At 70.3% G+C, this 55,826-nt stretch carries 54 protein-coding genes and 1 pseudogene (2 of these 55 cut by a window edge); 25 read left to right on the plus strand and 30 right to left on the minus strand.

What is annotated here, in order from left to right:
- On the plus strand, positions 1-278 hold the end of the coding sequence (locus ACIBO2_RS40170; RefSeq protein WP_225290790.1) for a TetR/AcrR family transcriptional regulator. The gene continues 322 nt to the left of window position 1, outside the view; 278 of the gene's 600 nt are visible here — the last part of the coding sequence; the start codon falls outside the window, past its left edge; its stop codon occupies positions 276-278.
- Positions 279-360: 82 nt separating this feature from the next.
- Here ACIBO2_RS40170 and ACIBO2_RS40175 read toward each other — a convergent pair whose 3' ends face one another.
- Positions 361-1,062 (minus strand): TetR/AcrR family transcriptional regulator, encoded by a 702-nt coding sequence (locus tag ACIBO2_RS40175; RefSeq protein WP_358535639.1) that lies wholly within the window; start codon positions 1,060-1,062, stop codon positions 361-363.
- A 113-nt stretch (positions 1,063-1,175) separates the two neighbouring features.
- Here ACIBO2_RS40175 and ACIBO2_RS40180 point away from each other — a divergent pair, with 113 nt between their 5' ends.
- From ACIBO2_RS40180 to ACIBO2_RS40190, 3 genes are read left to right on the plus strand one after another with little or no spacing between them, the layout of a single operon-like run.
- The gene (locus ACIBO2_RS40180; RefSeq protein ID WP_358535641.1) at positions 1,176-1,529 is read left to right on the plus strand and encodes a YrdB family protein; all 354 of its coding nucleotides are present in this window, start codon (positions 1,176-1,178) and stop codon (positions 1,527-1,529) included.
- A gap of 2 nt (positions 1,530-1,531) precedes the next feature.
- A complete protein-coding gene (locus ACIBO2_RS40185) occupies positions 1,532-2,443 on the plus strand; it encodes an NAD-dependent epimerase/dehydratase family protein (RefSeq protein ID WP_358535643.1) in 912 nt (303 codons plus the stop codon).
- Positions 2,440-3,327: a Gfo/Idh/MocA family oxidoreductase gene (locus ACIBO2_RS40190; RefSeq protein ID WP_358535645.1), complete on the plus strand. Its 888-nt coding sequence runs from the start codon at positions 2,440-2,442 to the stop codon at positions 3,325-3,327. Before ACIBO2_RS40185 ends, ACIBO2_RS40190 begins: the two co-directional genes overlap by 4 nt.
- A gap of 47 nt (positions 3,328-3,374) precedes the next feature.
- Here the strand turns inward: ACIBO2_RS40190 and ACIBO2_RS40195 are convergent, their stop codons facing one another.
- The 6 genes from ACIBO2_RS40195 to ACIBO2_RS40220 form a co-directional block, all read right to left on the minus strand.
- Entirely contained in the window at positions 3,375-4,199 is an 825-nt protein-coding gene (locus tag ACIBO2_RS40195) for a trypsin-like serine peptidase (protein WP_397303738.1), read from the minus strand.
- 52 nt (positions 4,200-4,251) lie between these two features.
- Positions 4,252-4,968: a hypothetical protein gene (locus ACIBO2_RS40200; protein WP_397303739.1), complete on the minus strand. Its 717-nt coding sequence runs from the start codon at positions 4,966-4,968 to the stop codon at positions 4,252-4,254.
- Positions 4,968-5,864, minus strand: a complete 897-nt coding sequence (locus tag ACIBO2_RS40205; protein ID WP_358535651.1) for a carbohydrate ABC transporter permease — start codon at positions 5,862-5,864, stop codon at positions 4,968-4,970. The genes ACIBO2_RS40200 and ACIBO2_RS40205 overlap by 1 nt, the downstream gene beginning before the upstream one ends.
- The gene (locus ACIBO2_RS40210; protein ID WP_397303742.1) at positions 5,861-6,790 is read right to left on the minus strand and encodes a carbohydrate ABC transporter permease; all 930 of its coding nucleotides are present in this window, start codon (positions 6,788-6,790) and stop codon (positions 5,861-5,863) included. The genes ACIBO2_RS40205 and ACIBO2_RS40210 overlap by 4 nt, the downstream gene beginning before the upstream one ends.
- Positions 6,791-6,855: 65 nt before the next feature.
- Positions 6,856-8,115, minus strand: coding sequence for an ABC transporter substrate-binding protein (locus ACIBO2_RS40215; protein WP_397303743.1), 1,260 nt, complete (start codon positions 8,113-8,115; stop codon positions 6,856-6,858).
- 85 nt (positions 8,116-8,200) lie between these two features.
- Positions 8,201-9,208 carry a hydroxyacid dehydrogenase gene (locus ACIBO2_RS40220; RefSeq protein WP_358535657.1) on the minus strand — a complete coding sequence of 336 codons (1,008 nt, stop codon included), beginning with the start codon at positions 9,206-9,208 and terminating at the stop codon, positions 8,201-8,203.
- A 208-nt stretch (positions 9,209-9,416) separates the two neighbouring features.
- On the opposite strand from ACIBO2_RS40220, the gene ACIBO2_RS40225 reads away from it, so the two are divergent.
- On the plus strand, positions 9,417-11,372 hold the full coding sequence (locus ACIBO2_RS40225) for a DUF2264 domain-containing protein (protein ID WP_397303745.1): 1,956 nt from the start codon (positions 9,417-9,419) through the stop codon (positions 11,370-11,372).
- A gap of 59 nt (positions 11,373-11,431) precedes the next feature.
- Here ACIBO2_RS40225 and ACIBO2_RS40230 read toward each other — a convergent pair whose 3' ends face one another.
- The 3 genes from ACIBO2_RS40230 to ACIBO2_RS40240 all read right to left on the minus strand — a co-directional run bounded on the left by ACIBO2_RS40230 (position 11,432) and on the right by ACIBO2_RS40240 (position 15,277).
- Positions 11,432-12,592, minus strand: coding sequence for a substrate-binding domain-containing protein (locus tag ACIBO2_RS40230; RefSeq protein ID WP_358535661.1), 1,161 nt, complete (start codon positions 12,590-12,592; stop codon positions 11,432-11,434).
- Positions 12,589-14,529, minus strand: coding sequence for a heparinase II/III family protein (locus ACIBO2_RS40235; protein ID WP_397303747.1), 1,941 nt, complete (start codon positions 14,527-14,529; stop codon positions 12,589-12,591). Before ACIBO2_RS40235 ends, ACIBO2_RS40230 begins: the two co-directional genes overlap by 4 nt.
- A 106-nt stretch (positions 14,530-14,635) precedes the next feature.
- Complete coding sequence (locus ACIBO2_RS40240) at positions 14,636-15,277, minus strand: TetR/AcrR family transcriptional regulator (RefSeq protein WP_358535665.1); 642 nt, start codon at positions 15,275-15,277, stop codon at positions 14,636-14,638.
- A gap of 62 nt (positions 15,278-15,339) precedes the next feature.
- Here ACIBO2_RS40240 and ACIBO2_RS40245 point away from each other — a divergent pair, with 62 nt between their 5' ends.
- A complete protein-coding gene (locus ACIBO2_RS40245; RefSeq protein WP_397303749.1) occupies positions 15,340-16,335 on the plus strand; it encodes an MBL fold metallo-hydrolase in 996 nt (331 codons plus the stop codon).
- 189 nt (positions 16,336-16,524) lie between these two features.
- Here ACIBO2_RS40245 and ACIBO2_RS40250 read toward each other — a convergent pair whose 3' ends face one another.
- A complete protein-coding gene (locus ACIBO2_RS40250) occupies positions 16,525-16,767 on the minus strand; it encodes a hypothetical protein (RefSeq protein ID WP_358535669.1) in 243 nt (80 codons plus the stop codon).
- A gap of 106 nt (positions 16,768-16,873) precedes the next feature.
- On the minus strand, positions 16,874-18,151 hold the full coding sequence (locus ACIBO2_RS40255) for a Glu/Leu/Phe/Val dehydrogenase (RefSeq protein ID WP_397303751.1): 1,278 nt from the start codon (positions 18,149-18,151) through the stop codon (positions 16,874-16,876).
- Positions 18,152-18,395: 244 nt separating this feature from the next.
- Between ACIBO2_RS40255 and ACIBO2_RS40260 the strand changes: the two genes are divergently transcribed.
- From ACIBO2_RS40260 to ACIBO2_RS40275, 4 genes are read left to right on the plus strand one after another with little or no spacing between them, the layout of a single operon-like run.
- On the plus strand, positions 18,396-19,943 hold the full coding sequence (locus tag ACIBO2_RS40260; protein WP_358535674.1) for an alkaline phosphatase D family protein: 1,548 nt from the start codon (positions 18,396-18,398) through the stop codon (positions 19,941-19,943).
- 21 nt (positions 19,944-19,964) lie between these two features.
- The gene (locus ACIBO2_RS40265) at positions 19,965-20,693 is read left to right on the plus strand and encodes a class I SAM-dependent methyltransferase (RefSeq protein ID WP_358535676.1); all 729 of its coding nucleotides are present in this window, start codon (positions 19,965-19,967) and stop codon (positions 20,691-20,693) included.
- A gap of 53 nt (positions 20,694-20,746) precedes the next feature.
- The gene (locus ACIBO2_RS40270) at positions 20,747-21,358 is read left to right on the plus strand and encodes an RNA polymerase sigma factor (RefSeq protein WP_357947452.1); all 612 of its coding nucleotides are present in this window, start codon (positions 20,747-20,749) and stop codon (positions 21,356-21,358) included.
- Entirely contained in the window at positions 21,351-22,643 is a 1,293-nt protein-coding gene (locus ACIBO2_RS40275) for a CU044_5270 family protein (protein WP_397303753.1), read from the plus strand. Before ACIBO2_RS40270 ends, ACIBO2_RS40275 begins: the two co-directional genes overlap by 8 nt.
- A 61-nt stretch (positions 22,644-22,704) precedes the next feature.
- Here ACIBO2_RS40275 and rocD read toward each other — a convergent pair whose 3' ends face one another.
- From rocD to ACIBO2_RS40290, 3 genes and pseudogenes are all read right to left on the minus strand, one after another.
- Positions 22,705-23,919 (minus strand): ornithine--oxo-acid transaminase, encoded by a 1,215-nt coding sequence (gene rocD / locus ACIBO2_RS40280; RefSeq protein WP_363990599.1) that lies wholly within the window; start codon positions 23,917-23,919, stop codon positions 22,705-22,707.
- A gap of 1 nt (position 23,920) precedes the next feature.
- Positions 23,921-24,724 (minus strand): annotated as a pseudogene (gene ddaH / locus ACIBO2_RS40285) (dimethylargininase); the annotation flags it as partial.
- A gap of 114 nt (positions 24,725-24,838) precedes the next feature.
- Positions 24,839-25,381, minus strand: a complete 543-nt coding sequence (locus ACIBO2_RS40290) for an Lrp/AsnC family transcriptional regulator (RefSeq protein WP_397303755.1) — start codon at positions 25,379-25,381, stop codon at positions 24,839-24,841.
- A 91-nt stretch (positions 25,382-25,472) separates the two neighbouring features.
- On the opposite strand from ACIBO2_RS40290, the gene ACIBO2_RS40295 reads away from it, so the two are divergent.
- Positions 25,473-27,809, plus strand: a complete 2,337-nt coding sequence (locus ACIBO2_RS40295; RefSeq protein ID WP_397303757.1) for a GH1 family beta-glucosidase — start codon at positions 25,473-25,475, stop codon at positions 27,807-27,809.
- A 58-nt stretch (positions 27,810-27,867) separates the two neighbouring features.
- Here the strand turns inward: ACIBO2_RS40295 and ACIBO2_RS40300 are convergent, their stop codons facing one another.
- The gene (locus ACIBO2_RS40300) at positions 27,868-28,812 is read right to left on the minus strand and encodes a 2-oxoglutarate and iron-dependent oxygenase domain-containing protein (RefSeq protein WP_358535684.1); all 945 of its coding nucleotides are present in this window, start codon (positions 28,810-28,812) and stop codon (positions 27,868-27,870) included.
- A 62-nt stretch (positions 28,813-28,874) separates the two neighbouring features.
- On the opposite strand from ACIBO2_RS40300, the gene ACIBO2_RS40305 reads away from it, so the two are divergent.
- Positions 28,875-30,071: a hypothetical protein gene (locus ACIBO2_RS40305; RefSeq protein ID WP_358535686.1), complete on the plus strand. Its 1,197-nt coding sequence runs from the start codon at positions 28,875-28,877 to the stop codon at positions 30,069-30,071.
- Positions 30,072-30,112: 41 nt separating this feature from the next.
- Here the strand turns inward: ACIBO2_RS40305 and ACIBO2_RS40310 are convergent, their stop codons facing one another.
- From ACIBO2_RS40310 to ACIBO2_RS40325, 4 genes are all read right to left on the minus strand, one after another.
- Positions 30,113-30,487 (minus strand): VOC family protein, encoded by a 375-nt coding sequence (locus tag ACIBO2_RS40310; RefSeq protein ID WP_358535688.1) that lies wholly within the window; start codon positions 30,485-30,487, stop codon positions 30,113-30,115.
- 60 nt (positions 30,488-30,547) lie between these two features.
- Complete coding sequence (locus ACIBO2_RS40315; protein ID WP_358535690.1) at positions 30,548-31,933, minus strand: glycoside hydrolase family 16 protein; 1,386 nt, start codon at positions 31,931-31,933, stop codon at positions 30,548-30,550.
- Positions 31,934-32,098: 165 nt separating this feature from the next.
- Positions 32,099-32,833 carry a hypothetical protein gene (locus ACIBO2_RS40320; protein WP_397303761.1) on the minus strand — a complete coding sequence of 245 codons (735 nt, stop codon included), beginning with the start codon at positions 32,831-32,833 and terminating at the stop codon, positions 32,099-32,101.
- Between the two features lie 194 nt (positions 32,834-33,027).
- Positions 33,028-33,687 carry a hypothetical protein gene (locus ACIBO2_RS40325; RefSeq protein ID WP_397303763.1) on the minus strand — a complete coding sequence of 220 codons (660 nt, stop codon included), beginning with the start codon at positions 33,685-33,687 and terminating at the stop codon, positions 33,028-33,030.
- 160 nt (positions 33,688-33,847) lie between these two features.
- Here ACIBO2_RS40325 and ACIBO2_RS40330 point away from each other — a divergent pair, with 160 nt between their 5' ends.
- Positions 33,848-33,979, plus strand: coding sequence for a hypothetical protein (locus ACIBO2_RS40330; protein ID WP_397303765.1), 132 nt, complete (start codon positions 33,848-33,850; stop codon positions 33,977-33,979).
- 809 nt (positions 33,980-34,788) lie between these two features.
- Entirely contained in the window at positions 34,789-35,493 is a 705-nt protein-coding gene (locus tag ACIBO2_RS40335; RefSeq protein WP_358535696.1) for a DUF4097 family beta strand repeat-containing protein, read from the plus strand.
- A gap of 83 nt (positions 35,494-35,576) precedes the next feature.
- Here ACIBO2_RS40335 and ACIBO2_RS40340 read toward each other — a convergent pair whose 3' ends face one another.
- The 3 genes from ACIBO2_RS40340 to ACIBO2_RS40350 are packed head-to-tail and all read right to left on the minus strand — an operon-like array spanning position 35,577 to position 37,053.
- Positions 35,577-36,053, minus strand: coding sequence for a hypothetical protein (locus ACIBO2_RS40340; RefSeq protein WP_358535698.1), 477 nt, complete (start codon positions 36,051-36,053; stop codon positions 35,577-35,579).
- Between the two features lie 8 nt (positions 36,054-36,061).
- Entirely contained in the window at positions 36,062-36,919 is an 858-nt protein-coding gene (locus tag ACIBO2_RS40345) for a hypothetical protein (protein ID WP_397303767.1), read from the minus strand.
- On the minus strand, positions 36,916-37,053 hold the full coding sequence (locus ACIBO2_RS40350) for a hypothetical protein (protein ID WP_358535702.1): 138 nt from the start codon (positions 37,051-37,053) through the stop codon (positions 36,916-36,918). Before ACIBO2_RS40350 ends, ACIBO2_RS40345 begins: the two co-directional genes overlap by 4 nt.
- A gap of 757 nt (positions 37,054-37,810) precedes the next feature.
- Between ACIBO2_RS40350 and ACIBO2_RS40355 the strand changes: the two genes are divergently transcribed.
- The 3 genes from ACIBO2_RS40355 (at position 37,811) to ACIBO2_RS40365 (ending at position 40,729) form a co-directional block, all read left to right on the plus strand.
- The gene (locus ACIBO2_RS40355; RefSeq protein ID WP_397303769.1) at positions 37,811-38,941 is read left to right on the plus strand and encodes a thiolase family protein; all 1,131 of its coding nucleotides are present in this window, start codon (positions 37,811-37,813) and stop codon (positions 38,939-38,941) included.
- Positions 38,942-38,991: 50 nt separating this feature from the next.
- The gene (locus ACIBO2_RS40360; protein WP_225297582.1) at positions 38,992-39,756 is read left to right on the plus strand and encodes an SDR family NAD(P)-dependent oxidoreductase; all 765 of its coding nucleotides are present in this window, start codon (positions 38,992-38,994) and stop codon (positions 39,754-39,756) included.
- An 85-nt stretch (positions 39,757-39,841) separates the two neighbouring features.
- Positions 39,842-40,729, plus strand: coding sequence for a LysR family transcriptional regulator (locus ACIBO2_RS40365; RefSeq protein ID WP_358535707.1), 888 nt, complete (start codon positions 39,842-39,844; stop codon positions 40,727-40,729).
- Here the strand turns inward: ACIBO2_RS40365 and ACIBO2_RS40370 are convergent.
- The gene (locus ACIBO2_RS40370; RefSeq protein WP_358535709.1) at positions 40,708-42,291 is read right to left on the minus strand and encodes a long-chain-fatty-acid--CoA ligase; all 1,584 of its coding nucleotides are present in this window, start codon (positions 42,289-42,291) and stop codon (positions 40,708-40,710) included. The two genes, ACIBO2_RS40365 and ACIBO2_RS40370, sit on opposite strands and share 22 nt — an antisense overlap.
- Before the next feature lie 110 nt (positions 42,292-42,401).
- On the minus strand, positions 42,402-43,271 hold the full coding sequence (locus ACIBO2_RS40375) for a LysR family transcriptional regulator (protein ID WP_397303772.1): 870 nt from the start codon (positions 43,269-43,271) through the stop codon (positions 42,402-42,404).
- Between the two features lie 146 nt (positions 43,272-43,417).
- Between ACIBO2_RS40375 and ACIBO2_RS40380 the strand changes: the two genes are divergently transcribed.
- The 8 genes from ACIBO2_RS40380 (at position 43,418) to ACIBO2_RS40415 (ending at position 51,056) form a co-directional block, all read left to right on the plus strand.
- On the plus strand, positions 43,418-44,191 hold the full coding sequence (locus ACIBO2_RS40380) for a crotonase/enoyl-CoA hydratase family protein (RefSeq protein ID WP_358535713.1): 774 nt from the start codon (positions 43,418-43,420) through the stop codon (positions 44,189-44,191).
- A gap of 8 nt (positions 44,192-44,199) precedes the next feature.
- Positions 44,200-45,342, plus strand: coding sequence for a CaiB/BaiF CoA transferase family protein (locus ACIBO2_RS40385; RefSeq protein ID WP_397303773.1), 1,143 nt, complete (start codon positions 44,200-44,202; stop codon positions 45,340-45,342).
- Positions 45,343-45,424: 82 nt separating this feature from the next.
- The gene (locus ACIBO2_RS40390; RefSeq protein ID WP_358535717.1) at positions 45,425-46,567 is read left to right on the plus strand and encodes an acyl-CoA dehydrogenase family protein; all 1,143 of its coding nucleotides are present in this window, start codon (positions 45,425-45,427) and stop codon (positions 46,565-46,567) included.
- Positions 46,564-47,718 (plus strand): acyl-CoA dehydrogenase family protein, encoded by a 1,155-nt coding sequence (locus ACIBO2_RS40395; protein WP_358535719.1) that lies wholly within the window; start codon positions 46,564-46,566, stop codon positions 47,716-47,718. Before ACIBO2_RS40390 ends, ACIBO2_RS40395 begins: the two co-directional genes overlap by 4 nt.
- Before the next feature lie 42 nt (positions 47,719-47,760).
- Positions 47,761-48,501 (plus strand): 3-oxoacyl-ACP reductase FabG, encoded by a 741-nt coding sequence (gene fabG, locus ACIBO2_RS40400; RefSeq protein WP_358535721.1) that lies wholly within the window; start codon positions 47,761-47,763, stop codon positions 48,499-48,501.
- On the plus strand, positions 48,498-49,370 hold the full coding sequence (locus tag ACIBO2_RS40405) for a MaoC family dehydratase N-terminal domain-containing protein (RefSeq protein ID WP_358535723.1): 873 nt from the start codon (positions 48,498-48,500) through the stop codon (positions 49,368-49,370). The genes fabG and ACIBO2_RS40405 overlap by 4 nt, the downstream gene beginning before the upstream one ends.
- On the plus strand, positions 49,363-50,574 hold the full coding sequence (locus tag ACIBO2_RS40410; RefSeq protein WP_358535725.1) for an acetyl-CoA C-acetyltransferase: 1,212 nt from the start codon (positions 49,363-49,365) through the stop codon (positions 50,572-50,574). The genes ACIBO2_RS40405 and ACIBO2_RS40410 overlap by 8 nt, the downstream gene beginning before the upstream one ends.
- A complete protein-coding gene (locus tag ACIBO2_RS40415) occupies positions 50,571-51,056 on the plus strand; it encodes a MaoC family dehydratase (protein WP_358535727.1) in 486 nt (161 codons plus the stop codon). The genes ACIBO2_RS40410 and ACIBO2_RS40415 overlap by 4 nt, the downstream gene beginning before the upstream one ends.
- Here the strand turns inward: ACIBO2_RS40415 and ACIBO2_RS40420 are convergent.
- The 5 genes from ACIBO2_RS40420 to ACIBO2_RS40440 all read right to left on the minus strand — a co-directional run.
- Positions 51,031-52,542, minus strand: a complete 1,512-nt coding sequence (locus tag ACIBO2_RS40420) for a long-chain-fatty-acid--CoA ligase (RefSeq protein WP_397303777.1) — start codon at positions 52,540-52,542, stop codon at positions 51,031-51,033. The two genes, ACIBO2_RS40415 and ACIBO2_RS40420, sit on opposite strands and share 26 nt — an antisense overlap.
- Before the next feature lie 14 nt (positions 52,543-52,556).
- Positions 52,557-53,321, minus strand: coding sequence for a crotonase/enoyl-CoA hydratase family protein (locus tag ACIBO2_RS40425; protein ID WP_397303816.1), 765 nt, complete (start codon positions 53,319-53,321; stop codon positions 52,557-52,559).
- A 46-nt stretch (positions 53,322-53,367) separates the two neighbouring features.
- Positions 53,368-54,516 (minus strand): acyl-CoA dehydrogenase family protein, encoded by a 1,149-nt coding sequence (locus tag ACIBO2_RS40430; protein ID WP_358535732.1) that lies wholly within the window; start codon positions 54,514-54,516, stop codon positions 53,368-53,370.
- Between the two features lie 78 nt (positions 54,517-54,594).
- A complete protein-coding gene (locus ACIBO2_RS40435) occupies positions 54,595-55,233 on the minus strand; it encodes a TetR/AcrR family transcriptional regulator (protein ID WP_358535734.1) in 639 nt (212 codons plus the stop codon).
- Positions 55,234-55,308: 75 nt separating this feature from the next.
- On the minus strand, positions 55,309-55,826 hold the 3' portion of the coding sequence (locus ACIBO2_RS40440; protein WP_358535736.1) for an ABC transporter substrate-binding protein. 724 nt of this gene lie beyond the right edge of the window; only the last 518 of its 1,242 coding nucleotides appear in the window; the start codon falls outside the window, past its right edge — the gene reads right to left on this strand; its stop codon occupies positions 55,309-55,311.

Raw genomic sequence — 55,826 nt, forward strand, 5'->3', positions numbered from 1 at the left:
CGATGCGCGGGCTGCTCAGTGAGGCGCTGGGCGATGAGTCGCGGGCCGCCACGTTCCGGGAGAACTCGCAGGGCACCGGCAGGCGGCTGATGCGGGAGATCGTCCGCCGGGCGGTCGAGCGCGGTGAGGTCGCCCCCGAGGACGTGACCCCGCGCCGGCTCGACGCCGGTCAGGCGCTGCTCCGGCAGCACTTCCTCTTCCAGGGCCTGCCCATCCCGGACGAGCTCCTCGTGCAGATCGCCGACGAGGTCATGGTCCCGCTCTTCACCCGAGCCTGAGCCCAGCAGGCAGGCGAGCAGGCGGGCAGGCGGGCAGGCAAAGCGTTCACCCGGACCTGGCTCCGGCAGGCAAGCCAATCGTTCACGCGGGCTTGAGGCCCAGCAGCGCGCCCAACGTACGCACCGACTGCTCGAAGCTCCCACGCCTGTCGTCGATCGTGTTCTCGAACTGGCCGAACACCTCGAAGTTGACCCAGCCGTACAGGCCGGTCCACGCGGTGATGCCACGGAAGATCAGGTCGTCGGGGACCCCGGGCATGATCTGGCGCAGGTTCGCCGCGTCCGCAGACAGCGCGGCGGGGGCGGGCCGGGCGAGGTCGGGCGGGGCCAGCGCGCCCGCGTCGTACGCCTGCGCGATGATCCGGCCGAACACCGCCACATCGCGCAGCCTGGCCGTGATCGTCTCCTCCGGCGCCTGGTAGCCGGGCACGGGGGAGCCGTACAACAGCGTGTACTCGTGCGGATGGGCCAGCGCCCAGTCGCGTACGGCATGGCAGACGGCCAGCCAGCGCCCCGCGAAGTCGCCGGGCGGGTTGCTCTCGTCGGCGCGCTCCACCGCCGCGCCGAGCGCGTTGTAGCCGTCGATGATCAGCGCTGTCAGCAGGTCATCGCGGCTGGGGAAATAGCGGTAGATGGCCGACGAGACCATGCCCATCTCGCGGGCCACCGCGCGCAGGGACAGGCCGCCCGCGCCCTCGGTGGCCAGCTGGCGACGGGCGATGTCGGTGATCTCTTTGGTCAGCTCGGCCCTGACACGTTCTCTCGCGGTACGGCTCGCAGTCATGTTCCGACCATAGCAGAGCACTGCGAAAAAACGAGAGCACTGCTCTTGACGGCTGGCGCTCTAATGAGAGAGCATTGCTCTTGTAAGCGAACGGCAGTCACGCGGAGGTTGAGATGCTGAGCATCGCCAAGGGAGCCAACCTGGCTCTGATGTTCTTCCTGGAGCTGGGTGTCCTGGTCTCCGTGGGGTACTGGGGCTTCACGGTGAGCCCCAACTGGGCGATCAAGCTCCTCGCCGGGCTCGGCGGGGTGGCGCTGTTCATCGCCGCCTGGGCCCTGTTCGGTGCGGGCGGCGGTGCCAACGCCACGTTCCCGCTGACCGGCCTGGCCAGGGTCGCCCTGGAGATCCTCTGGTTCGGCGGCGGCGCCCTGGCGCTCTACGCCGCGGGCCGGGTCGCACCGGCCGCCGTCTTCGCGGCGCTCTTCGTCCTCAACGCGGTCCTCCGCATCGTCTGGAAGCAGGTCTGATCATGGGTAAGCACGTCGTCGTGGGTTCCGGTCAGGTCGGCACGCATCTGGCCACCAAGCTCCTGGCCCAGGGGCACGAGGTCACCGTGGTGACCCGCTCGGGCAGCGGCCCCGCCGGGGTCCACAAGGTGGCGGCCGACGTCGCCGACATGGCACGGCTGACGGAGGTCGCCAAGGGCGCCGATGTCCTCTACAACTGCGTCAACCCGCAGTACCACCGCTGGCTGACCGACTGGCCGCCGATGGCCGAGTCGTTCCTCGGCACCGCGGAGGCCACGGGCGCGGTGCTGGTCATCCTGGGCAACCTCTACCCCTACGGCCCGGTCAAGGGCCCGATGACCGAGGACCTGCCGCTCGCCTCGGCCACCCCGAAGGCTCAGGTGCGGGCGAAGATCTGGAACGACGCGCTGGCCGCGCACAAGGCGGGCCGGATCCGGACGACCGAGGTGCGCGGCTCCGACTACTTCGGCCCCGGCGCGACCGACCAGTCGCATCTGGGCGGGCGGTTCCTCGTGCCGTTCAGGGCGGGCAGGACCATCCAGCTGGTGTTCCCCGCCGACATTCCGCACAGCTGGACGTACCTGCCCGACGTGGCCGACGCGCTGATCGTCGCGGGCACCGACGAGCGGGCCTGGGGGCGGCCGTGGCACGTGCCCACCAGCGACCCGCTCAGCTTCCGCCAGATCGGTGAGCGGATGGCGGCCATCGAGGGGCGGCCCGCGCCCAAGCTGGCCACGCTGCCGTGGCCGCTGGTCCAGGCGATGGGTCTGTTCTCGCCGATGGTCAGGGAGTTGAAGCACGTCCGCTACCAGTTCACCGCGCCGTACGTGCTCGACTCCTCGGCCTTCCAGCGGACGTTCGGTGTCGCGCCCACGCCTATCGACCAGGCGCTCGCGGCTACGCTCAAGGCGTGAAAACAGCCATGATCGGCCTGGGTGACATCGCGGAGAAGGCGTACCTGCCCGTACTCGCCGCCCAGCCGGGCCTCGACCTGCACCTCTGCACACGCAACAGCAAGACCCTGGACCGGCTCGGCGATACCTACCGGATCGCCGCCCGGTCCACTTCGGTGGACGACGTGATCAAGAGCGGGGTCGAGGTCGCGTTCGTGCACGCCGCCACCGGGGCCCACCGCGAGATCGTCGAGCCGCTGCTCGACGCCGGGGCGCACGTCTACGTGGACAAGCCGATCGCCGACAACCTGGCCGACTGCGAGGCTCTCGTACGGCTGGCGAAGGCGAAGAGGCGCTCGCTGATGGTCGGCTTCAACCGCCGGTACGCCCCCGGATACACCGGACTTCTCGCCCTCCCTCGGCACCTCGTGCTCATGGCGAAGAATCGCGAGAATCACCCCGACGCGCCTCGGCGGGCGATATTTGATGACTTCATTCATGTGGTCGACACGCTCCGCTTCCTCGCGCCCGGCGAGGTCACCGGGACCCGGATCAGGACCCGCGTCCAGGACGGGCTGATCGAGCACATCGTGCTGGAGTTGTCCGGCGACGGCTTCACCGCCATCGGCCTCATGAACCGCGTCAGCGGGGCCACGGAGGAGACCTGCGAAGTCATGGGCGACGGCGTCAAGCGCCGGGTGGTCAACCTGGGCGACGTGATCGACTACGCGGGCGGCGAGACGCTCACCAGGCGGCCCGACTGGGTCCCGGTCGCCCGGCAACGCGGCATCGAGCGCATCTGCCTGGAGTTCCTCACCGCGGTCCGCGACGGCCGCACGATCAGCGCGGACGACGCGCTGATCAGCCACGCCATCTGCGAGGACATCGTCGCGAACGCCTCATGACCGGCCCCCGGGCCGCCGTGACGAGCGCGGCCTGTGCCGGGCCGCCGTTATGAGCTCTGCCTGCGGCGCATCCAGGTGTCGGCGCCGGCCAGCAGCCGGCTGAACGGCCGGCCGCCGAGCCGGGCCAGCACGGTGAACCCGGCCGCGTCACTCATCGGGCTGGAGGACGACACGACACCCGCCACCTCCTGCCCGTACACGGCCGGACCGCCGCTGCCGCCGGACGGGGCGTGGCAGTTCTGGGTCACCAGGACGCCCGGCCCCTGGGTGGTGGCCTCCTTGGCGTCCCCCAAGCAGTGGTACATCCGGGTGCCGGGATACCGCCGCCCCGCCGGGTAGCCGAGCAGGTCGAGCCCGCGCAGCGACGTACCCCTGCGGGTGGCCATCGGGCGAAGTCCGGGCCCGGTCGCGTCCTCCAGCGTGCCGCCGCGCCGGATCACCCCGACCAGCCCGACGTCGTACGGCAGCAACTCGGCGGAGTACGGCCGGCCCCGCCACTGATCGGGCACCCAGGTCCGCACGGCCGGCCAGACACCGAACGGCGGTCGGCCCTGGTCGAACCCGGGCAGGAAGGCCACCTGCCGCAGCGGCCGGCCGTCGTGGTAGAGGCAGTGCGCGGCCGTCAGCACCAGGCTGCGGCTGCGCGACCTGATCACCGTGCCCCCGCACAGCACGGTCGTTCCGCTGATCGGATCACGCCCGAGCAGCACCCCGATGAGCCACTGTGCGCCGGTGTAGGGACGGGCGACCGGCGCGTACCCCAGGCGGTCACCGTCTGGTGTCAGCACCCTGCGCGGAGGTACCGATCGCTGGGGGACCTCCGCGAGGCCGGTCGGGTCGAGCAGGGTCAAAGACAGCACCATCCTGAGCACCCATACACTCTAAGCCGCCGATGATCACTGCCCTGACCTGCGCCATCAAGGTTTACCGAAGGTTCGCAGAAGGCGCCAGGAGCGGAGCGACGACGAACCTGATCGTGGCCCACGCGACGTACAACAGGGGTGAGCACAGCACCAGGACGCCGATCACCGGCTTGACCAGGATGACGGCCACGGCCAGGACGAGCACGGCGAGGCTGATGGCGGCCAGGTACCAGCGCCGCGCCACCAGGTAGAGGCTGGGACGCACGAGGTCCCGCAGCCGCGGGGGCTCGCGCCGCGGCTCGGCCAGCAGCACGAGCGAGGCCACGACCACGGCCACCACCAGCGCCGCCGCCGTGGCGAAGAACGGCGCGAACGCCGGCCCCCAGGCGGTGCGCGCGACCACGACGGCGTCCAGAGCCAGCACGCTCACGGCAACGGCGCCGGCCGCCCAGACGGCGAGCGCGCGGGCGCCGCCGCGGCGGTAACCGTCCCAGAACGTACGGAAGACGGCGATCGAGCCATCGCCCAGTGCGGCGAAGCAGCTGAACGCCCCGGTCAGCGCGGGCGCGCACAGCGACGACAGCGCGACGAAGAACGGCCACGACGCCAGCGGGTCCCGGACGACCGCGAGCGCCGCCAGGAGCGGCGCGCAGGCGACGGCGAGCAGGATGTTCGTCATGAGGCCGACGTAAACGGTGCCGAAGGCCTTCTCATAGGTCGCCTGTCCGGCCGGTCGGAGCAGGCTCCGCACCGCCGCGCCGGGCCCGTGCCCGCTCATCACTTCAGCCCGCTCGTCGCGATGCCGCGGATGAAGTAGCGCTGCCCCAGCAGGAAGATGACCAGGATCGGCAGCACCGACAGCACCGCCCCGGTCATCATCATCGCGTACTCGGCGTCGTACTGCCCGACGAAGGAGCGCAGGCCGAGCTGTACGGTCCACAGTTCGTTGCTCGTCAGGTAGATGAACGGCCCCATGTAGTCGTTCCACGTGTTGACGAAGGTGAGCAGGGCCAGGCTGGCGAGCGCCGGTTTGGACAGCGGCAGGATGATCCGCCAGTAGATGCCGTACTCACTCAGCCCGTCGATCCGGGCCGCTTCGCACAGCTCGTCCGGGATGGACATGTAGTACTGGCGCATGAGGAACACCCCGAACGCGCCGAACGCCTGCAGCAGGATGATCGCCCAATAGGTGTTCGTCAGATCTGCCTTCTGCATCATGATGTACTGCGGCACCATGTACGCCTGCCATGGCACGGCGATGGTGGCGATGTAGGCGACGAACAACACGTCCCGGCCCGGAAAGCGCACCTTGGCGAACCCGTAGGCCGCGAAGCTCCCGGTGAGCAGCTGCAGCAGCGTGATCGTCACGGACAGGAACGCCGAGTTGCCCAGGTAGGTCAGCAGCGGGATGCGTCCCCAGATCTCCACGAAGTTCGACCAGCGTAGTTCCTGGGGGATCCACTGGATGGGCACGGCGAAGACCTCGTTGTCGCGCTTCAGCGCGGACGACACCATCCAGGCGAACGGCACGAGCACCAGCACGGCGAGCACGGCGAGCGTGAGGTAGGCCAGCGCCCTGCGGAGCGGGCTCCCGCCGGCGCGGTCCCCGTCCTCGGCTGCCGCCGGCGGGCGCCGCTGGGTGGCGGCCGGGGGAGCATCGTGCAGTGCGGTCATCGGGCGCTCCTCCGCTCGTTGATACGGAACTGGACGACGGTGACGGTCAGTACGATGACGAACAGCACCAGGGCGATCGCCGACGAGTAGCCGAACTTGCCCTCGGTGATGCCCTCCCGGTAGATGAGCTGGGCCAGCACCAGCGTGCTGCGGCCCGGGCCGCCGTCGGTCATGACCACGATGAGGTCGAGGACCTTGAAGCTCTGGATCGTCAGCATGACGAGGACGAAGAACGTCGTGGGCCGCAGGCACGGCAGGGTGATGCCCCAGAACCGCTGCCAGGCGTTGGCGCCGTCCACCCGCGCGGCCTCGTAGTACTCCACAGGGATCGTCTGCAGGCCGGCCAGGTAGAGCACCATGTAGTAGCCCATGTCTCGCCACACGCTGGTGACGATCACGGCCGGCATCGCCCAGTCCGTGCTGGCCACCCACCTGGGCGGGTGCGCGACGCCGAGCGCTTCGAGGAGCTGGTTGATCGGTCCCGCCGTCGGGTTGAAGAGCATGTTCCACACAATGGCCACGGCGACCAGCGAGGTGATGTAGGGGAAGAACGCCACGGTGCGGAAGAACGCCACCCCGCGCAGCTTCCGGTTGAGCGCGATCGCCAGGCCGAGCGCGGCGGCCAGCGTCAGCGGAATATGGCCGAGCGCGTAATAGAGAGTGTTACGCAGGGCGACGTGGAAGTTCTCGTCGGACAACAGCCGCCGGAAGTTGTCCAGCCCCACCCATTCCGGGGTGCTGTAGGAGTCCCAGTCCAGGAACGCCAGGGCGAACGCCGCGACCATAGGGACGAGCGTGAACAGGGCGAAGCCGACGAAGTTCGGGAGGATGAAGCTCCACCCGATGAGGATGCCGCGCCAGGCCCGTCGCCGGTGAGGCGGGGCGGTGGGCGCGGGGGGCGCCGGTTGTGTTGCAACGTGAGCCATGGCCGTCCTTCTCGACTCCTCCGGATTGTGCGGGCCCGGACACCTCCGGGCCCGCGGTCCGGTCCCTAGTTGAGCACTTCGCTCTTGACCCGCTCGTTCATCGAGCGGATGCCGTCGGCGGCCGATTTGTCGCCGACCATGATGAGCTCGTGCTCCTCCTTGAGGATCGTGTCGATGTCGGAGGAGTGCTCGCTGACCGGCATCTCCAGCACCACCTTGTCCGGCGAGAACGCCTTCTTGGACACCTCGTCGGTGGGCATGCCCTTGATCGAGAAGTAGGTGTCGGTGATCTCCGAACTCTGCAGCGCCGGCACCACGCCCACCTTGGTGATGGCTTCTGCGCCAGCCTTGCCGGCGGCGAACTGCACGAACTTCTTGGCCGCGTCGGCATGCTCGGCCTTCTTGTTGACGGCGAAAGCCGTCGGCGAGCCGAAGGTCGTCACGCCTGAGCCGCCGGGGCGCTGCGGCATCGGGGCCAGCGCCCAGTCGACGTCGGTCTTGCCGCTGGCCTTGGCCTCCAGGATGCCGGAGATGTACCACGTGCCCATGGGCATCATGGCCGTCGCCCCGGTCTCGAACATGGTCCGGTAGTCCGACTTCTGCGCGGTGGCGGTGCCGAAGTCGAGGGCCGCGCCGGTCTTCTGCAGACCGAGCGCTACCGCGTACTGGTCGGCGAAGAAGGAGTAGTCGCCACTGAGCTGGTCGCCGCCCGTCTGGGCCGCCGAGACGGCCTGCACCACGGACCGCCAGGTGTGCTGGTAGGTGCCGTAGACCTTCTTGCCGCCCTCGGTCTTCGTGAGCCGCTGCGCGAGCTTGGCGTATTCGTCCCAGGTGAGGGCGGCCGGAGCCTTGACGCCTGCCTTGTCGAAGTACGTCTTGTTGTAGTACAGCAGCCAGAAGTCCTGCCGGTACGGCAGCGCGAAGTACTTGTCGCTGACCTTGAAGGCGTCCAGGCCCGCCAGCTTCGCGGTGTCGGCCGACTTGGCCAGGTCGGTGACGTCGAGGAGCTGCCCGCGGCTGGAGTAGCGCGAGTAGTCCGTGACGTTCTTCATCGTGATCACGTCGGTGTCGTCGCCACCGGCGAGCATCGTGGTGACCTTGTCGGCGTAGTCGTCGGCGAGGATGTCCACCGGCTGGATCTTGATGGTGGGATTCGCCTGCTCGAAGGCGTCGAAGAGCGCCTTGAACTCGGGGGTCTTGGCGAGGTTCCACACCGTGACGGTCAGCGTGACCTTCCCGCCGCTGCCGCCGCCCGCGGGCTGGGCGGAGCCGCCGCAAGCGGTGACGGCGAGCGCGAGCGCTGCCGCGACTCCCAAGGTCTTCATAAGGTGGCGTCGCACTCCGGCCCTTCCTGGCGTGTTCGAAGCGATCATTGGTCCGGTCTCCTTTCTTGCGAGCCGGTCTCAGGGCTCAGGCGCTCACCATGAACTCGTCGGAGGTCACGGCCGCACGGGGCGGCTGACCGGACAGGTAGCGTTCGAGCTCGTCGAGCGCGCTCTCACTCATCCGCCGGGTCTCCGATCCCAGAGATCCGGCGATGTGGGGGGTGATCATGACGTTGGGCAGGTCGTACAGCGGTGAAGTGCTCGGCAACGGTTCCGGGTCGGTGACGTCGAGGATCGCGTCGAGCCGGCCCTGGGCGCACTCCCGCTCCAGGGCGGTGGTGTCCAGGACGGAGCCGCGCGCGGTGTTGATGAGGGTCGTCCCGTCACGCAGGAGGGCGAGTTCGGCCGCTCCGATGAGGTGATGGGTGGACGGCAGTTCCGGGACGTGCAGGGTGAGCACGTCACAGCGCGGTAGCAGCTCGGGCAACGGGAGCAGCCGGGCGCCCGCCGCGCTGACCTCGGCCGGGTCGGCATAGGGATCGGCGACGAGGACGTCCACCTCCAGGCTGCGGAGCCGTTCGACCACCCGGCGGCCCACGCGCGAGAAGCCGATGACGCCGATCGTGCGTCCGCGGTTGGTCAGCTCGCCACGGCCGGTGGCGAAGGACCAGTCAGCGCGGTGCCTGCGCGCGTCCTGGGCGAGGAAGGGGACCTTCTTCCCGGCGAAGATGACCGCGGCCAGAGTGAACTCGGCCACCGGGATCGCGTTCTCGTCCGCGGCGTTGGTGACGAGGATCCCGCGTCGCCAGACCTCGTCGGTGACGAACGTACGCACCGTTCCCGCGCAGTGGAATATGGCCCGCAGCCGCGGCGCGTCGGCCAGCCTCTCGGTCGTCAGCGGTGGGCAGCCCCAGGAGGTCACCAGCACCTCGACGTCGCGCAGCCGGCGGCGCACGGAGGGCGCGTCGAGGTCGGCGGTCACGATCGGCTCTCCCAGCTCGACCAGATCGTGCAACCGGCGAAGCTGCGCCTCCTGAAACTGCACGCTGAACTTCGCTGGGTCCATGACCAGCAGAGCAGGGGGTCTTCTCACCAGGATCCTTTCGGCGGCAAGCGCTTACCAGTGCCGCCGAGCATGTCCGATCATTTCAATCACGTCAATACCTTGTTAATCGGATCGATCACGTTATGTGACCGATATTGATCGTTATCGGATGAAGTCGAGTGATGCGCCTTGACGCGGGACGAACCCTTGGCGTTAACTCCGGGACACACTCACGCGATCACGACCAGGGGGATCCATGCTCATGCTGCGGGAGTTCGACGACCTGCGGCTCTCGCCCCACACCGGATGGACCCGGAACCACTGGGCGGCACTCGCCGACCATCTCCTCCTGTCCGCCAGGCGGTACGCGTCGGCCTCGCACGCGCGCGTCTCCTTCCCCGGCCCGCCGGGCGGTTACGGGCCCGACGTCGACGCGCTGGAGGGGTTCGCGCGCACGTTCCTGGCCGCCGGATTCCGGGTGGCAGGGGAGGGCGGGCGCGATCCGCTGGGCCTGATGGAGTGGTACGCGCAGGGCCTCGCCACCGGGACGGATCCCCGCTCACCCGAGCGCTGGGTGCGCCTCGACGAGCATGACCAGGCGAAGGTCGAGGCCGCGTCCATCGCGCTGGTGCTCCACCTGACGAAACCGTGGCTGTGGGACCGGCTCGACCCGATCGTGCGCGAGCAGGTCGTCGACTACCTCGCGCCCGCGGTCGGCGCGGACTACCCGCCGATCAACTGGATCTGGTTCCAGATCGTGGTCGAGCAGTTCCTCGCCTCCGTCGGCGGCCCCTTCGAGCGCAAGGACATCGAGGAGGGGCTCGCCTTCACCGACGGCTTCGCCAGGGAGAACGGCTGGTACGCCGACGGTGCCGAACGCGCCTACGACCACTACGCCGGATGGGCGCTGCAGTTCTACCCGCTGATGTGGAGCGAGATGGCAGCCGGGGATCCGGCGGCGGACTCGCGGCGACCGCTCTACCTGGAGTGGCTCGAACGTTACCTGGGCGACGCCGTCCACCTCGTCGGCGCCGACGGATCCCCTCTCGTCCAGGGACGCAGCCTGATCTACCGGTTCGCCGCCGCCACCCAGTTCTGGGCCGGCGCCCGCGCCGGGACGGCGACACCCGCCCCAGGATTGCTGCGCCGTGCCGCCTCCGGCATCGCCCGCCACTTCACCGAACGCGGAGCGCCGGACGAGAACGGAGTCCTCACCCCGGGCTGGCACAGAGCCTGGCCGCCGCTCGCCCAGTCCTACTCCGGGCCAGGCTCGCCGTACTGGGCGGCCAAGGGCTTCTTCGGCCTGTCCCTGCCCGCTGACCACCCGGTGTGGACGGCCGTCGAGGAGCCGCTGCCGGTCGAGTCCGGCGACTACCAGCGCGTCGTCCGCGCTCCCGGCTGGCTGGTCAGCGGCACCCGTGCCGACGGCGTCGTGCGGGTGGTCAACCACGGCACCGACCACTCCCATCCCGGGACGCACCTGACCGACTCGCCCCTGTACGCGCGGCTGGGCTACTCGACCGCCACCTCGCCCGTGCTCGCCGGTGAGCACGCCGCCGACCCCCTCGACCAGTCGGTCGTGCTCCTCGACGAGGGCGGGCGGCCCAGCCATCGCACGGGATTCGACACGCTCCTGCTCGACCGCCTCCCCTCCGGTACGGTGATCGGGGCCTCGCGCTGGCAGGCCCACTGGGTCACCCCTGAGAGCGGGCGCCCGGACCACGGCTACGGGCAGGCCGGGACGGTACGCCTCGGGCCGTGGATCGACCTGATCTCCGCGGTGCGCGGTCCTTGGGAGATGCGCCTGGTCCGGCTGCCGGCCACGGCCGTGGAGCGTGGCCGGCTGCGCGTCGGTGGATGGCCGCTGCCGGCTTCCGAATCCGTCCAGGACGATGGGGCCGCCGTGTCGAACGGCACCATGCGCTCCCGCGTCATCGCGGGTCCGGGGCTGGACCTGCGCGGCGCGGTCGCCGCCGAGAACTCCTCGCCGCTGGCCCCTTGGACGCTGGTCCCCTGGTGCGCCACCGCCACCCCGGCGCTGCCGGACACGTGGTACGACGTGGCGGTGTTCCTCGGCGGGCAGGAGCCGGACCGGGCGCCGGTCCTGTCCTGGGACGGCCCGGCGCTCGCCCGCGTGGCCTGGCCGGACGGGACGGAGGACCTCCTGGACACTGCCGGCGCGCTCAGCGGGCCGGGCACGCCGCTCCTATGACGCCGTTCGGCGGACGCGGGCCGCTATGACGCCGTTCGGCGGTGTGTGACATCGGTGGGTCACTGTGACATCGAGGAGGAGCGCACGATCAGGGTGGGCTCGACGACGACGCGGTGGGTGGGCCGCTCCGGATCCGGGTCGGCCAGCCGCGCCGCGAGCAGCCCGAAGGCCGCCCGCCCGATGGCCATCTTGGGCGGCCGGACAGCGGTCAGCGGCGGGTCGCACAGCTCGGCCACCTCGTCGTCGTAGGCCACGATGGCGAGATCGCCGGGCACCCGGATGCCGCGCTCCTGGCAGCGCTCGACCAGGTTGATCGCCTCCGGGTCGGAGTGGACGAGCAGCGCCGTCGTCCCGGATTCGACGCACTGGTCGATCACGCTCTCGAGCGCCTTGGGCCACTCGGGATCCAACTGATCGACCGTGCTGACGTCCGGCAGACCCTCCAGCGGCAGGCCGAACTCCTCGCACGCCTGCCGCCAGCCGTGCCGCACGTGCGGGCTCGTCGGGCTCTGTGCGGTGGTGATCAGTCCGATCCGCCGGTGACCGAGCTCGACCAGGTGCCGTACGGCCATGCCGGCCCCCAGCGCGTGATCGCTGACCACCGACTCCATCGCCTCGTGGTAGGGGCCGGAGGCGGCGGTGCGCTCGATGAGCACCACGGGCATGTCGGCCTCCTGCAGCCATCGCACCAGCGCCTGCCCGTCGTCGCCGGTCGTGGTGGGCGCGACCAGCAGGCCGTCCATGCCCGCCGATTCGATCAGCCGGGACAGGTGGCGGCGCTCGTCGGTGGCCCGGTAGGTGGCGCCACGCAGGACGACGCGCGCGCCGGATGCCGCGGCGGCCTCGCGGACGCCGCGGATCACGTCGGGCCAGTAGTAGTTCAGCGACGGCACCACCATGCCGATCGTGACCTGCGCCCGCTCGGCGTCGGCCGCGTCGGGTCCCGGCCGTGATCCCGGCTGCGGGCCCGGCGAATCCTCCGTTTCCCCGCTGGCGAGCGTGTCGGCCACCGGCCCGCCGTGAAGCACGGCTCCGCCGCGAACCCGGCGGATCAGCCCCTGGGACGAGAGCAGCGCGATGTCGCGCCGGATGGTGATGACCGAGACGTCCAGCTCGGCCGCCAGGTCGCCGACGCGCACGACGCCGCGCCGGCGCAGCAGCTCCACCACCTGGGCGCGACGCTCGTCCGGCAGCGGACCCGGCGAATCGGACACGCTCATTCCCACACTCCCATGCGAACCTCGAAAGCACCCCGCGCCGTACCGGGCAGACGCAGCTCCAGCCTGGTCAGGCGGTCGCCCCACACCGTGGAGAGCATGGGGTCCGCCAGCGTGCGGACGGTGAACGCGGCCGTCGCGACCCCGGGGTCCCACGCGAGGAGCACGGCCCGCGCGCCGCCCGGCGGCCGGATGACGGCCTGCCCGGCGGACGGCTGCTCCACCTGCCCGTTCAGCAGGAAGTGCAGCACATTCGGGTCGCCGTCACCGGTGAAGCTCCAGGAGTCCCCGATCGTCACGCGTGAATCGCGCCGGTCGAGCGCCGCCGTCCGCCACCACCGCTCCAGCTCGGGTACGGGATAGGCGGCGGCCAGGTCCAGCCGCGCCTCGAAGCGGCCGGGCTCGTCCACCACCTCGACGTCACGGGCGCGGAACCGGCGCCCCTGCCCCTGTGGCGCACCCCGTATCTCGGGGACGTTGTGCCAGTCGCTCCGCATCGTCCAGATCGCATAGCGGTCCGGCCCGAACGTCTGCGCCGTGTACGTCGGCCGTCCCGCGTCGACCAGTACGGGAACCCCGTCCACGGCGACGACGACGGACCCGACGTCGTTGTGGTTGTGGTGCTCCCCGTTGTGCCCGCCCTTGATCGCGAGCGTGAGACCGCGCGCCGTCCCGCCGGCCGCCCGTGCGAGGCCGATCTGCGTCCCCGGCAACCAGACCCCGGCGACCAGCGGCGGCTCGCCGGGCCCGGCGCTCTGCCACTCCACGTCGACCAGCTCGCGGAGCGCCCGCCCGAGTTCGGCGGCGGCGGAAATCCCGGCCGCACGCTGCGACTCCGCGTGCCGGCGGGCGTCGTGCACGCCGAGCCGGCGAGCCCAGCGGTGCGGCACTTGCCACGGCTGGTCAGCAGGCGGCCGAGCCCGCGCGTCGGCGAGGTTGAGATACCACGGCCCGCCCAGATGCATGCGGTGGGGGAACCGGACCGTTTCCCGCACGACCTGGATCTCCGATGCGTCGAGCCGTCCCGCCGTGGCGTGCTCCAGGACGTCGAGCGCCTCGAGCGCGCGGCATGCCCCGTTCCACCAGTATTCGTAGCCCTCGTCGACGGAGCCGTCATCTGGCAGCGCCGCCAGGTAACGATCGATGCCCGCCACGGCCAGGGCGACCTGGCACGCCCGCTCCTGCCCCGCCTCGGTCAGGCGCAGCGCGGCGACGAGCACGTTGCCGCAGATCCACGGGCACCAGTTGCTCGGATCGCCGTCCAGCCCCAGCCAGTGCCAGTCGCGCCGCTGGACGAACGGGGCGAGCACCCGCGCGCGCACCTCCGCCCGCACCCGCTCCCGCAACCCCGGGAAGCGCTCGGCCAGCCGGTCCCCGAGCACCTGGTCGGCCCAGGCCAGCTGGGCGGCGACATCGGCGGCGCCGAGGTCGAGGCAGGGCGTGGCCACATCGGGCAGGACCGTCCCCCGGGGCCGGCACGTGTCCTCGTGCGCCGGCCAGCACCACGAACTCTGCTCGCACAGCTGGACGATCCCGTCGGCGGCCTCCTCCAGCCACTCGTCCGCGCCGCTCGCCAGCGCCATGAGCACCGTCCGGGTCAGGCGGTCCTGGCGCTCGAACACCTGGCTCTCGTAGCGGGTGCGGTTGCCGTCCCGGAAGTACCGCGCGTACTGCGATGCCAGCGGCTGCGGCCAGGGCGTGCCCAGCTCCGCCTCCGCCCGCTCACGGACGGCGAGCAGGGCGCCGGACTCCGCGCTCCGATCCCAGACGCCATCCCCTGCGGCCGGGATCGGCAGCGCCTTTTCGGGCGGTAGCAGGCTGCCGGCCAGGGCGTCCGGCAGCATGGCGGCCCCCCAAGCGGCGAGCAGGGGACCGGTCGTCCGGCCCGCCGGGCCGCTCTCCGTCCGCCCGACCGCGGGTCCGGTCGCAGTGTTCGTCATGATCCTCCTCGCCGACACCCCTCATAGTAGCGATCGAAAGTGATCGAAGTTGAATCAAATGGGCATTCGTCGAGAAACTGATCGAAACGCGCGGCCCCGACCTGCACTAGCGCGTGATCGCGCGGGCGAACAGGGCGGCGTGCGCCGTCATCCGCCGCCGGGCCAGCGCGCGCTGCTCCGGCGTGGCCCCGTCATGCAGCCACAGCACGCGGGCGTGCGCTATCGGGCCCAGCAGCGAGTACGCGAGATCGTCCGGCGACCCCAGATCGTCGCGCACCCGCCCCTCGGCCAGCCAGCGCGCGAACACCTCCGCCAAGCCCGCCAGCGCCCGCTCGATGCCCAGGCCGAGCATCTCGTCGTGGATCAGCCCGTCGCGGGAGACCAGGCTGATGCTCTGCCTGGCCTGCGGCGTGTCCCAAGCGGCCAGCACGCGGTCGGCGAACGCGCGGACGAACTCCGCCGGGTCGTCGCCGGGGCCCTCGCCGCCCAGGGCGACCAGTGCCACCTGCGGCCCGGCCAGGGACATCGCCGCTTCGTAGATCGCCTGCTTGCCGGGGAAGTGCGCGTACAGGACGCTCTCGCTCAGCCCCACCTCGCGGGCGATCGCCCTGATCGAGGTGCCCGCGTAGCCGTGCCGCGCGAACAGCCGCAACGCGGCGTCGAGCAGGGCCGCCTTGGTGTCTCCCGCCTCGGCCTTGGGCGGGCGGCCCGGGCCGCGCCGGCCTGTCGTCATCTCCACAAGGGCCATCCAATCACTTGCAAAATAATCGAGTGTTCTATTATTTTAGCAGCAGCCGAGAGGAGCAGAAGATGTCCAAGTCCAGAATTCCGGAACGCGAGATCGCCGAGCGGCCCGAGGGATACGGCGGGCCCAACCTGTCGCCGGTCGGCCTGGAGCTGGCTCCGCACGCCTTCGCCGACGGTGTGTACGCGCTGATGGCCGGCATCCCGCCCAAGGACAACAACGGCCTCATCGCCGGCCGCGACGCCGCGCTGGTGGTCGACGCGGGCATCACGCCCGCGATCTCCCACCAGATCCAGCGCCTCGCCGCCGAGCTGACGGCCAAGCCGGTGCGCTACCTGGTCAACACGACGTATCACGGCGACCACACGTTCGGGAACGCCGCGTTCCCCGCGGAGGTGGTCGTCGTCTCGTCGCGGCGGAACAAGAGCGAGATGTCCGACCTCGCGTACGAGAAGGAGATCAGGTCCGCCAACATGTACGGCGACGGCGGGCTGCTCGACGAGGTGAGCCGGTGGCGTAGCCCGGACGTGGTGTTCGACTCCTACGCCGAGATCGACCTGGGCGGGCGGCTGGTCCAGCTGCACCACTTCGGGCCGGGCAACGGCCCCGGCGACACCGTCGTGTACGTCCCCGACACCCGCACCGCGTGGACCGGCAACTTCCTCTGCCACGCGGGCACCGCGCACATGCTGTTGCAGGGCGGACCCGAGCCCTACCTGGCCTCACTGCGCCGGATGCGTGAGGCGCTGCCCGAGCTGGACACGATCGTGCCGGGTCACGGGCCGATGGGTGACGGGCACGCGGCCATCGACGCGCTCGTCGGCTACCTGGAGGTGCTCCACGACGAGGTCGCCGCGAGCGTGGCGGCCGGGCGGAGCCTGGAGGAGACGTTCGCCGCCTGCTCGAACCCGTGGGCGGAGCGGCTGGACCCGGCGCTGTCGGCGGCGCTCACGGCCTACGCGGTGCCACGGGAACTGGCGCAGGTCGGCATGCTTCAGCTCTGTCGTGACCTGCACCGGCTGAACATCCTGGCCACCTACCGTCTCTATGAGGGTCTGTGACCGCCATGGTCTCGATCTCTGTGACGGTCTGTGGTGGCTGATGTCCTTCTGGGAGGTACCCCCTTCGGGGGTGAGATGGAACGCGTCCGATGCGGTGGGTGTTCTTAGGGGACGTACCCCCTTCGGGGGGTGGGACAGAACGCGTCCGATGTCGCTGGTGTTCCTACGGGGATGCCCCTTCGGGGGCCGCTATGGCTGGGGTTTCGTCGGGGGCGAGGGAGAAGGGCCGTCGTCGCTGGTGTCCCTCTGGGGGGTTTTGTCCTGGTCGCTCCAGATGAGCAGGGCGACGCCGGCTGCCGCGACCGCGAGGTACACGGGGGTCGGGATGTCGAACAACCTGTGCAGCAGACCCCATTCGGTGTCGAAGAAGACTCGCGCCACGAATCCGCCCAACCCCTGAATGACCGCGATCACGCCCAGAAATCCCCTCATGCCTCCACCATGGCGGGCCGGTGGAGGCACGGGCATCGAACCTAGGGCTATCTCAGGGCCTACTAAAGTTCAGGCCGTCACGGGCAGGCCGTCCCAGGCAGGGCCGTCACGGGTAGAGGCCGCGCATCTGGTGCGCCTCCGCCACCCGGCCGACGCCGATGACGTGCGCTGCCTGCCGCAGGGTGAGGTCGCGGGCCGTGGCCAGCGAACGCACCTCGGCGTAGGCGCCCTCCATCAGCTCGCGCAGCTTCAGCTCCACCTCGTTGCCGCTCCAGGAGTAGGCCTGCATGTTCTGCACCCACTCCAGGTACGACACGATCACCCCGCCCGCGTTGGCCAGGATGTCGGGCACCACGATCGTGCCGCCCGCGGCCAGGATCTCGTCCGCCTCCGGCGTGGTGGGCCCGTTGGCGCCCTCCACGATCAGGCGGGCGCGGATGCGCGGCGCGTTCTCGGCGGTGATCGCCCCCTCCAGGGCCGCGGGCACCAGCACGTCCACGTCCAGCTCGAACAGCTCGGCGTGGTCCAGGGCGTCCGCGTGGCGGTAGCCGGACACGCCGCCCGACTCGGCGGCCCAGGCGCGCAGGTCGGCGATGTCGAGCCCGCCGGGGGCGTACACCGCGCCCGTCGCGTCGGACACGGCGACCACCGTGCAGCCGGCGTCGGAAAAGTACTGCGCGGCCGGGGCGCCCACCTTGCCGAACCCCTGTACGGCCACCGTCACGCCCTCGGGCGAGCGGCCGAGCGCGCACATGGCGGCGATCTGGACGCCGCGCGCGGTCGAGCCGGTCCGGCCGAGCGAGCCGCCCAGCGTCAGCGGCTTGCCGGTGACCACACCGGGCACCGAGTAGCCGGTGTTGACGCTGTAGGTGTCCATGATCCAGGCCATGGTCTGCTCGTCGGTGCCGACGTCAGGGGCCGGGATGTCCTTCTCCGGGCCGATCATCGGCAGGATCTCGTTGACGTAGCGGCGGGTCACGCGCTCCAGCTCGCGCTGGGTGAGCTCGGTCGGGTCCACGGCCACGCCGCCCTTGGCGCCGCCGTACGGGATGCCGACCAGCGCGCACTTCCACGTCATCCACATCGCCAGCGCGGTGACCTCATGGATGTCGGTGCTGGGGTGGAAGCGGAGGCCGCCCTTGGCGGGCCCGCGTGAGACGTTGTGCTGGACCCGGAAGCCTTGTACGACGTCCATGCGCCCGTCCTCGCGGCGCACGGGGACCGAGACGGTCAGCGAGCGGCGCGGCGTGGCGAGCATCGTGCGGAGCCCGGCGTCGAGCCGGAGATGTTCGGCGGCTTGGTCCAGCTGGTGGAGAGCCGAGTCGAGAGCCTGGCGGCCAGGTGTGATCAGGGCCGGCGTCCTTGACGGCACCATGACGGTCATGGAAGGGAGTCCTCCTGTTGTCTACGCCCGGTACGTAGGACAGGCGCCATTGCCTGCCTTGTTTGGGCGTTCGTGTCACGATCATCCTAGAGCGCGGCGTTTATCGCCGCCTACGGTTTTCGGATTGCCGTATCCAAGGCGATCTGCTGTCATCAATTACATGCGCTGAGCGGGATGCTGCAAACGCGCCACTCTGGCAGGCTTGCCCCGGCAAGTGTGCCGAACTGTCGAATCTGGGGGACTGATGCCCGCACTGGTCGTCGGGCCCATGCTGCGTTACGTCGATTCAGCCAGCGCCTCGATCTGGGTGGAGGTCGGCGAACCCGGCGTGGTCACCGTGGAAGCCGCGGGCCGGGCCTTCACCTCGTCCACGTTCACCGTCCACGGACACCACTACGCGATCGTCGATCTGCTCGGCCTGACCGAGGACGTCGACTCCTACGTGGTCAAGATAGGGGAAGAGCGGGTCTGGCCGCTGGAAGGCTGGCCACCCAGTCGGATCAGGTTGTTCCCGGCGGAGGGGCCGAGCCGGCTGGCGTTCGGCTCCTGCCGTACGAGCGTGCCCCACGAAGGCACGTACGTCCTGACCCACGGCGAGGACGTGCTGCGCACCTACGGCTCGCACCTCAAGGACGCCGGCCCCGAGGAGTGGCCGGACCTGCTGCTGCTCCTCGGCGACCAGGTCTACGCCGACAACCCGTCGCCCGAGATGCTGGAGTTCATCGCCGCGCGCCGGAACAGCGAGCCGCAGAAGGAGATCGCCGACTTCGAGGAGTACGCCGAGCTCTACCGCCAGGCGTGGACCGAGCCGGAGATCCGGTGGGCGCTGTCCACCGTGCCCACCGCGATGATCTTCGATGACCACGACCTGCGCGACGACTGGAACACCTCACAGACGTGGCGCGAGCAGATGGCCGCGACCTCCTGGTGGAAGCGCCGGGTGATCGCCGGGCTCGGCGCCTACTGGGTCTACCAGCACCTCGGCAACCTGTCGCCGGCCGAGCGGGCGGACGACGCGCTGCTGGCCGGCCTGCTGAAGGGCGAGGGCGGCGACGCGCTCGACGCCTTCGCCGAGCGGGCCGACGCCGACCCGAGCAGCAACCGGTGGAGCTACTCCCGCGAACTCGGCGACACCCGCCTGATCATGGTCGACACCCGCTGCGCCAGGCAGCTCACCCCGGGCGACCGGCGGATGCTCGACCCGGTCGAATGGGCCTGGCTGCGGGAAGAGGTCGCCAAGCCGGCCGAGCGGCTGGTCATCGGCTCGTCGATCCCGTTCCTGCTGCCGGAAGGCGTGCACTTCGTACAGAACTGGAACGAGGCGCTGTGCGACGGCAAGTGGGGCCGGTTAGTCGCGCGGCTCTCGGAGCGGTTCCGGCAGGCGATCGACCTGGAGCACTGGGCGGCCTTCCGCCGCTCGTTCGAGGATCTGGCCCGGCTGCTGGTCGAGGTCGGCAAGCCGGTGCTGGTCCTGTCCGGCGACGTGCACTACTCCTACCTGGCCAAGGTCAACGGCCGGCCGATCTACCAGGTCGTCTGCTCGCCGATCCGCAACCCGCTCAGCCCGGTGCTGCGCTGGGCCAACGTGTTCAGCCAGTTCGGCCTGGCCACGCTGGTCGGCGGGCTGCTGGCGCGGCTGGCCCGCATTCCGCGCCCGCCGTTCCGCTGGGAGGTCATCGCCGGGCCGTGGTTCCAGAACGCCGTGGCCACGCTGACCCTCCCTGGCGAACTGGACTGGTACGAATCATCCGGTGACACGGTCAAGCACATCGATTCTGTACGGATTCCGTGAAAACGGTTATCGTTGGCTTTTGTGTACCATGACCAGTACTCCGTCGCCGTGCCCTTCTACGACCTGTGGCACGAGGACGGGCACGTCCCGGAAGTACGCCGGCTCCTTCCGCCGCTGCTCAGCGGCATCGGTCGGAGCATCATGGAGATCGGGGCCGGCACCGGCCTGATCACCGAGCTGATCGCGTGGGAGACGCCGGCGGAGATCTATGCCGTCGAACCGTCGCTCGGCATGCGCTCGGTCCTGGTCTCCCGCCTGGCCGAGCGCGCCGACCTGCTGTCCCGCGTGACCGTCCTGCCGTGCGGCGCGCTCGACGTGGAGGTCGACGAGCCGGTCGAGGCCATCGTGATGATCTCGGTCCTGCACGGCTTCGACGCCGCCGAGCGGGAGCGGCTCTGGGAGGTCCTGGCCAGGCAGCTCGAACCCGGCGGGCTGCTGGTGTTCAACCACCGCGAACCGCCTCCCGCCGTCCCGGGCGAGCTCGAGCGCATGGGGTCGTACCAGGTCGGCAGGCACACGTACGAGATCTGGGGACAGGTGCTGGAGGCGGCCGGCGAGACCGTCAGGTGGCGCTTCCTCTACCAGATCAGGCAGCGCGGGGTGCTGATCAGCGAGGACGAGGTGGTGAGCGTCAGCCACCGGCCCGGCAGGGCGCGGCTCGACGCCGAGCTGGACGCGGCCGGCTTCACGGCCCAGCGGGCCGCGGAGGGCCTCCTGGCGTGGCGACTCAACGGTAGTTCATGGAAATAGCGTGAAATAGGTGGAACCGAGGTCCCGCGTGCGGTCAACAACAGGGTGACCGCATGAGAGAGGACCGGCACGTGGTGGGTGTTCAGGAGAAACCTGAAACGCTGGACGACTCGGCGCTGATCGCGCAGTCGGTGATTGATCCGGAACGTTTCGCGGTGCTGTTCGACCGGCACGCCGACGAGATCCACCGGTACGCGGCCAGGCGCCTCGGTCCCGAAGCGGCCGAGGACGTGACGGGCGAGGTGTTCCTGGTCGCCTTCCGCGTCCGGGCCCGCTATGACCGTACGTGGCCGGACGCCAGGCCCTGGCTGTACGGCATCGCCACCAAGGTCGTCGCCCAGCATCGCAGGGCGGAGCGACGGCGCATTCACGCGATGTCGAAGGTGAGCGCGGAGCGGCCGGGCTCGTTCGACGACCGCAGCGCGGACCGGGTCACCGCCGAACAGCTTCAGCCCAGGCTGGCGCGGGCGCTGACCAGGCTCAGCGCGGCGGAGCGCGACCTGCTGCTGCTGGTGGCGTGGGCGGACCTGACGTACGAGGACGCGGCGCTCGCGCTCGGCGTGCCGGTGGGCACGGTCCGGTCCAGGCTGCACCGGCTCCGCGTCAAGGTACGCAGAGCTCTCGGCGGCATCGACCCCTTCGCAGAGGAGCCCCAGCATGGATGACGAGATCCGGATGTTCGCGGACGGGAGGCCGGCCGCTCCGCCGTACCCGCAGGAGGCCCGCGCGAAGGCGCGTGAACGGTTGCTACGAGAGGCCCGCGAGGGGCGCGGGTTTCGCTTGCCGAAGCTGGGCTGGCAGGCCGCGGCCGCGTTCGGGGTGACGGTCGCTCTTGTCGGGGGCGTGGCCGTGGCTCTGTCGGCGCAGCAGCCGAAGATCGGGGTGGCCACGTCGGCCGCCACCCAGTCGGCGGCCGTGTCGGACGGTGAGCTGCAGCCCAAGCCGGGGCAGTTCATCATGGTCGCGTCCAACACGATGTACAGCTCGTTCACGCAGGCCAACGGCAAGATGACCCGCTATCTCTACCGGACGCACCGCGAGATCTGGCAGTCGGCTGATGCCAGCGCGGACGGCCTGCTGCTCATCGCGGGGCTCTCGCCCAAGCCGTGGCCGGGCGAGCCGCTGCCCGCGGAGGCACAGAAGTGGAAGGGGGAGAGCTGGATGCAACTCGCCTCCTGCCCGGACCGGCTCGCGGCCTTCCGGACCGACTACGCCTACCTCAGCACGCTGCCGAACGACCCGACGGCGATGCGGGACTTCCTCTACAAGCGGCAGTCCGCGCGGTCCGGCGGCAAGGAGGTCGCCGGCAAGGGGGAGGCCGACCGGGAGGCGTTCGTCGCGGCGGGGGACCTGGTCAGGGAGACCTACATGCCCAAGGCGCAGCGTGACGCGCTGTTCGAGGCGGCCAAGGAGATCCCGGGGGTGCAGGTGGCAGAGGGGGTCGAGGACTCCGCTGGACGCCAGGGGGTGGCCCTGGGCAGGGAGTCGGAGGGGACCCTGGATCAGCTGATCTTCGATCGGGACACGCACATGCTGCTGGGGGAGCGGCACACGGTCGTGGACGCCAAGGCCGCCGGCGCGCCGGTGGGCAGCGTGCTCGCCCTGACGGCCCAGCTGAAGGTGGCCGTCGCGGACCGGCTGCCGGAGCAGGCGAGTAAGGGGGAGAAGGACTCCTCCTGCATGCCTCAACCCGGCGCGACTGCGGATTCCACCGGACAGCCGACCGCTCCGCCCACTGTCGAGGTGACCGTCACGGCCACCGCTCCGGCTCCTGTTGAGACGACCGTCCCGCCCACCGCTGAGCCGAGCAACTCGGTCGGCGCTGAGCCGAGCAACTCGGTCGGCGCTGAGCCGACCTACTCGGTCGGCGCTGAGCCGACCGACTCGGCCAACGCTGAGCCGACGGTCACCATTGAGCCGTCGGCCCCAGTCCCTACGAAGACCGGCTGAACCAGTACGGCCCGCGCCCCGGAGTAGATGCGCGGGCCGTACCTGTTTCCAGGTGTGGTCTCTAGTTCTGACCGAAGGAGGCCAGCGCGTCGGCTAGCTGGTCGACCGCCCAGACCAGGTCCTCCTCCGAGATCACGATCGGCGGCGCCAGCCGGATCGTGGAGCCGTGCGTGTCCTTGGCCAGCACGCCGCGCGCCATCAGCGCCTTGGACAGCTCGCGCCCGCTGGCCAGCGACGGGTCGATGTCGACGCCCGCCCACAGCCCGCGCCCGCGTACCGTCACCACGCCGTGGCCGATCAGCTCGCGCAGCCGCGCGTGCAGCACCTCGCCGAGCTCGGTCGCCCTGGCCTGGAACTCGCCGGTGTTGAGGATCTCGATCACCGCGTTGCCGACCGCGCAGGCCAGCGGGTTGCCGCCGAAGGTGGAGCCGTGCTGGCCCGGCTTGATCACGCCGAGGATGTCCGCGTTCGCGGCGATCGCCGAGACCGGTACGACGCCGCCGCCGAGGGCCTTGCCCAGGACGTACATGTCGGGCACGACGCCCTCGTGGTCACAGGCGAACGTCTTGCCGGTGCGGCCGAGACCCGACTGGATCTCGTCGGCGATCATCAGGATCCCCTCGGCGGTGCACAGCTCCCGCACCTGCGGGAGGTAGCCGTCCGGCGGCACCAGCACCCCGGCCTCGCCCTGGATGGGCTCCAGCAGCACCGCCACCGTGTCGGCGTCGATGGCCTCCCTGATCGCCTCGACCGAGCCGTACTTAACGATCCGGAATCCCGGGGTGTAGGGCCCGAAATTGTCGCGGGCGTCGGGGTCGGTGGAGAAGCTGACGATCGTGGTCGTCCGGCCGTGGAAGTTGTCCTCCATCACGATGATGTTGGCCTGCTCCGGCCGGACGCCCTTGACCTCGTAGCCCCACTTGCGGGCGACCTTGACGGCGGTCTCGACGGCCTCGGCGCCGGTGTTCATCGGCAGGATCATGTCCTTGCCGGTGAGGTCGCCGAGCCCGGCACAGAACGTGGCGAACTGGTCGTGATAGAACGCCCGGCTGGTCAGCGTCAGGTTCTTCAGCTGCTCCTGAGCCGCCTGGATGATCTTCGGGTTGCCGTGCCCGAAGTTGAGCGAGGAGTAGCCGGACAGGCAGTCCAGGTAACGCTTGCCCTCGACGTCGGTCACCCACGCGCCGTGCGCCTCGTGGATGACCACGGGCAGCGGGTGGTAGTTGTGCGCGCTACGGCGCTCGCTTACGTCGATCAGCTCTTGGGTGGTGCTCATCTCAGTTCTCCCCCCGGATCTCCAGCGTGCAGCACTTGGGGCCGCCGCCTGCCTTGCGCAGCTCTGACAGGTCGACGGGGATCGGCTCGTAGCCGCGCCGCTTGAGCTCCAGCTGGAGGTCGCCCGCCTCGGCGTTGATCACCACGTGGGTGCCGTCGCTGACCGCGTTCAGCCCGAGGACCTCGGCGTCGGTGTCGGTCGCGAGCACCGCGTCCGGGAACAGCCGGGCCAGCACCGCGCGGCTGCCCTCGGAGAAGGCGGCGGGGTAGTAGGCGACGTTGCGGCCGTCGATCGGGAACAGCGCCGTGTCGAGGTGGTAGAAACGCGGGTCCACCAGCGTCAGCGAGATCACCGGCCGACCGGTGAACTCCTGCGCCTCCTGGTGCGCCGCCAGGTTCGTACGGAAGCCGGTGCCGGCCAGGATGACGTCGTCGAGCGTGAGGAAGTCGCCCTCGCCCTCGTTGACGTGCACCGGCTCCTTGACCGGGAAGCCGTTCTCGGCGAACCAGCGCAGGTAGGCCGGACCCTCGGCGGCCCGCTCCGGGAAGGCGAACCTGGCGCCGTAGACGCGCCCGCCGACGACCAGGGCGCCGTTCGCGGCGAAGACCATGTCGGGCAGACCCTCGACGGGATCGATGAGGCTGACCTGGTGCCCGAGGCTCTCGTAAGCCGATTTGAGGCCCTCCCACTGCCGGATCGCGAGATCGCGGTCGGTGTCGGCCTCGGGATGCATCCACGGATTGATCGCGTACTCGACCGTGAAGTATTCGGGGCGGCACATGAGGAAGTGCTTGGGCATGCAGGTCTCCGTCGGGGTCGTCGGGAAATGCCCCCTGCGGGGACGAAGACAGCCTAGAAATTTATGTTTGCGCAGGCCAAGGGGTTGACATTGCGTGTGCGCGCGGGTCTGTTGCGAGTCTCAGCCACCGACCTGCGTTCTGTTGCGCTCACCCGGTACGGCACCCCCGAACGGGTCCGATTCCGGCAGGGCACCGCTGGTGGGCGGCACCTCGGGGATGGCTCCCGGCGGCAGGTCGACGAGCCGCGACAGCACGATCGAGCTCTTGGTCCGCACCACGAACGCCTCGGCGGCCAGCCGCTCGATCACCCGCTCGACGTGCCGTACGTCCGTGGCCCGGATGTGCACCAGCGCGTCGGCCTCCCCGGTGATCGTGGCCGCCGCGACGACCTCCGGGCACTTGGCCACGGCCAGCGCGATGTCGGACGGCTTGGTCTTGCCCTGGCAGAACAGCTCGACGTACGCCTCGGTGGTCCAGCCGAGCGCCTGCGGCGCCACCCTGGCGCTGAACCCGGTGATCGCCCCGGCGTCGCGCAGCCGGTCGACCCGGCGCTTCACGGCCGACGCGCTCAGGGCGACCCGCTGCCCGATCTCCGCATAGGTCTGGCGGGCGTCGTCGACGAGCGCCGCGATGATGTCACGATCCAGCCGGTCCAGTTCCACGCGCCCTGTATACAGCCAATCCCGGCTGGCGCGCGACGAGCGCGCCGGGGGAGACTGGGCGCTCGATCTTTGACCGGAGGATACTGGGCAAGTGAGCAGCGCAGCCTTTCCCGAGAATTTCGTCTGGGGCGTCTCGACGTCCGCCTATCAAATTGAGGGCGCCAATGTGGCCGACGGCCGGGGACCGTCCATCTGGGACACCTTTTCCGATTCGCAGGCCGCCTGCGACCATTACCACAGATACGTCGAGGACATCGGCCTGCTGAAAGACCTGGGCGTGACCGCCTACCGTTTCTCGGTGAGCTGGCCGCGGGTCGTTCCCGGCGGCTCGGGGCGGGTCAACACCGCCGGGCTGGATTTCTACGAGAAGCTGGTCGACGAATTACTCGGCGCGGGCATAAAGCCGTACGCGACCCTCTACCACTGGGATCTGCCGCAGGCGTTGGAGGACGAGGGCGGCTGGGCCCTCCGCGACACGGCCGCTCATTTCGCCGACTACGCGCGGGTCGTGCACGATCGGCTGGGCGACCGCGTCGACACCTGGTTCACGGTCAATGAGCCGTGGGTGGCGGCCTTTCTGGGTTATGGCTCCGGCATTCACGCGCCGGGCCGCACCTCGGCGGCCGACGCCTTCAGGAGCGCGCACCACCTGCTGCTGGCGCACGGGCTCGCGACCCGGGCGCTGCGCCCGTCCAAGGTGGGGCTGGTGCTCAACTTCGGCCCCGTCATGACGCCGGGCCAGGTCGGCGACCTGTCGATGGAGTTGCCGGAGGAGGACGCGGAGGCGGTGGCCAGGATCGACACGCTGCTGCACCGGCAGTTCCTGGAGCCCGTGCTGCGCGGCGCCTATCCCGCCGAACTGCTCCCGGTCATCGAGCGGACCGCGGGTCTCGACCACATCCAGGACGGCGACCTGGCCACCATTTCCCAGCCGATCGACCTGCTCGGCGTCAATTACTACGCGCCGACCGTCGTACAGGCCCAGCCGAGCCAGCCCGCCGACCCGGCCTATCCGGGAAGCGCGGGAATTCTCTTCTGCACCGTGCCGACCGCGGTGACCGCGATGGGCTGGCCGATCGTCCCTGACGCACTCCCGCTGCTGCTCCGCCGCCTTTCCCGGGAATATCCAGAAACCCAGTTGATGCTCACCGAGAACGGCGCAGATTTCGTCGACGTGATATCGGGCGACGGCATTCACGACGTCGACAGGATCAATTTCATCGAGGAGCACCTGCGCGCGCTCCGGGTGTCTGTCGAGGAGGGCGCGCGGGTCAGCGGATATCTGCTCTGGTCATTGCTGGACTGCCTGGAATGGGCCGATGGGTACCAGCGCAAGTTCGGCGTCTACCACGTCGACTTCGCCACCCAGCGGCGGCGGCCGAAGGACAGCGCCCACTGGTACCGCGATGTCATCAAGCGCAACGGCCTGGGCGAGAGCCGCCCGAAACGGCCCACGCTGGAGACCGTCGCCGCCCGCGCGTCGGTCTCCAGGGCCACGGCGTCCCGCGTCATGAACGGTGAGGCGTCGGTCAGCTCCGAGGCCCGCGCCAGCGTGCTGCGCGCCGTACAGGAGTTGGGCTACGTCCCCAACGCGGCGGCCCGCAGCCTGGTCACGCGCCGCACGGAGTCGATCGCGCTGGTCCTGTCCGCGCCCAGGCCCGGCGGCGAGGCGCTGACCGCGGCCGTCGTCCAGTACGTCACGAGCGTCCTGGAAGGGGCGGGCAAGCGGATCACGCTCATGCTCGCCGACACGGCGGAGAGCCACCGGCGCATCGTCCAGCACGTCGAGGCCCGGCTGGTGGACGGTGTCATCCTCGCCATGCCGGACCGGACCGGCCCGCTGACCGAGAGCCTGGGCCGCACGGGCCTGCCGCTGGTCCTGCTCGGCAAGCCGCCGGTCGCCTCCCTGATCCCTTACGTGGACGTGGACAACATCGGTGGCGCGGCGGCGGCGACGAACCACCTCCTGGCCGCCGGCCGTCGCGACCTCGGCATCATCTGCGGCCCCCTGGACGTGGTCACGGTCCAGGACCGCCTGACAGGCCACCGGAACGCGCTCGAACGGGTGGGCGCGCACCCCTTGATCGCCACCGCCGAGCCCACCCTGGAGTCGGGCGCGGCGGCGGCGCGGCGCCTGCTCGCGGACAACCCCCGGCTGGACGCCGTCTTCGCCACCTCCGACCACCTGGCGATCGGCGCGCTGCGCGCGGCCCGGCAGGCGGGCAGGCGGGTGCCCGAGGACCTGGCGATCGCGGGCTTCGACGACATAGACGCGGCCGCCTGCACCACCCCGTCCCTCACCACGGTCCAGGCCCCGGTCGCGGAGCAGGCCATGGCGCTGGCCAGGCTGCTGCTGTCGAGGCTGGAAGGCAGGCACACCACGTCGGTCATCGTCCCGACCCGCCTCGTGGTGCGGGAATCCACCTAGACGGCCTCACCGCTTTGACGGCCTCCCCGCGTCCGGCTCACTCGGCCGGGCGCGGGGGCTATAGCGCGTCGGCGAGATGGGGGAAGACCTTGGACACCTTCGCGAGGAGATAGTTTCCGTATGTGCCGCTGAACGCCCGCAGATCCTGCCCGTCCCAGCGCGCGCGGCCCCCCGGTGTGTACGGAAGCGGCGGCACCTCACAATCCCAACCGGGATCGAAGAAGAACGGATAACTCAGACGCTCGTTGCCGCTCAGGTTGCGCACCCGGTGCGGGGTGGACCGATAGAGACCCCCAGTCAGCTTGTCCAGCATGTCGCCGATGTTGCAGACGAACGTGCCCGGCAGCGGTGGCGCGTCGACCCAGCCGCTAGAGGTGTGGACCTGGAGCCCTTCGTTGCCGTCCTGAAGCAGGAGAGTGAGCAGCCCATAGTCGGTGTGCTCGCCGACGCCCCACTCGTCCTTGTTCGGCACCGCAGGCGGATAGTGAAATATCCGGAAAAGGATGGTCGGATCGGCCGTGTAGCCGGTACGGAAATAGTCCTCGGGCAATTCCAGGCTGAGCGCGATCCCCGACATGACGGCCTGGGCGACACCGGTCATCGTGCCGAGGTAGTCAAGCACGGCCGCGCGCAGCTCGGGCACCTGGTCCGGGAACAGGTTCGGGCCGTGCAGCGGCACCTCGCTCGCGGGCTCCTCGGCGCCGAAGTAGACGCCTTCCTTCTGGTCCGGCCGCCCGGAGGTCAGCTCGTCGCCGACCGGGAAGAACCCGCGCCAGGCCCGGCCGCCGCGCTCCATCGAGATCTCGTTCTTCACCTCGACCGGCAGCTCGAAGAACCTCCTGGCCGCCGCGTCGAGGCGGGCGACGAGCTCGGGGGAGACCCCGTGACCCGAGACGTAGAAGAAACCGCTGTCCCGGCAGGCGGCGCCGATCCATTCCGCAACAGCACCCCTGTCCTTGGAGGAGAGGAGCGGTGAGATATCGATCACCGGCAATTCGCTCACGACGCCATTGTTCCGCATTCCCGGCGATTAGCATCGAATGACAGGACCGCGTTGGAGGCCGCATGCGCTTCACTCGCCGGAACGAGCACGAGCACGGGGACGAATCCGACGAGCCACGCCAGGTCGCCCGTATCGCCCCCGCCGTCGCGTACGACGGAGACCTCTACCACCTGCCCGACTGGGCGCAGCGCCGCCGCGAAGAACGCGAGCTGGGCCGCGCCCACGCCACCGACGGCCAGATCGACACGCTCACCCTCGAAACCGGCAGCGTGCCGCGCTTCCACGAGCTGGAGGACGAGCGCCTGGCCGAACTGGCCCAGATCGAGAACCTCACCGAGCGCGAGATCCAGCAGGCCCACGCCGAGTTCGAGGCGCAGAAGATCAAGCTGACCGAGTCGCAGCGCACGTTCGGGGAGGCCCGGCAGGCCCTCGACGACACCCAGCGCCGGGTGCGGGAGCTGGAGCAGCCGAGCAGGCGCCCCGGCGACGGTCGCCCGAGCTCCATCGCGCTGTCCGGCAGCCGCTGGCCGGTCGTCCGCCGCTGGCTGCCCGCCGCGCTGCTCCTGCTGCTCCTGCTGATCGTCGAGGTGCCCATCCTCTACCAGGTGATCCTGAACTGGGGCGACAGCGTGGCGATGACCGCCCTGCTCGCGGCGGGCGCCGCATTGATCATGCTGGTCGCGCCGCACATGTACGGCAGGTCGTTCCGGGCCTGGCAGGAGAACGGCAGCCCCGCCAAGGGACGCTGGCTGCTGATCGGTGTCGCGCTCGTCTGGCTCGGCCTGATCGTCGCCGTGGCCGTGCTCCGCCGCGAGGCCCTGGTCAAGCCACTGGTCGTGGACGGTCAGGAGATCGGGCCCACCTCCTCAGGCGTCGGCCTCGTGCCCACCATGATCCTGCTGCTCGCCCTGCTCGTCGCCACCGCGCTGATCGCCGCCGACCTGGGGCGCAGGATGCACAACCCCAACGACCGCCGATTGCGCGAGCTGCGCGCCAAACGCGACGCCGAGGCGTCGGCCTGCGCCGCCGCCCAGGCCGACTACCAGCGAGACGCCGGGTACGCGGAGAGTGTCGCGCAGTACCTCCAGGCCGTCGAACGGCGTCAGGCCAGCAGGATGAGACAGCTCGACAGCGGGTTCGACAGCCTTGGCACGGCGTACCTGGGCGGCGTGGTGGAGGGCCTGCACGACCCGGAGGCGGCGAGCTGGGCCGAACGCATCGTGGTCAGACGCCGCAGCACCAACCCTCAGGGAACCTGAGGTACGGCGGCTCCCTGCGGCGGGCGAGGTGTCTGATCAGCTCAGTTGGCGCGCTCGGCCTCGCCGCGCTCAACGCAGAACTCGTTGCCCTCAGGGTCGCGCAGTGTCACCCAACCGCGCCCGTCAGCCTTGCGGTGGTCCTCGTGCAACTTCGCCCCAAGGGAGATGATGCGCTCCACCTCCTCGTCGCGGGTCCGGTCGGTCGGCATCCAGTCGAAGTGGATCCGGTTCTTCGCCGTCTTGCCCTCCGAAACCCGGATGAACAGCAGGCCCGGCACGGGCGAGGGCGCCACGACGAGCACCTCGGGGTCACCCGGCTCGTCCTCGTCGGACAACGGCCACCCGGTCACCTGGCTCCAGAAGGTCCCCAGCTCGTACGGTTCGGCACAGTCGATCGTCACATGGCGCAGAATCATGACGCCAACCCTAGCCAGGTGATCAGTGCGGTCCCGCCATCTCCCCCGAGAGGCGGTCCCTCAGGTGGTGGAGAACGTGAACCAGTTGACGTTGACGAAGTCGGCCGGCTGCCCGCTGCTGAACGTCAGGTAGACCGTGTGCGTACCGGTCACTCCCGAGATGTTCGCCGGCACCGTCCGCCAGCTCTGCCAGCCGCCCGTGTTGGCCAGCGCAAAGTCGCCGATCGGTGTGGCGGTGGGGCTGTCGAGCCGTACCTGCACGAGCCCGCTCACCCCGGCCCCCGCCCCGGACGCCACCCTGGCCTTGAACTGCCCGGCGGCCGTGGAGCCGAAGTTCACCCCGTCGAAGCGGAGCCAGTCGCCGTTGGCGATGGCGCCGACGTTCTGGCCGCCGCCCGTGTCCGTGGTGGTCTCGACGATGGTGCCCGACTGAGCCTGGTAGCTCTCGGCCTGGATGGTCGAGCGGGCGTCCACCCCGCCTGGCGGGTTGGTCGGTCCGGAGCTGCCGCTCTGCCATACCGCCACGTAGTCGACGACCATCGGCCGCCCCGGCACGGTGGCCGCGACCGGCGTCCCGCTGCCGGCCAGCGCGTTCGGGAAAGCGCCGCCCATGGCCACGTTGAGCAGCAGGAAGTACCCGGCGTGCCCGGTCATGTTGGCCCAGCTCGTGGCGTCCATCTGGGACTGGCTCACGCTGTGGAACTGCTGGCCGTCCACGTACCAGCGCAACTGGTTGGGACTGACGCCGCGGTCCCACTCGAAGCGGTAGGTGTGGAAGGCCTCCTGGCACGTCGAGCCGGGGCAGGCGCGGTTGGCGCCCAGGCCGGTGGTCTCGTTGCACGGCCCGCCGGGGCTCACGCCGCAGTGCAGGACGCCCCAGACGGAGTTGATGCCGTTGACGTTCTCCATGATGTCGAACTCGCCGATGCCCGGCCAGTTCCAGTAGTTGCCCCGGTACGGCGAGCCGAGTGCCCAGAACGCCGGCCAGTAGCCGAGGGCGGCCTGACCGGTCACGTTCGGCATCTGGATGCGGCCCTCGATGCGCAGCACCCGCCCGTCGGCCGGCTTGAAGTCGGACCGCGTCGTCTCGATGCGTGCCGACGTCCATTCGCCGGAGCTGCTGCGCTGGGGCGTGATGCGCAGGTTTCCGGCGCCGTCGAGGCCGAGGTTGGAGGAGGAGCCGGTGTAGTTCTGGATCTCGCCGGTGCCCCAGTTGCCCGGTCCGCCGGGGTACGCGTGCCCGGTGTCCACGATCCAGTTGGCCGACGAGGGCGGCGCGCCCGCGTTGCCGTTGAAGTCGTCCGACCAGACGAGTGACCAGCCGGAAGGGGTTGGGGGCACGGCCGCGGACGCACTCACGGCCACGTGCACGAGGAGGGCGGCGAGCACCGCCAGCGCCACGGCCACCGCCGCCAAGCGCCTGCGGGCCGGTGATTGTGCTGCCATTCCTTGCTCCTGGGGGGATGCGGAGGCTTGAGCAGGGGTTGTTCGTGCTAGAGAGCGCTCTCTCACCGAGACGTAAACACAGGCGTAACGCCGTGTCAACACGGCCTTGACGGCTCAGGGTCAGACCACTCGCCGCCTTTAGAGAGCGCTCTCGAAGTCGCTCCGCTACAGCAGATCGACCGGACTCGCTCCCGCCGCCTCGAACGTCTCCTTCCAGAAGTCCTCCAGCAGTGGGAAACGGTCAGGACTCGCCGTCTTCTCCCGCAAAAACCCATGCACGACCACCCCGTAACCAGCCAGATCAGGCATCAACTGCGACTCCCGCAACTGCTTGGCCTTCTGCTTCCTGGCGGCCTCGCTCAGGTCGAGCTTGTTGATGTTCAGCTCACCCCGGTTGTTGATGAGGTCGCTGAACACGATGATCCGATGCGCCTTGTCGGGTTGCCGCTGGGCGCTCATCTGCTTGACCAGGTACCGAAGCGCCCCCAGCACGTCCGACCCCTCGCCTTCGGTCGGGCAGTCGAACAACTTCACCGCCCGGGGGAGCACCTCGGTGATCCGATGGGCCCGGATGCGGTCTTCGACGACCGGGTTCGCGTTGGGGTTCTCGGCTTTGGTCGCCGCGATGGACACCGGGTCCTGGCGGCACGTACTGCTCTCGGAGCTTCCGGTCACGGCGGCGTACGCGATCCAGTCACAGCCCTGCGCGAAGGCGGGCAACTTGGAGGTGACGTCACTGCGGGAAGTCGCCGGATCGGCATAGCTCGTGGAGTCCACGACCACCCCGCACACAGCCTTCGCCTCAGTCCCACACCCAGCAACCCCGCCCACCACCAGCACCACCACGGCCACCGAAGCCATCGCCCGCCGCGTGACGCCTGCCCAGGCTGTCGACGCCATTGCCCGCCGCGTGACGCCTGCCCAGGCCGCCGAGGCCGTAGCCCGTCGCCCGACGCCTGCCCAGGCCATTGAAGCCCTCGCCTGCAACGCGGTGCCCGCGCAAGCCACTGACCGCCCCCCAACGCCCGCCCGCCGCCTGGCCACCTGCGTCAGGGGCTCCCCCCGCCCCCCGGTGTCGCCGCCACCCGCGTCCGTCATCGCCTTCCTCCAGCCCCCGGCTCGTCACCCTCCGACCTGACCCCCCGATCAGGCGCCGTTTCTTCAATGGGCCCCAGATCGGAGGCCGAGTCCGAGGCGGGGCGGTGGCCTACGCCGGGGCCGGGGCCGGGGCTGGCGTTGGGACCCATGTCGGTGTTCGAGCCGGGACTGGCGTCCGAATCGGAGGCGGCATCCGAATCGGAGGTGGTGTCCGAATCGGAGGTGGTGTCCGAACCGACATCCCCTTCGGAACCCTCCGAATCCAGGTCGGCATCGGGGGTTGCCTCTCTGGGCAGGGAGCGCCGCACCTCGCTGGGCAGCGTCCGGGGTATGACCTCGGCGTGCCATACCTCGATCCGCGCCTCGACCTCCTCCATGATCCGCCCGATCTCCTCCCGCCCGGAGACCGCCGCCGCACTGTCCCCCGAGGAGTCCATCGCGATGACCTCGCCCTTCCACAGCGACGGAATCTCCTCTTTACGCGGATGAGCCCGCATCACCCCACCCCGATAGGCGGCGATGAGCTGCTCGGCCCTGGCATGCACGGTCTCCACGGCGTGGTTGCGCTCGATCAGCGCGCTCTCCCACTCCTGCGTGAGCCGCTCGATCTGCGCCCTGGCCCGATGAACCGTGTCACTGGCCTCCTGTAACACCACCCTGCGCCGCGCCTCACCCCGCCGCCGCCTGGCCTCCGCGATGGAAATGAACGCATCCTCCCCACCAGCGGAGACCCGCGTTGAAGCGTTGGCAGAAGCAGCAGCGGAATCACCCGCCGACCCAGCACCCTCGACCCCAGACCCAGACCCAGACCCGGCAATGAACCCGGACCCCGACTCCGACCCTGACGCCGACGCCGACGCCGACGCCGACGCCGACGCCGACGCCGACGCCGACGCCGACGTCGACCCGGAGCCCGACCCCGACCTTGGCCCGGACCCGTTGCCGTAGCCGCCGTCCGGCCGCAGATCGGCCCGCCCGAGCTCGCGCAGTATCGTCTCCCGAGCCCCCACAGCCCGCTCAAGCAGCGCCGTTCTGGTGGCCGCCAGCCGCCGATCAACCTCGGTGATCCGTTCCCGCGCCAGAGCACGCACCTCGGTCACGTACGAAGGCTGGAACTCCGGGTCCGTGAATTCCCCAAGCGGATGCTGCCGGGCATCCCGCATCCCCTGCCGACGCGCTTCCTCCCGCTCGGCCAGCGGATCGCCCGCCCCCCACTTGAACAGCCGCGACCAGAACGCCATCCGCGTCTCCCGGCAGAGAACCGCTACCCGGCTAGAGTGCCCTGACTCACCACCCTAATCGCTCAATCCCCACCCAAAGCAGCCCTCTCCTCAACGCAAACCAGCCAGCACACCGCACTGGAAGCGCCGGGCCCTGCAGCGGAGACAGGACCCGTACTTCCGGCTCGGCGGGCTCGCCCCGATCGCCGGCCCGTTCAACCTGAGCTCGTTCGAGGCCGCGGCGGCCGACGACTAGGTGCGGATGTCCTCGTTCTCCCTGGCCTACTTCGTGATCTCCAGGAACCGCTACACCGACATTTACCGCACGCCGGCCGAGGTGTTCCGCGCTGCCAGAGCCACCTGCACTCCCGCGGCGCGACGCAGACCCTCACCGACGCGGGCGACGTGGACCCCAACCAGACCGTTCGCAAGGCGCTGCCCTTGGTGATCACTGGTTTCACTCAGTGATGTCATCAGGGGGATTTCAGGGATCCCCTTGAGGCCGGGTACGGGGCGGATCGCCCAGAATTGAGCACCATGAAGATCGAGAGAACAGCGGTGATCGCGGGCCTGCTCGGGCTCGCGGCGGTGTTGACCGGATGCGGCGCCGGTATTACGCCCGAGGCGGACACAAAGTCGTACGACCTCACCGACAAGGTGGCGGCGCTGCACATCGAAGCCGACGCCGGCACCGTGGACGTGGTCGAGTCGGATCGGCAGGGCATCCATGTGACCGAGCGCCTCAACTGGCGCAAGAACAAGCCGACGACCCGCCACGAGGTACGGGGTGACACGCTGGAGTTGGCGTTCGACTGCCCGACCAGTTGGGGGCTGGGCGCCTGGGGCGTGACCTGCGACGTGAGCTACCAGGTCGAGGTACCCAAGGGCCTGCGCGTCAAGGTCCGCTCCGATTCGGGGGACCTGACGCTGAAGGGGCTGTCGGGCGCGCTGGAGGCCACGAGCGACTCCGGGACCGTCAAGGCCATCGGCCTGACGGCCAAGGAGGTCGCCGCGAAGACCGATTCGGGGGACATGACCCTGACCTTCACCGGGCCGCCCGACAAGGTCACGACCGTCACCGATTCGGGCAAGACCGTGATCCACGTGCCGCAGACGCCGTACCGGATCGACGCCAAAACCGACTCCGGGAACAAGGTCATCAGGACCGCCAGCGACACCTCGGCCCAGCGTTCGATCGCGCTGTCCAGCGACTCCGGGGACATGGAGGTCGCGACTCCCTGAAGCCCCCCAGCCCGCCGGTGCTCTCGGCGACCGGCGACCGGCACGACGCCGAGGACCTGGTGTTATCTAGTGCCTAGAGGCTCCTAATCTCGCCGGGCTCCTTCGGGCCAGATCACCCGGACAGGCACCTCTCGCCGCCGAGCCTCGGCCACCACGTCGGCAGTGCCGCCATACCCTCGGGCGGGCTGCCCGTCCCAGACGGCGAACAACACATCGGCGTCGTCCAGCATGCGCGAACTGGCCGTCATGTGGGACTCCGAGGTGGACTCCACGAAGTCCAGCCTGTGGGCCCGGACAGCCCGGCCCAGCAACTCGTCGTAAGCCGCATGGCACTCGCTCGGCAGCCCGTCTCGGTACTCCTTGGCCGGAATCACCGCCTCCAGCGCTCCACCAAGGTCCAGCACCCCGCGAGCGAAGATCTGATCGGCCCCATCCGCCAAACAGGACAACCCACTGATGTCGGGAAGGTACGCCGCGAGCGCCTCACGTATCGCCCGATCGACCAGCACGGCAGTCTCTTCCGGCAAGCCCCGGTGACCGGAGACGGCGATGCGGACCATGATCCCCCTCAGAGCAGAGTGGCGTGCAGACGTTCGTCGAAGGACCGAAGGGCGTTGGATGGCGGGCCGCCATAGGCACGACGGAAGGTCCTGACCCGATGCAGGACACGCTCCGACCCATACGCCGTCCCCACCGTGAGCGCGTTGGAGGCCAGATACAGCGCCTCGTCATAGCGTCCCGACATGGCCTCGACGGTCGCTACCTCGGTCATGAGCACGCCCCGTTGCTTCGCACCGGGCTGGGCCGAGGAGAGCGACTCGTTGAAGGCAGCGACGGCCTCGGCCGGCCGCTTGAGCCGTACCATCACCAGCGCGCGATAACCCGCCGGCTTCGCATGATCAAAGGGGAACACCCACGGCCAGGGCGGCGCGACGGCCCGTACCGCCGACTCCGCCGCTCTCAACGCCTGAAGCGCGGCCGCCTCGTCTCGTGCGGCTGCGTGGCCGAGCGCTTCGATGCTCAACAGCCACGCGCGAGCGGTAGCCGGGGGTCGCTCGCCGATCTCCCGCCGCGCCCTCGCCAGAAGGTTCAGTCCGGTGAGCGGATCGTCGGCGTCGATCTCGAAGGCGGCCAGACTGCCGATCATGTACGCCGCCAGCAGCGCGTTGTCAGCCTGCCGTGCGCTGTCGATCGCACGACGGTAGTAGAAGCGCGCCGAACCGGTGTCCTGCATGTCAGCGTGCACCCAGGCCGCGAAGCCCGCCGCCTCGCTCAGAGCAGACCGGACCTCATCAGCGTACGGTGACCGCGACGCGCAGCCGAGGACGCGGTTCGCGAGATCGACCTGGGCCACGGCCAGCCGGGCGAGTTCACGCGCAGGCGTGCCGGCCTCCAAGCGGCGGTGGGCGCCGGTGATACTGGTCACGTGGCGGCTGTGGTCTCGTCCACGTCCGGGCGCTTGGGCAGGGCCACGCCCGCCAGCGCGGTCAACGCCACCGCCTTGCCGAAATCTCTGCGCTTCGTCGGATCGTCATCCTCTCGGGCTCCGAATCGGAGCAAGTGAAGCGGGACCCCGATACGAATGGATATCTCCCGAACCTGGTCTACGGTGAGCGGCTGACGGCCACGAAGCACCTTGGACACCCGCCCATCGAATCGCCCTCCGCTACGCGACGCTCCGCATGTCGTACCCGCTCTCGCCCCTGATCGCCGGAGCGCGGCCGTGTCCCTGACCTTGCAGCAAGTGCTCAGCAGATTCCCTGACTGGCAGATCACCGACATGTCCGGAGGCTGGGTCGCCATCCGCGCCCACTTCGTGCCCAAGAACAGCCTTCTCTCCAACGTGCGTTGCGGAGAGACTTTGGACGAACTGGCCAGAAATTTATACGCCGAGATCAGACTCCAGAAGTCGGGGACGCCTTTGGTAGGCAGGTAATTCGATGGCAACCCAATCCGGAGCGCGGGGCCTCCAAGCCCGAGGCGCCGGAAGTGGCGCGGCACTCGCTTTAGCCTCCAATCTCCCCTGATGGAGGAGGCCGTTCGGGCCTGAAAATCGGGACGATTGCTCGCGGCACTCGCCCCGCTCCCACGCCTCAGGTTGGCGGCGGCGGGGACAGTGAGAGGTGTCGCCTGCCTGGACGCCGGGTCGCGGCTCACATAGGTATCGGCGATATGCCCGATCGCAATCAGGGCTTTGTGCGTGGTCGGTGGCGTGTGGTTGATTCGGATGGCTCCCGCAGGCCTGTTCCGAGCGGCGAATCCAACCCATGACACCCAGCGTTCCCAGCGGTGTCCGTACCTATGTGAGGAGAAGCGTGTGAGGGACGCGGTCATCGTCGACGCGGTGCGTACGCCCGTCGGAAAGCGCAACGGGGCCCTGGCCGGTGTTCACCCGGCGAACCTGTCCGCGCACGTCCTGACGGCGCTCGTCGAGCGTACGGGCATGGAACCGGGGGAGATCGACGATGTCATCTGGGGATGTGTCAGTCAGGCCGGGGACCAGTCCGGCAACATCGCCCGCGTCGCGGTGCTGGCGGCGGGATGGCCGGAATCGGTGCCCGGCACGACAGTCGACCGGCGGTGCGGTTCCAGCCAGCAGGCGGTGCACTTCGCGGCGGCGGGAGTGGTCGCGGGACACTACGACTTCGCGATCGCCGGTGGGGTGGAGTCGATGAGCCGGGTGCCCATGGGATCGGCCGCGCGCGACGGCCGCCCGTACCCGGAGGAGGTCCTCGAACGCTACGGCGTGGACGGCTTCAACCAGGGCATCGGGGCGGAGATGATGGCCAAGCGGTGGGGCTTGTCACGGCGACGGCTCGACGAGTACGCGGCGCGGTCCCACGCCCGGGCGGCCGCGGCGGTGGACTCGGGCGCGCTCGACGGACAGCTCGCTCCCGTACAAGGGCTCCGTACAGATGAGGGCATTCGCCGCGGATCATCGGTGGAGACGCTGGGTGGGCTCAGGACCGCCTTCAGCGAGGACGGCGTGATCACCGCGGGCAACGCGTCGCAGATCTCCGACGGCGCGGGCGCGCTGCTGATCACGTCGGGCGAGATCGCCCGGGCGCGGGGGCTGCGGCCGATCGCCCGCGTGCACAGTGTCGCGCTGGCCGGGGACGATCCGGTCATCATGCTGACCGCGCCGATCGAGGCGACGGCGAAGGTGCTGAAGAAGTCCGGTCTGCGCATCGAGGACATCGGCGCGTACGAGGTGAACGAGGCGTTCGCGCCCGTGCCGCTGGCCTGGCAGGCGGAGACGGGCGGCTCCGGTGACCGGCTCAACCCTCTGGGCGGGGCGATCGCGGTGGGGCACCCGCTGGGCGGTTCGGGAGCCGTTCTTATGACCCGTCTGGTGCACCACATGAAGGACCAGGGCCTGCGTTACGGCCTGCAGACCATGTGTGAGGCGGGCGGCATGGCCAACGCGACCATCCTCGAGCTGCTCTGAAGACAGATGATCCCGGCCTGAGAGATTCCCGACTGAGAGGAGCCGCGCGCATGCGGTTGGAAGGACTGTCCATCGCCGTCACCGGAGGCGCGTCCGGACTGGGGCTGGCCACGGCCCGCCGGGTGGTCGAGGCGGGCGGCCGGGTCACCCTCATCGACCTGCCCACCTCCGCGGGCACCGACGTCGCCAAGGAGCTCGGCGGCGCGGCGCGGTTCGTCGCCGCGGACGTCACGGATGCCGGCCAGTTCGGGGCGGCGCTCGACGCGGCCGACGCGGACGGCGGGCTGCGGGGGCTCGTGCACTGCGCGGGTGCCGGCCGCAGGCTCAGGTTGCTGGACAAGGACGGCAACCCCGGCTCACTCGAGGACTTCGAATGGGTGATCAGGCTCAACCTGATCGGCTCGTTCAACGCCCTGCGCCTCGCCGCGGCCCGCATGGCGCGCCATGACGAGGTGGGCGGCGAGCGCGGCGCCATCGTGCTGACCGCGTCGGTCGCGGCCTACGAGGGCCAGATCGGGCAGATCCCGTACACCGCCGCGAAGGCCGGCATCGTCGGGATGACCCTGACGGCGGCCCGCGACCTGGCCAGCAGGTCGATCCGGGTGTGCACGATCGCGCCCGGGATCATGGACACACCCCTGCTGGCCCGCCTGCGCGACGACGTACGGGCCTCGCTGGAGGCCAGCGTGCCCAACCCGGCGCGTCTCGGGCGTCCGGAGGAGTTCGGGCAACTGGCGTGTCAGATCCTGGAGAACGGCTACCTCAACGGCGAGACCATCCGCCTCGACGGCGCCATCCGCATGGCTCCCCGCTGACCCGCTGCCCGCTCTGATCGGCTGTCCGCTATGCACCATGCGGGCCGTCCGCACAGGGCGAGTCGCCCACGGATACAGTCGGCCCGTGGACCTGCACCAGATCAAGTACTTCCTGGCGGTCGTCGACCACAACGGCATCAACGCGGCCGCGACCGTCCTGGACGTCGCCCAGCCCACCATCTCGCAGGCCATCCAAGGGCTCGAGCGTGAGCTGGGCGTCCCGCTGTTCCACCGCATCGGCCGCGGCATGGTGCTCACCTCGGCCGGGCACAGCCTGGTCGGACCCGCGCGCCGCGTCCTGCGCGACGTCGTCGCCGCTGAGGGATCCCTGGTGGACGCGGCCGGACGGCCGCGGGGCCGGCTGGACATCTTCGCCATGCCCGCGTTGTCGGCCGATGCGGTGGCGCGCCTGGTGGGCGCCTTCCGCAGGGAGTTCCCGAAGGTGTCGATCAGGATCGGGGACCTGCGCGACGAAGCGATGGCGACGTCCCTGATCAGGGAGGGCCACTGCGAGATCGTGGTCTGCCATCTGCCCGCGATCGGCCACGCGGGGCTGGAGGTCCGCGAGCTCGGGCTGCAGGAGTACTGGCTGGTGCTGCCGCCTGGATCGGCGCCGCGTCCCGACGGTCCGTTGCCGCTGTCGCAGCTGCCGGACCTCCCGCAGGTGACCGTGCCGCGGGGCAGCTCCCTGGCGGTCGGCGTGATCGAGCAGGCGGTCGCGGCGGCGGGCCGTGCCATCAGCCCGTCCATCGTGGTGGAGCACCGCGAGGCCCGGCTGCCCCTCGTGCTGGCCGGTGTGGGCGCCACGTTCCTGGAACGGTCGATGGCCGAGGCCGCCGCGGCGAGAGGGGCCGTGGTGCGCTCGCTCGAGCCGCGGATCAGCCGGGCCTATGGGCTGGTGTACGACCCGGCAGCGCTGTCGCCCGCAGGCCGCGCGTTCGTCGACCTGGCTCAGGCGAGCGTCACGGACTGAGTCCGCCAGCGTTCGCGCAGCTCGTTCTTGCGCACCTTGCCGCTGGCGTTGCGCGGCAGCTCCGTGACCACCACCACAAGCCGCGGCACCTTGTACGCCGCCAGCCGCGCCCGGCACCACTGCCCGATCTCCTCCGCGGTCGGGGAGCCGGTGGCGCCGGCGGAGACGACGACGGCCAGCGGCGTCTCGCCCCACCGCTCGTCCGGAACGCCCACCACGGCGACCTCGGCCACCTTCGGGTGGGCGGCGATGGCCTCCTCCACCTCGGCGCAGTAGATGTTCTCGCCACCGGAGATGATCATGTCTTTGAGGCGGTCGACGACGTAGATGTAGCCGTCCTCGTCCTGGCGGACGAGATCACCGGAGTGGAACCAGCCGCCCGCGAACGCCTCGGCGGTTTCGGTGGGCTTGTTCCAGTAGCCGGTCATGATCGACGGGCCGCGGTAGACGATCTCGCCGACCTGCCCCCGAGGCACGTCGTTCATCTGCTCGTCCACGATGCGGACCTCGACGTTGAGCAGCGGCGTCCCCACCGAGCCGATCTTGCGCAGTGCGTCCTCGCCACGGAGCATCGTGCTCACCGCGCCGCACTCGGTCTGCCCGAACACGCTCGACAGTTTCGCGTCCGGGAACGTGTCGATCATCCTGTTCAGCAGGGTCTTCGTCGCGGGCGCGGCGCCCCACGAGATGATCCGCAGGGCTGACAGATCCCTGTCCTTGATATCCGGGATATCGACGATGGCCTGCCATTGGGCGGGGACGAGGAAGCAGTATCCGATGCGCTCGCGTTCGAGCGTGTCCATGATCTCGGCCGGGTCGAACCGGCCCGACCTGGCGATCACGGTCTTCGCGCCGAGCAGGACGCTCGACAGCAGCGCCGCCAGGCCGCCGATGTGGAAGAGCGGGGTGCTGATCAGCCAGGTCCGGCAGTCGCTGGGCAGCCCGGTGTGCGCGATCCTGCTCATGGTCTGGATGAGCAGGTTGTAGTGCGTCAGCACCGCGCCCTTGGGGCGTCCCGTGGTGCCGGAGGTGTACATGATGAAGGCCGGGGCGTGGAGATCGACCGCCACGTCGATCCCGGACGCGGACGCGTCGCGCAGCGCGTCCTCGTACGCCTCCATGCCGCCATGGGGGTCGCCCGGCCCGACCATGAGGCTGTGACGCAGCGCCGGCGCGTCCTTGCACGCCTGCGCGAACGTAGCGGCCAGCGCCGACTCGACGACCGCGACGACGGCCCCGCTGTCGGCCAGCTGGTAGGACACCTCCTCGGCGTGCAGCCGGAAGTTGACCGGAACGCAGACCGCGCCCAGCCGGGCGCAGGCGAAGAACGTCTCCACCATCTCCAGCCGGTTGAACGTCATCACCATGACCCGGTCGCCTGGCTCGACCCCGCGCGTCCGAAGCACATGGGCGAGCCGGTTGACCCGCTCGTCCAGCTTCCGGTATGTGCGATCGACCCCGTCCATGCGCAGCGCCACGGCGTCGGCGACCGAGCGGGCATGCCGGGCGAGCTGGTCGCCGATCGTCATGCCCCCGGAGGTGGGGGGCAGCGCCGTGTTCACGTGGCATCTCCTTCGCATCCGGCCCGAGGCCCGCTGCCGAGAGTCGACCACCCATCGGAGCGGGGCGCAAAGACCGAACGCCGCATCCTCCGATAGGCCGAACCTATGCGTCAAGCGCTCATGGCCGCCGCGACCTTCAGGAACGCCGCGGCGGCGGGGGAGAGCGGGCCGGAGCGGTGCACGAGCCGTACCGTGCGCCGGACCTGGGGCGAGGTGGAGCGCACCACGACGTTGCGCAGCTCGGCCTCGGCGATCGGCCGGGGCAGGAACGTGGCGCCCGCGCCGTGCATGACCAGCTCCCAGATCGCCTGCCGGTGCGCGCACTCGACGGCGACGAGGTCGATGGCCTGCCCGAGGGCGTCGTCGATGGCGGCCCGGCCGCCCGCGTCGGAGTACTCCAGCACCAGGGGGATCTCGGCGATCGCCGCCAGCGGGACCGGGTCGGGGAGCGTGGCGGCCAGGTCGGGCGGCAGGACCAGAGTGATCTCCTGGTCCCACAGCTCGCGGGTGCGCAGCATGTCGCTTTTCACCGGGAAGTCCGTCAGCCCCAGCTCGGCGTGCCCCTGGCGGACCTGGCTCTCCACGCCGGACGAGCTGCCTGGATCGCGTACGGTGACCAGGATGCCGGGATGCAGCCGCCGCAGCTTGCTGATCAACCTCGGCAGTGGGTCGGCGGACAGCGTCGACAGCACCGCCATCTCCAGACGACCGGTGAGCAGGTCGCGGACGGCGTGCACCCGGCGCTTGGCGCTCTCGACGTCGGCCAGGATCTGCCGCGCCGGACCGGCGAACGCCTGCCCGTCGGCGGTCAGCGTGAGCCCGCGTCCGGACCGGTCGAAGAGCTGGGCGCCGAGCTGGCGTTCCAGGCTGCGGATGGCCTGGGACAAGGACGGCTGCGCGATGTACAGCTCCTTGGCGGCCTTGGTGATGCCGCCGTGGTCGATGACCGCGACGAAGTACGCGACGAGCCGGAGGTCCATACCTCGGACACTATCTCTGACCTGAGCTCATAGGCCCCGCTGATAGATCCATACGCACTCAGGTCTTGGCGCTCACCGGCCCGGTGATGATGCAGTCAGGAGTAGCCGACCCGTATCCCACCGGCCCACTCAGGAGTTCCGAACAGATGACAACCGAGAGCGACGAGGTGCTGGTGCGCCACGAGGCGCGCGTCGCGGTGATCACCATCAACCGGCCGCACGCGAAGAACGCCGTCACCCGGGCGGTGTCCGAGGGCATCGCCGCCGCGCTCGACGAGCTGGACCGCCGCGACGACCTGTCCGTCGGCGTCCTCACCGGGGCCGGGGGCAGCTTCTGCGCGGGAATGGACCTGAAGGGGTTCCTGCGCGGCGAGCGGCCGAACATCGAGGGCAGGGGATTCGCGGGCGTGACCGAGGCGCCGCCGAACAAGCCGCTGATCGCGGCGGTCGAGGGCTACGCGCTGGCGGGAGGCTGCGAGATCGTCCTCGCGTGTGACCTGGTGGTCGCGGCGCGTACGGCCAGGTTCGGCATCCCGGAGGTCAAGCGCGGTCTGGTCGCGGCCGCCGGTGGGCTGCTGCGCCTGCCGCACCGCATCCCCGAGCAGATCGCGATGGAGCTCGCGCTGACCGGCGACCTGATCGCCGCCGAGCGTGCGTACGCGATCGGCCTGGTCAACCGGCTCACCGAGGAGGGAAAGGCCCTCGACGAGGCGCTCGCGCTCGCGGCCAGGATCGCGGAGAACGGCCCGCTCGCCACCCTCGCCAGCAAACGGGTGATCAAGGAACACGGGCAGTGGCCGGAGTCGGAGAGGTTCGCCCGGCAGCGCGCGATCATCGAGCCCGTCTTCGCGTCGGAGGACGCTCAGGAGGGCGCCCGCGCGTTCGCCGAGAAGCGCCGAGCGAACTGGCAGGGCCGATGAGCGGGCCGATGGTTGGGCACGGCCCCCTCGCGGGGGTGCGAGTCGTCGAGCTCGGGGGCATCGGCCCGGTCCCGTTCGCCGCGATGATGCTGGCCGACCTGGGCGCGGAGGTGATCCGCGTGCACCGCCCCGCCGACCGGGACGCGCGGCCCAATCCGGTGCTCGACCGGGGCCGCCGGTCTTTGGTCGTGGACCTGAAGAACCCGCGCGGCGCGGCGGTCGTACGCGCGCTGATCGACACGGCGGACGCGGTGCTGGAGGGCTTCCGCCCCGGAGTGGCCGAGCGTCTGGGCTTCGACCCGGTGACGCTCGCCGAGCGCAACCCGCGGCTGGTGTTCGGCCGCATGACCGGCTTCGGCCAGGACGGGCCGCTGGCGATGCGGGCCGGGCACGACATCAACTACATCGCCCTGTCCGGCGCGCTCGGCGCGATCGGCCGTGCGGGCCAGCCGCCCACGCCACCGCTCAACCTGGTCGGCGACTTCGGGGGCGGCGGCATGCTCCTCGCGCTCGGGGTGCTGGCCGCCGTGCTGAACGCGCGCGCCTCGGGGCGTGGCCAGGTCGTGGACGCCGCGATGGTCGAGGGCTCCGGCCTGCTGATGTCCATGATCTACGGTCGGTACGCCCAAGGCGCCTGGACCGTCAACCGCGGCGAGAACGTGCTCGACGGCGGCGCCCCCTTCTACGACACCTACGAGTGCGCAGACGGCAAGCACATGGCCGTGGGCGCGATCGAGCCCCGGTTCTTCGCCGACCTCGTGGCCGTCCTCGGTGTCGCCGGCCGGATCGACCTGGCCGCCCAGCGGGACCCGGCCACCTGGCCCGCGATGCGGGAGAGCTTCGCGAAGGCGTTCATGGAGGCCACGCGCGAGGAGTGGGTCGAGCGGTTCTCCGGCACCGACGCCTGCGTCACGCCGGTGCTGACCATGGACGAGGTCCTTTCACACCCCCACAACGCGAGCAGGAAGAGCTTCTTCACCGACTCCGAGGGGGCGATCCACCCCGCGCCCGCGCCCCGGTTCGACGCCACCCCCAGCGGCAGGCCGCGGCCCGCGCCGGTCCCCGGCCGGGACACCCGCGCGATCTTGTCCGAGCTGGGCCACACCTCCGAGGACATCGAGAGCCTGCTGGGGGAAGGGGTGGTGCGGTGAGCGCGACCGAGTCGCGGGCTCGGCTCAGGCGAGGCACCCGCACGTGAAGCAGACCAGGAACATTTCAGGACGGAGACAGGCAGTGGAGACGGAAGCGTTCCAGGAGGTGCTCGCGGCCGTGCGCACCTTCGTGCGCAAGGAGGTCGTGCCCGCGGAAGACATCATCGAGCAGACCGATGAGATCCCCGAGTCGCTGCGCGCGAAGGCGGCCGACATGGGGCTGTTCGGCTTCGCGCTGCCCGAGGAATACGGCGGTCTCGGCTTTTCGATGATCGAGGACGTGCAACTCGCGATGGAGCTCGGCCACACCACGCCGGCCTTCCGCTCGATGCTCGGCACCAACAACGGCATCGCGGGACAGGTGCTGGTCAACTTCGGTACCGACGAGCAGAAGCGGCGGTACCTGCCGGACCTGGCGTCCGGAACCAAGATCGCCTCGTTCGCGCTGACCGAGTCGGAGGCGGGTTCGGACCCGAGCGGGCTGCGCACCCGCGCGTCCCGGGTCGAGGGCGGCTATCGAATCACCGGCCAGAAGCGGTTCATCACCAACGCCGACCGCGCCGACGTGTTCATGGTCTTCGCCAAGACGGGCGCCGAGCAGATCTCGGTCTTCACGGTCGAGGCCGGCTCCCCGGGGGTCACGGTCGGCCCCAAGGACGGCAAAATGGGGCAGCGCGGCGCACACACGGCCGAGGTGTTCTTCGACGACGTCTTCGTACCCGGCTCCGCGCTGGTCGGCGGCGTCGAGGGCGACGGCTTCGCGGCCGCCATGCGCTCGCTGGCCCGAGGCCGGCTGCACATCGCGGCGGTCTGCGTGGGGCTCGCCCAGCGGCTGGTCGAGGAGAGCGTCAACCACGCCGCGGCGACCCGGCAGGGCGGCCATCCGATCGCGGAGTTCCAGCAGGTCCAGGCGATGCTCGCGGAGTCGCAGACCGAGCTGTTCGCGGGCCGCGCGATGGTGCTGGAAGCGGCGAGGGCCTACGACGACGGCAGCGACCGCCGCATGGCCCCGTCGTGCGCGAAGCTGTTCTGCTCGGAGATGGTGGGCCGGGTGGCCGACCGCGCGGTTCAGATCCACGGCGGCATGGGGTACATGCGGACGGTCCCGGTCGAGCGGTTCTACCGTGACGCCCGCCTGTTCCGGCTGTACGAGGGCACCAGCGAGGTGCAGAAGGTCATTATCGCCAAGCAGCTCCTCAGGGGAGTGAGGGGAGAGCGGCCATGAGCGCACTGACCGAGGACGAGCGGGAGATCGTCGCACTGGCCGGCGAGTTCGTCGACGAGCGGGTGCGGCCCCGGGTGCGGGACTACGAGTCGGTGGATGAATACCCGGCCGAGTTCATCGACGAGATGAAGAAGCTGGGCTTCTTCGGCCTGCTCGGGCCGGCCGAGCACGGCGGCGTGGACGTGAGCGCGGCGTGCTTCGCCCGCGTGACCGAGGAGCTGGCTCGTGGCTGGATGAGCCTGGCCGGAGCCATCGGCGGGCACTCGGTGATCACTTATATGATCAGCACGTTCGGCACCCCTGAGCAGCGCGAACGCTACCTGCCCGCGATGGCCGACGGCTCGGTCAGGGCAACGATGGCGCTCACCGAGCCGGGTGGCGGCAGCGACCTGCAGGCCATGCGCACGCACGCGGTCGCCGACGACGGCGACCTGGTGATCAGCGGGTCGAAGACCTGGATCTCCAACGCCCGGCACTCCGGACTGATCGGCCTGCTGTGCCTGACCGACCCGGAAGCCGAACCGGCGCACAAGGGCATGAGCGTGCTCCTCGTCGAGCCCGGCGACGGCATGACGATCTCCAAGAACCTGCCCAAGCTCGGCTATCGCGGCGTCGAGGCGTGCGAGATCGTCTTCGACGAGATGCGGGTCCCAGCCGCCGCCGTGCTCGGCGGCGAGCCGGGGCAGGGCTGGTCGCAGATGATGCGCGGCCTCGAGGTCGGCAGGATCCAGGTGGCCGCCCGCGCGGTCGGCGTCGCGCAGGCCGCCCTCGACGCGGCGGTCCGCTACGCCCAGGAACGCGAGTCGTTCGGCAAGCCGATCTGGAAGCACCAGTCGGTGGGCAACCTGCTGGCCGACATGGCCACCAAGGTACGGGCGGCACGGTTGCTGACCGAGGACGCCGCCCGCCGTCTCGACGAGGGCGGACGGGCCGACATGGAGGCGGGCATGGCCAAGCTGTTCGCCTCCGAGGCCGCGATGCAGGTGGCGCTGGACGCGATGCGCGTACACGGCGGGTACGGCTTCTCCAAGGAGTTCGACGTCGAGCGGTATTTCCGCGACGCCCCGCTGATGATCCTGGGCGAGGGCACCAACGAGATCCAGCGCAACGTCATCGCGGCGCAGCTCATCGCGCGCAACCCCATCAAGTGAGATCGCGCGGCCCATCGAACGAGAGAGAGAAGCTGATCACGGATGACGCTGCTCGACGGTAAGACCGCGGTCATCACCGGTGGCGCCCGGGGCATCGGGCTGGCCATCGCCGAGCTGTTCGTCAAGGAGGGCGCGCGGGTCGTCCTCGGAGACCTGAACCTGGAGGCCGCGCAGGCCGCGGCCAAGGAGCTCGGCGGCCCCGGCGTGGCCAGGGCGGTCCGGTGCGAGGTCACCAGCTCCTCCGACATGGACGCCCTGATCCAGACGGCGCTCGACGCCTTCGGCTCGCTGGACGTCATGGTGAACAACGCCGGGATCACCCGTGACGCCACCATGCGCACGATGACCGAGGAGCAGTTCGACCAGGTCATCGACGTGCACCTCAAGGGCACCTGGAACGGCACCCGGAAAGCGGCCGCTGTCATGCGCGAGCGCAAGAGCGGCGCGATCGTGAACATCTCCTCCCTGTCCGGCAAGGTCGGCATGGTCGGCCAGACCAACTACTCCGCCGCCAAGGCCGGAATCGTCGGCCTGTCCAAGGCCGCGGCGAAGGAGCTGGCGCACCACGGCGTGCGGGTCAACGTCATCCAGCCGGGCCTGATCCGCTCGGCCATGACCGAGGCGATGCCGCAGAAGGCGTGGGACCAGAAGCTGGCCGAGATCCCGATGCAGCGCGCCGGGGAGCTGGGTGAGGTCGCCACCGTGGCGCTGTTCCTGGCCTCGGGGCTGTCGTCGTACATGACCGGCACGGTGCTGGAAGTGACCGGCGGACGGTTCATGTGAGCTGGGAACCGCACACGCTGACCACGACCGAGCTGGTCGATCCGCATCCCGTGGCGGCGCTGTCGGCGATCTTCGACGACGGCACGCCCCCGGTCGGGCCGGGGGACGAGCTGCCGCCGCTGTGGCACTGGCCGGCCCTGGCCCGCTGGCCTGTCTCCTCGGCGCTCGGCGCGGACGGCCATCCGGCGCGCGGGTCGTTCCTGCCTCCTGTGCGGCTGCCCCGGCGGATGTTCGCGGGCGGCGAGGTGAGCTTCCACGCGCCGCTCACCGTGGGGAGCATGGTGCGCCGCGAGACGCGCGTGGAGTCGGTCACCGAGAAGTCCGGCCGCACCGGCCGGTTGGTCGTCGTGGTGGTCACCACCAGCCTGTACGACGACAGCGACCGGCTCGCGGTCGAGGAGCGGCAGGACCTCATCTACCGGGAGGCCGGAATCCACGGGGAGGCCGGAGCGGTCTCGTCCGCGGAGCGGGTGCCCGTCCTGGACTCCGCCGGCGCCCCCTTCACCCGGGCGGGGGAGTGGGCCTGGGACCTTTCCACGGACCCGTCCCTTCTGATGCGGTTCAGCGCGGCGACGTCGAACCCGCACCGGATCCACTACGACTGGCCGTACGCCACCGGCGTCGAGGGCTATCCCGCTCTGGTGGTGCACGGCCCGCTGATGACGCTCGCCCTGGCGGAGGTGCTCCGCCTCGAGAAGCACGACGAGCCGATCACCCGCGTACGGCACCGCAACCGCAGGCCCCTGTTCTGCGGACAGCCCGCGCGACTGCGGAGGACCGAGGACGACACGCTCACCCTGGGCGTGTTCGGCCAGGACTCACCCGACCCCCACACCACCTTGACGATCGAAGGGACCGGCCATGCGTGAAGCGGTCATCTGCGAGCCCGTCCGCACCCCCATAGGCCGCTACGGCGGCATGTTCAAGACCCTGACGGCGGTCGATCTCGGGGTCAGCGCGCTCAAGGGGCTGATCGAGCGTATGGGCATCGCGCCGGAGGCGATCGAGGACGTCATCCTCGGCCACTGCAACGCCAGCAGCGAGGCGCCCGCTATCGGCCGGGTCGTCGCGCTCGAGGCCGGTCTGCCCGTCACCGTCCCCGGCCTGCACCTCGACCGGCGCTGCGGCTCCGGCCTGCAGGCGGTCATCTACGCCGCCATGCAGGTGCGGACCGGGGCCCACGAGGTCGTCGTGGCGGGCGGCACCGAGAGCATGAGCAACGCCACGTTCTACTCGCTCGACATGCGCTGGGGAGCCAGAAACGGCGTAGCGGTGCACGACAGCCTCACGCGTGCCCGGCAGACCGCGGGAGGCAGGAACCATCCCGTCCCGGGCGGCATGCTGGAGACGGCCGAGAACCTGCGCCGCGCGTACGCGATCTCGCGCCGGGAACAGGATGAGCTGGCCCTGATGTCCCACCAGCGGGCGGTCAAAGCCCAAGCCGGCGGCATCCTGGCCGAGGAGATCATCCCCGTCACCGTCGCCGTCAAAGGCGGGCAGGTGGTCATCGACACCGACGAGCATCCGCGCGCCGACACCTCGCTGGAGTCTCTGGCCAGGCTCAAGCCGCTCATGCTCGGCTCCGACCCCGAGGCGACCGTCACGGCCGGCAACGCCAGCGGCCAGAACGACGCCGCCGCCCTGTGCCTGGTCACCACTCCGGAGCGGGCCGCCGAGCTGGGCCTGCGGCCACTGGTCCGCCTGGTGTCCTGGGCCGTGGCCGGGGTCGAGCCGAAGACCATGGGCCTCGGCCCCGTCCCCGCCAGTGCCGCCGCCCTGAACCGCGCGGGCCTCGCCCTGAACGACATGGATCTCATCGAGCTGAACGAGGCGTTCGCGGCCCAGGCGCTGGCCGTCATGCGGGAATGGAGGTTCGGCGAGAAGGACCTGGAGCGGACGAACGTCCACGGTTCCGGCATCTCCCTCGGCCACCCGGTCGGCGCGACAGGCGCGCGGATGCTCGCCACGCTCTCCCGCGAGCTGCACCGGCGCGAGGCCCGTTATGGCCTGGAGACCATGTGCATCGGCGGCGGCCAGGGCCTGGCGGCGGTCTTCGAGCGGGTGACCGCGTGAGCGCGCGCGTCTTCGCGTCCCTGGAGGAGCTCAAGGCCGCGCTCGGTCAGCCGCTCGGGCCCACCGCCTGGCTGGCGATCGGGCAGGAGCGCATCGACGCCTTCGCCGAGGCCACCGGGGATCACCAGTGGATCCACGTGGACCGCGAACGGGCCGCGGCAGGGCCGCTCGGCGGCACGATCGCGCACGGCTACCTGACCCTGTCCCTGATACCCCACTTCGGACAGCAGCTCTTCCGGCTCGACCTGGGCCAGGCACGCGTCAACTACGGCGTCAACAAGGCGCGTTTCCCCGCTCCCGTGCTCGCCGGCTCGCGCCTGCGGGCGCGGGCGGCCTTCGCCGACCTGCGGGAGAGCGCCACGGGCGTCGCCTTGACCACGCGCTACACCATCGAGATCGACGGGGGAGCCAAGCCCGCCTGCGTCGCGGAGACCGTCACCCTCCTCGTGTCGAACCTCACCCCGCGCCTGTCGAAGCCCTGACGCTGCGCCGCAGCTCGGTCTTGCGAACCTTGCCGCTCGCGTTGCGCGGCAGCGCGTCCACGACCGACAGCAGGCGCGGGCACTTGTAGGCCGCCAGCCGTTCCCGGCACCACCCGGTGATCTCCTCCAGCGTGGGCGGAGCGGCGGGGTCGGCGGGCACCACGATGGCCAGCGGCGTCTCGCCCCACTTCTCGTGCGGCGCGCCCACCACGGCCACCTCAGCCACCTGCGGATGGGCGGCCAGCACGTCCTCGACCTCGACGCAGTAGATGTTCTCGCCACCCGAGATGATCATGTCCTTGAGCCGGTCGACGACGTAGAGGTAGCCCTCCTCGTCCTGCCGCACCAGATCGCCGGAGTGGAACCAGCCGCCCGCGAACGCCGCCGCGGTCTCGGCGGGCTTGTTCCAGTACTCGCGCATCACCGACGGACCCCGGTAGACGATCTCGCCGACCTGGCCGCGCGGCACGTCGTGGCCGTCGGCGTCGACGATCCGCACCTCGACGTTGAGCATCGGCACGCCGACGGAGCCGATCTTCCGCAGCGCGTCCCGGCCCTGCAGGATCGTGGTGACCGCCGTGGTCTCGGTCTGCCCGAACGACGTGGTGATGTTGGCGTGGCCGAACAGCTCGTTCATCCGGCGTAGCAGCGTCGTCGAGGCCGGCGAGGCGCCCCAGGTGACCACGCGCAGCGCCGAGAGGTCGCGCTCGGCGATGCCGGGCAGGTCGCAGATCGCCTGCCACTGCGACGGAACGAAGAAGCACGAGGTGACCTGCTCACCTTCGAGCAGATCCACGGCCTGGGCCGGGTCGAAGGCGGCGGAGCGGCCGAGCACAGCCCGGCCGCCGACGAAGACGACGGCGTACAGGCCCGCCAGCCCGGCGATGTGGAACAGCGGCGTGCCGATCAGCCAGGTCCGGGCGTCCGCCGGATGCCCGATGTGGATGAGCTTGCTGACGGTCTGGACCAGCAGGTTGTCGTGCGTGAGCACCGCGCCCTTGGGGCTGCCCGTGGTGCCGGAGGTGTACATGATGACCGCGGGCCAGCCCGGGTCCACCGCCGGTGGCTCGCGCTCGGGCGAGACCGACCGCAGCGCCTCCTCGTAGGCCTCCCCGATGACCAGGCAGTCGACCCCCGTCCGGGCGAGGAGCGGTGCGAACCGGGTGTCCGCGATAACCAGCGCCGCACCGCTGTCGGCAAGCTGGTAGGCGACCTCGTCGGCGACCAGCCGGAAGTTGAGCGGCACGCAGATCGCGCCGATCCGGGCGGAGGCGAAATACGCCTCCACCATCTCCGGGCTGTTGTGCGCCATCACCGCGACCCGGTCGCCCGCGCCGACCCCGTGCTCGGCGAACACACCGGCCAGCCGGGAGACCCGCTCGTCCAGGAGCCGGTAGGTGAGGGGGACGCCGTCGAACGTCAACGCCACCGCGTCAGGCGTCATGCGCGCGTGCCGGGCGAGCTGGTCGCTGATCGTCATTCCCATGTGCCAGGCGCCCGTCACTGGTCCCGCCAGAGCGGCGCCCGCTTCTCGGCGAAGGCGCGCGCGCCCTCCTGCGCGTCAGCGGAGGCCGTCACCGCGGCCCACACCTCCCGCTGCTCGGCGAACACCTCCTCGTCGGTGTAGCGCACCGACGAGGCGACGATCCGCTTGGACGCGCGTACCGCGAACGGCGCGTTGGCGGCGATCCTCGTGGCCAGAGCCCGCGCCTCCTCCAGCGCACCGCCGGGCTCGCTGAGCACGTTGACCAGCCCGTACGAGTGCGCCGTCGTGGCCGGGAGCGGGTCGCCGGTGAGCACGAGTTGCATGGCCAGGTGGTACGGCAGCGCCTTCGCCACCCGCACCAGCCCGCCGCCCACGGCGATCAGGCCCCGCTTCACCTCGGGCAGCCCGAACGTGGCGTCCCTGGCGGCGACCACCAGATCGGCGGCCAGCGCCAGCTCGCAGCCCCCGGCGATCGCCCAGCCCTCGACCGCGGCGATCAGTGGCTTCGTCGGCAGGCGCTCGGTGATCCCGGCGAAGCCGCGCCCCGGCAGGGCGGGCTTCTCACCGCGGGTGAACGCCTTCAGGTCCATGCCGGAGCAGAACGTGCCGCCCGCGCCGGTCAGGATCGCGACCAGCAGATCCGGCCGGGCCTCGAACGCGTCGATCGCGGCGGCGATCGCCTTCGTCGTCTCCAGGTCCACGGCGTTGCGCGCCTCGGGGCGGTTGATCGTGATGACCGCGACGCCGTCGGCGAAATCCGTCAGCACTGTGCTCATCAGCCCTCCACTGTTCTCATCGGTAATCCCCTGTGCTGATCGGTAATCTCTACAGGCCGACGGACTTGGCGATGATGGTCTTCATGACCTCGCTCGTGCCGCCGAAGATGCGGGTGACTCTGGCGTCGGCGTACATGCGGGCGATCGGGTACTCCAGCACGTAGCCGTATCCGCCGTGAAGTTGCAGGCACTTGTCGACGACGCGGGACTGCAGCTCGGTGCAGAACAACTTGACCTTGGCCGCGTCGGCCGCGCTCAGCCCGCCCCCGTCGTGCTCCTCCAGCGCGCGGTCCACCAGTGCCTGACCCGCCTCCACGTCCGTCGCGCACTCGGCCAGCACGAACTTGGTGTTCTGGAAGCCGGACAGCGGCCGCCCGAAGACGCTGCGATCACGCACGTACGCCACGGTCAGCTCCACCGCCGCCACCGCGGCCGCCTGCGCGTTCACCGCGATGGACAGCCGCTCCTGTGCCAGGTTGTGGCCGAGGTAGTCGAACGCGCGGCCCTCCTCGCCCAGCAGGTTCGCCACCGGCACGGGCACGTCCTCGAAGGCCAACTCGGCGGTGTCCTGCGCCTTGAGCCCGATCTTGGCCAGGTTGCGGCCTACGGTGAAGCCGGGCGATGCCGCCTCGACGACGAGGATGCTCAGGCCGGTACGGCGGTTGTCCGAAGGTGGGGAGGTGCGGGCGACGACGAGCACGAGGTCGGCGTTGACGGCGCCGGTGATGAAGGTCTTGGCTCCGTTGAGCACGTAGTGGTCGCCGTCGAGGACCGCGGTCGAGGCGATGCCCGCCAGGTCGGACCCGGTGCCCGGTTCGGTCATCGCGATCGCGGTCATCAACTCGCCGCTCGCCACGCCCGGCAGCCAGCGGCGCTTCTGCTCCTCGTCGGCGTAGCGCAGCAGGTACGGGGTCACGATATCGGCGTGCACCCGTACCGTGCCGAGGCCCAGCTTGGCGCGTGCCAGCTCCTCGTTCACCACGGCGTTGAACTTGAAGCTGCGCTGGCCGCCGCCCCCGTACTCCTCGGGGACCAGCATGCCGAGGATGCCCAGCTTGCCCACCTGCCGGTAGAAGTCGCGGGGTGCCGCCCCGGCCTTCTCCCACTCCGGGAAGACCGGGACGACCTCGCGGGCGAGGAAGTCGCGGACGATGGCCCGGAACGCCTCATGGTCTTCGTCGAAGACGGTGCGTCGCATCTGCTCCCTGCCTATATTATCGAACGATCGTTAAGTTGGCTGCATGCTCGCGCGGCTGTCGTCCGGACTCCGGCCGCCTCAGCCCTTGGCGTCGCGGCACTCCACGAGGGAGAGCGACAAGTGCACGTATCGCTCCATCAGGTCGCCGACGCCGATGTCACCGGACGGCTGATACCACTGGGCGACCGCGTTGCACATCGCCAGGATCCCCCGCTGCGCCTCGTCGGGGTACGGGGTGGCGAACACGCCGCACGCCACGCCGTCGTCGATGATCTCCCGCAGCAGCCCGGACAGCGCGTCGCGCCGCTCGACGAAGCGCTCCATCCGGTCAGGCTCCAGATTGCGGATCTCCCGCAGTGCGAGCAGGCTGTCGACCTGCCGCCGCACCCGATATTCCACCGTCGCCCGCACGAAGGCGCCCAGCCGCGCCGCCGGGTCGTCCCCGGCGGTGGACAGCGCCGTCTGGCAGCCGCGGAAGCAGTCTTCGAGCGCGTCCTCCAGCAGCGCGTGGAGCAGCTCCTGCTTGCCGGCGTGGTAGTGGTAGAGGGCCGACAGGCTCAGGCCCGCCCCCTTGGCGATATCCCGGATCGAGGCGGCGTGGTAGCCGCGCTCGGCGAAGATGTCGCGGGCCGACCGCATGATCGCGGCGAGCCCGTTGCCCCGAGGCACCGCCCGGGGCTGCCGATCCGCCGCATCGGCCGTGCCGCGTGTCGCCATCGTCACATCCTATTCCAGTGCTTCCAACATCGGATCATCCCCGCCATCCAGGGCGGCCCGCCGAGGAGGGGCCGGCTAGCTCGCCTTGATCTGGTACTGCTTGGCGAGGTCGGAGACCTTGAAGTCCTCGACCATCTCCATCCCGGCATAGGCGGACTTGTCAGGACGGTGGATCTGGCTCTGCCGCGAGCTCGGCTGTGCTGGGTCGGACAGGTCCAGCGCCGGGCCGAGCCCGTCCATGCTGAAGCCGGTCACCTTGGCGCGGGCCGCGAGCACCCCCTTGCGCGTCAGGTCGTCGCACGTCCCGCCGATGATCTTCGCCCACAGGTGGGTGGAGAAGTAGGAGAGCACGACCGCGCCACCCGACTCGGGCTGTTGCGCGCCGAACTTGGCCTTCCACTTCTCGGCGAGCTTCTGCACCGCGGGCGTCCGCGCGCTGAGCAGCCCGATGCCCGAGACCCGGTAGTACTGCTTGAGCAGGGCGGGCGCCGCCGATGTGGACAGCAGGCTCGCGGCGAACGACGCGACGTTGCCCACGACCGGCACGTCCAGTCCGGCGGCCTGAGCCGCGCTGACCACCGCCGCCGTCTGCT

Source organism: Nonomuraea sp. NPDC050022, from assembly GCF_044460705.1.
Taxonomy (GTDB): Bacteria; Actinomycetota; Actinomycetes; order Streptosporangiales; family Streptosporangiaceae; genus Nonomuraea.

What these genes read in the sequence shown, in the direction of transcription:
- ACIBO2_RS40175 (WP_358535639.1), bottom strand. Translation starts at nt 1,062, where the DNA reads ATGACTGCGAGCCGTACCGCGAGAGAACGTGTCAGGGCCGAGCTGACC.
- ACIBO2_RS40180 (WP_358535641.1), top strand. Translation starts at nt 1,176, where the DNA reads ATGCTGAGCATCGCCAAGGGAGCCAACCTGGCTCTGATGTTCTTCCTG.
- ACIBO2_RS40185 (WP_358535643.1), top strand. Translation starts at nt 1,532, where the DNA reads ATGGGTAAGCACGTCGTCGTGGGTTCCGGTCAGGTCGGCACGCATCTG.
- ACIBO2_RS40200 (WP_397303739.1), bottom strand. Translation starts at nt 4,968, where the DNA reads ATGAGCGGGCACGGGCCCGGCGCGGCGGTGCGGAGCCTGCTCCGACCG.
- ACIBO2_RS40205 (WP_358535651.1), bottom strand. Translation starts at nt 5,864, where the DNA reads ATGACCGCACTGCACGATGCTCCCCCGGCCGCCACCCAGCGGCGCCCG.
- ACIBO2_RS40210 (WP_397303742.1), bottom strand. Translation starts at nt 6,790, where the DNA reads ATGGCTCACGTTGCAACACAACCGGCGCCCCCCGCGCCCACCGCCCCG.
- ACIBO2_RS40215 (WP_397303743.1), bottom strand. Translation starts at nt 8,115, where the DNA reads ATGAAGACCTTGGGAGTCGCGGCAGCGCTCGCGCTCGCCGTCACCGCT.
- ACIBO2_RS40225 (WP_397303745.1), top strand. Translation starts at nt 9,417, where the DNA reads ATGCTCATGCTGCGGGAGTTCGACGACCTGCGGCTCTCGCCCCACACC.
- ACIBO2_RS40230 (WP_358535661.1), bottom strand. Translation starts at nt 12,592, where the DNA reads ATGAGCGTGTCCGATTCGCCGGGTCCGCTGCCGGACGAGCGTCGCGCC.
- ACIBO2_RS40235 (WP_397303747.1), bottom strand. Translation starts at nt 14,529, where the DNA reads ATGACGAACACTGCGACCGGACCCGCGGTCGGGCGGACGGAGAGCGGC.
- ACIBO2_RS40240 (WP_358535665.1), bottom strand. Translation starts at nt 15,277, where the DNA reads ATGGCCCTTGTGGAGATGACGACAGGCCGGCGCGGCCCGGGCCGCCCG.
- ACIBO2_RS40245 (WP_397303749.1), top strand. Translation starts at nt 15,340, where the DNA reads ATGTCCAAGTCCAGAATTCCGGAACGCGAGATCGCCGAGCGGCCCGAG.
- ACIBO2_RS40250 (WP_358535669.1), bottom strand. Translation starts at nt 16,767, where the DNA reads ATGAGGGGATTTCTGGGCGTGATCGCGGTCATTCAGGGGTTGGGCGGA.
- ACIBO2_RS40255 (WP_397303751.1), bottom strand. Translation starts at nt 18,151, where the DNA reads ATGACCGTCATGGTGCCGTCAAGGACGCCGGCCCTGATCACACCTGGC.
- ACIBO2_RS40260 (WP_358535674.1), top strand. Translation starts at nt 18,396, where the DNA reads ATGCCCGCACTGGTCGTCGGGCCCATGCTGCGTTACGTCGATTCAGCC.
- ACIBO2_RS40270 (WP_357947452.1), top strand. Translation starts at nt 20,747, where the DNA reads ATGAGAGAGGACCGGCACGTGGTGGGTGTTCAGGAGAAACCTGAAACG.
- ACIBO2_RS40275 (WP_397303753.1), top strand. Translation starts at nt 21,351, where the DNA reads ATGGATGACGAGATCCGGATGTTCGCGGACGGGAGGCCGGCCGCTCCG.
- rocD (WP_363990599.1), bottom strand. Translation starts at nt 23,919, where the DNA reads ATGAGCACCACCCAAGAGCTGATCGACGTAAGCGAGCGCCGTAGCGCG.
- ACIBO2_RS40305 (WP_358535686.1), top strand. Translation starts at nt 28,875, where the DNA reads ATGCGCTTCACTCGCCGGAACGAGCACGAGCACGGGGACGAATCCGAC.
- ACIBO2_RS40310 (WP_358535688.1), bottom strand. Translation starts at nt 30,487, where the DNA reads ATGATTCTGCGCCATGTGACGATCGACTGTGCCGAACCGTACGAGCTG.
- ACIBO2_RS40315 (WP_358535690.1), bottom strand. Translation starts at nt 31,933, where the DNA reads ATGGCAGCACAATCACCGGCCCGCAGGCGCTTGGCGGCGGTGGCCGTG.
- ACIBO2_RS40320 (WP_397303761.1), bottom strand. Translation starts at nt 32,833, where the DNA reads ATGGCGTCGACAGCCTGGGCAGGCGTCACGCGGCGGGCGATGGCTTCG.
- ACIBO2_RS40330 (WP_397303765.1), top strand. Translation starts at nt 33,848, where the DNA reads ATGAACCCGGACCCCGACTCCGACCCTGACGCCGACGCCGACGCCGAC.
- ACIBO2_RS40335 (WP_358535696.1), top strand. Translation starts at nt 34,789, where the DNA reads ATGAAGATCGAGAGAACAGCGGTGATCGCGGGCCTGCTCGGGCTCGCG.
- ACIBO2_RS40340 (WP_358535698.1), bottom strand. Translation starts at nt 36,053, where the DNA reads ATGGTCCGCATCGCCGTCTCCGGTCACCGGGGCTTGCCGGAAGAGACT.
- ACIBO2_RS40360 (WP_225297582.1), top strand. Translation starts at nt 38,992, where the DNA reads ATGCGGTTGGAAGGACTGTCCATCGCCGTCACCGGAGGCGCGTCCGGA.
- ACIBO2_RS40375 (WP_397303772.1), bottom strand. Translation starts at nt 43,271, where the DNA reads ATGGACCTCCGGCTCGTCGCGTACTTCGTCGCGGTCATCGACCACGGC.
- ACIBO2_RS40380 (WP_358535713.1), top strand. Translation starts at nt 43,418, where the DNA reads ATGACAACCGAGAGCGACGAGGTGCTGGTGCGCCACGAGGCGCGCGTC.
- ACIBO2_RS40385 (WP_397303773.1), top strand. Translation starts at nt 44,200, where the DNA reads ATGGTTGGGCACGGCCCCCTCGCGGGGGTGCGAGTCGTCGAGCTCGGG.
- ACIBO2_RS40395 (WP_358535719.1), top strand. Translation starts at nt 46,564, where the DNA reads ATGAGCGCACTGACCGAGGACGAGCGGGAGATCGTCGCACTGGCCGGC.
- fabG (WP_358535721.1), top strand. Translation starts at nt 47,761, where the DNA reads ATGACGCTGCTCGACGGTAAGACCGCGGTCATCACCGGTGGCGCCCGG.
- ACIBO2_RS40410 (WP_358535725.1), top strand. Translation starts at nt 49,363, where the DNA reads ATGCGTGAAGCGGTCATCTGCGAGCCCGTCCGCACCCCCATAGGCCGC.
- ACIBO2_RS40420 (WP_397303777.1), bottom strand. Translation starts at nt 52,542, where the DNA reads ATGGGAATGACGATCAGCGACCAGCTCGCCCGGCACGCGCGCATGACG.
- ACIBO2_RS40430 (WP_358535732.1), bottom strand. Translation starts at nt 54,516, where the DNA reads ATGCGACGCACCGTCTTCGACGAAGACCATGAGGCGTTCCGGGCCATC.
- ACIBO2_RS40435 (WP_358535734.1), bottom strand. Translation starts at nt 55,233, where the DNA reads ATGGCGACACGCGGCACGGCCGATGCGGCGGATCGGCAGCCCCGGGCG.